The organism is Micromonospora sp. ATLC16, from assembly GCF_057196645.1.
Genome location: NZ_JBXUOW010000041.1, coordinates 1 through 48142 on the forward strand (window position 1 = coordinate 1; position 48142 = coordinate 48142).

The window sequence follows — 48142 nt, forward strand, 5'->3', positions numbered from 1 at the left end:
GCGGGGAACCGGGCCGCGACGCCGCCGGCCAGCGCGGCGTCCTCGGCCGCCACCGCCCCGTCACCGACGTGTCGGGCGGCCCGGGCCGCCGCGGCAAGCACCGGCCAGCTGTACCGGGGGTAGTCGACGATCGCCGGATCGGTCAGGCACGCCTGCCCCGCCCGCAGCGCTTCGACCCGGTCGTCGGCCGCCAGCGCCGTCTCCAGCCGCAGCAGGTGCAGCGGAAGCCGGTTGTGCGGATGCAGGTACGGCTTGGCGAGGAAGCTCAGCGCCCGGGCGACGGTCTCGTCGGCGCGGTGATGCCCCTGCGCCAGTCGCAACACGGCCCGCAGTTGCAGCCAGTGCAGGCCGGAGACGCCCGGCGGGTCGAGCCGGGCCGCCTCGGCGCAGACCTGGTCGGCCTCCGTCCAACGGCCCAGCGCCAGCAGCGCCTCCGCCCGGTTCGAGAGCAGGTACGCCCCGGTGGAGCGGCTGATGCCGACCCGACGTGCCTCGCTCACCCCGTCGGCGGCGGCCTGCGCCGACTCGTCGTACCGGCCCAGTTCGAACAGCACGTCGGAGATGTGCACCAGCGCGCTGACCAGCGCCGGAGCTTCTCCGGCGGTACGCGCCAGCCCCTCGCAGCGGCGCAGCTCGGCCAGTCCGAGATCCACCTCCCCCTCCCGGCGTCTCAGCACCGCCAGCTGCACCAGCAGCAGTGCCCCTTCGGTGTCGGCTGCCTGCGCCGCGGTCACCACCTCGGCGGCGATCCGGGCCGCGTCGGCATGGTCGATGCGAGCCAGGTGATCGGCCAGGTCGGCGAGCAGCCGCAGTCGGTCCGGGCCGTCCGACACCCCGGACACCAGCCGGTACGCCTCCCGCAGCTCGGTCGCGCCGTCGCTCTTGCCGAGCATGGCCAGCATCCGGCCGCGCCGGTCCAGCAGCCGCGCCGCGCGCAGCGGCTGCTCACCGGTGTCCACCTCGGCCAGCGCGGCCCGGGTCAGGGTCAACGCACGCTGGTAGTCACCGGCGGTGGTTGCCGCGCTCAGCGTCTCCTCCAACAGCGCGAGGTGGTCCATGCCGAGCCGGTCGGCGGCGTCGGGCACCAGTTCCCACAGCTCCAGCACCCGTTCCAGCAGCCGGGTCTGTTCCGCGTAGGCGTACCGGTCGGCGGCGGCGCAGGCGGCCACCCGGGCGGTCACCAGGGCTCGGGGATGGTCGTGGGCGGCGTACCAGTGGTGGGCGATCTCGGCCGGCGCCCGGCCGGCGGCGACCAGGTGCGGCTGCGCCTCGATGGCGGCGGCGAACCGGGCGTGCAGCCGGGCGTGTTCGCCGGGCAGCAACTCGTCGTGGACCGCCTCACGGACCAACGCGTGACGGAACTCGTAGTCGCCGTCCGGGTCGGCGACCAGCAGCTGCGCGGCGACGGCGGCTCGCAGGGCGTCGTCCAGCTCCGCCTCGGGCAGGGCAGCGACCTCGGCGAGCAGTTGGTGTGTCAGGCGGTTGCCGCCGGCGGCGGCGATCCGCAGCACCCGCTGGGCCGGCTCGGGCAACCGGTCCACCCGGGCCAGCAGCAGATCGCGCAGCGTCTCCGGCAGCGCGGCGCAGCCGATCGGGCTGCCGGCGGCGGCGAGCTCCTCGATGAACAGGGGATTGCCCTGCGTACGGTCGTGGATGTCATCGACCGCGCGGGAAGCCGGCTCGGCACCGAGCAGCCCGGCAAGGACCGCCCCGGTTCCGTCGCGCTCCAACCGGGACAGCTCGATCCGCTCGACACCCCGGGCCCGGTCCAGCTCCGCCAGGAAGGGCCGCAACGGATGCCCCCGGTGCAGTTCGTCGGTGCGGTAGGTGCAGACCAGCAGCAGCCGCCCGGTGCGGGCCGCCCGCACCAGGAAGCCGATGAGGTCGCGGGTGGACCGGTCCGCCCAGTGCAGATCCTCGATCACCAGGATCAGTGGCTGTGCGGCGGCGAGCCGGCCGAAGAGCTGGGCGACCAGTTCGAACAGGTAGCCCCGGGGGGCGTCCGAGGGCGGTCCGGCGGCGGGCGCGGTGGCACCGGCCGGCCGGGCCAGCTCCGGCAGCAGGCGGGCGAACTCGGCGTCGTACCCGTCGAGGACGCCGGTGCCGTCGCGGCGCAGCACCGCCCGCAGCACCGCGGCGAACGGGGCGAACGGTAGGCCGGCCTCGCCGAGTTCCAGGCACTGCCCGACCAGCACGCGGGCGTCGTCGCCGACGGAGCGGCCGAACTCCTCCAGCAGGCGGGTCTTGCCGACCCCGGCCTCGCCACCGACCAGGACGGTGACCGGCTCCCCGGCGCGGGCGCGGCCAGCCGCCGCACGTAGTCGCGCCAACTCACGCTGGCGGCCGACGAGGACGGTGCTGGTGGGGCGGACGGACACGGCACCGAGCATGCCATGCCCGCCACGGCCCACCGGTCCGGCGCTCAGTGGCGTGCCTCGTCGATACGCGCCCGATGGTGCCGGCGGTGCAGCCAGCCGCGTGCCGAGCGGTGCGGCAGCGATCGGGCCAGCCGGTCCTGGGCGGCCTCGGCCCGCAGCTCCGCGGCGTGCGTACGGTAGAGGGTGAGCATGAGGTTGGCGTCGTGACCGAACATGGCGCGCTCCCTGCGATCGTCGTCAACTGGGTGACTTCGACTCTGCTCGCGAAGGTGCCGCCGGGGCATGGGCACCGCGCCTGATCTGTGCCCACTCGCCCTCCTTACGCCGGGTCGCCGGCGGCGTAGTGGGCTCGTAAGGTACTCAGCCGGCCGCGGATCAACGGTGCGGCAGGCGACCACTAGACTCGACGGCATGGCAAAGCCCCAGGAGAAGGTCTCGTTCGGCCAGCGGCTGAAGCAGATCGGGTTGGTGTTCCGGTTCACCGCCAAGCAGGACAAGTGGTTCGCCCCCTTGGCCACCGGCGCGGTGCTGATCCCGCTTGCGCTGACTGTGGTCGCGGTCGCTCTCTGGGGCTGGCTCTGGTTGCCGCTGGGCATCCTGTTCGCCCTGCTCTGCCTGCTGATCGTGCTCAACCTCCGATCGAACCGGGCGATGATGAACGCGGCCGAGGGGCAACCGGGCGCCGCCGCGCAGATCATGGAGAACGTGCGCGGTGACTGGCGGGTCTCCCCGGCGGTCAGCTCGACCACCCAGATGGACATGGTGCACCTGGTCATCGGGCGGCCCGGCGTGATCCTGCTGGCGGAGGGCAACCCGCAGCGGGTGCGCGGCCTGCTTGGCCAGGAGAAGCGTCGGCTGGCCAAGGTGATCGGCAACGCCCCGCTCTACGACTACGTCATCGGGCAGGACGAGGGCGAGCTGCCGATCCGCAAGCTGCGGATGACGCTGATGCGGCTGCCCCGCAACCTCAGCGGCAAGGACGTCAACTCGCTGGACAAGCGCCTGAAGGCGCTCACCTCCCGTCCCCAGATGCCCAAGGGCGCCATCCCCAAGAACCTCCGCCCGCCGCGCGGCGCGTCCCGCCAGATGCGCGGCCGCTGAGCCCGGCAAGCCCGCGAGCGGCCGGTCAGTGCACAGCGCGGGCCGGCCCTTCGGATGGCTCGGTGCCGCCGAGTCAGGGTGCAGGCGCGGGCTCGCGGGGAGGGCGGATCAACGCGGTGCGGGGGTGACGACCGAGCTGGTGAGGCGGTCGTGCAGGCCCCGCCGGTGCTGGTCCATCAGCAGGGCCGGGACGACCAGGGCCAGCAGCACACCCCGCAGCAGCGCCCGGAGCAGACCGATCCGGCCGCCGTCGTTCCAGTCGACGCACCGGATCCGGGTCAGGTACATGCCGGGGGTCTGGGCGAACAGGCCCAGGAAGACGCCGTACAGCAGGATCAGCACCAGCACGGGTGCCCAGGCGTCCCTCGTGGGGCTGGCGAACAGGCCCGACGCGAGCAGGCAGAGAATCCAGTCGATGACCAGCGCCCCGAACCGGCGACCCAGGTCGGCCGGGACGAAGGCGGGATCCGCGGCGGGGGGTGGCAAGGGGCTCGGCTGGGTGGTCACCCGCACGAGCCTAGTCAGCGCGGCAGCGGCCCGGTGCGGGCCCGGGGTTTCGCGGCAAACCGGACCGGTGCCGGGCGCGCCGACGCTGAGCGCTGAAAAGGACCAATCTCATCAAGCTTCATTACACTGGCACAGCCAGACCCGTTCCTCGGGTTGAGGTGTCCGGGTCAGGCGCCCGGGGTGACCGAACGCGAGGGACGTAACACGGCAGAAACACTGGAGACATGGCCGGGCAACCGCGCGGCCATAGCGTCGCCAGGAGCCTAGCCATCCGTGGACGTGCCAGGAGGACGAGTGTTCGCCAATCCCGAGGAACTCCTGCGTTACCTCAAGAACGAGGACGTGAAGTTCGTCGACGTTCGTTTCTGTGACCTGCCCGGCGTCATGCAGCACTTCAACCTGCCGGTGGAGTCCGTCGACGACGACTTCTTCACCAACGGTCTCGCTTTCGACGGTTCGTCGATCCGCGGCTTCCAGGCGATCCACGAGTCGGACATGCTCCTGCTCCCGGACGTCGCCACCGCCTTCATCGACCCGTTCCGCGCGCAGAAGACCCTCGCGCTGAACTTCTTCATCCACGACCCGTTCACCCGCGAGGCGTACTCGCGTGACCCGCGTAACGTGGCGAAGAAGGCCGAGGCCTTCCTGGCCGCCAGCGGCATCGCCGACACCGCCTACTTCGGTCCGGAGGCGGAGTTCTACATCTTCGACTCCATCCGCCACGAGACCTCCGCGCACCAGGCCTACTACTACATCGACTCGATCGAGGGCGCCTGGAACAGCGGCCGCGAGGAGGAGGGCGGCAACCGCGGCTACAAGACCGCGTACAAGGGTGGTTACTTCCCGGTGCCGCCGGTCGACCACTACGCCGACCTGCGCGACCAGATCGTTCGCCGGCTGATCGACACCGGTTTCACCGTGGAGCGCTCGCACCACGAGGTCGGCACCGCCGGCCAGGCGGAGATCAACTACAAGTTCTCCACCCTGCTGCACGCCGGTGACCAGCTCCAGCTCTTCAAGTACATCGTGAAGAACACCGCCTGGGCCGCCGGCAAGACCGCCACCTTCATGCCCAAGCCGCTCTTCGGCGACAACGGCTCCGGCATGCACACCCACCAGAGCCTCTGGCTGGGCGGCGAGCCGCTGTTCTACGACGAGACCGGCTACGCCGGCCTGTCCGACACCGCCCGCTGGTACATCGGCGGTCTACTGCACCACGCGCCGTCGCTGCTGGCCTTCACCAACCCGACGGTCAACTCGTACCGTCGCCTGGTCCCGGGCTTCGAGGCGCCGGTCAACCTGGTCTACTCGCAGCGCAACCGCTCCGCCTGCACCCGCATCCCGGTCACCGGCAGCAACCCGAAGGCCAAGCGGGTCGAGTTCCGGGTGCCGGACCCGTCGGCCAACGTCTACCTCGCCTTCTCCGCGATGCTGATGGCCGGCCTGGACGGCATCAAGAGCAAGATCGAGCCGCCGGCACCGATCGACAAGGACCTCTACGACCTCCCGCCGGAGGAGTGGGGCGACGTCAAGCAGGTGCCGGGCTCCCTGCCGGCCGTGCTGGACTCGCTGGAGGCCGACCACGACTACCTGCTCGACGGTGGCGTCTTCACCCCCGACCTGATCTCCACCTGGATCGACTGGAAGCGGGCCAACGAGGTCGACCCGGTGCGTCTGCGCCCGACCCCCCACGAGTTCGCGATGTACTTCGACTGCTGATCTCACTCAGCGACCTTCGGGCCGGCTCCGCACCACGCGGAGTCGGCCCGCGGCGTTTCGGCCAACCCAATACCTTCGCGTCCGATACATTGAGTGCGTGGACACTCCGCTACGCGAACCCACCTTCCTGATCCTGACCGCGCTCGCCCGCGAGCCGATGCACGGCTACGCGATCATCGGCGAGGTCGCGGCCCTCTCCGACGGGCGGCTGTCGCTACGCCCCGGCACCCTCTACGGCGCGCTGGACCGGCTCACCGATGCCGGCCTGGTCGAACTCGACCGGGAGGAGACCGTCGACGGGCGGTTACGCCGCTACTACCGCCTCTCCCCCACCGGCGACGCCACGCTGGCCGCCGAGACCGCGCGGCTACGGCGCAACGTCGAGGCCGCCACCGCCCGACTGCGCACCCGGAATGCGGTGCGCCCGCTCGCCCCGCATTCCGCCGGAGGTGTGGCATGAGCACGCTGGAGCGCCGATACCGGCACCTGCTGCGGGCGTACCCGCCGAACTACCGCCAGGACCGCGGTGACGAAATCGTCGGGACGTACCTCGACCTGGCCGACCCGCGACGGCGCTGGCCCTCCCTGGCGGACGCCGCCGACCTCGTGCGGGGCGGCCTCCGTCAGCGGCTGCGGGCCGCCGGCGCCACCGACCTCATTCCCGGGGTACGCCTCGCGGCGCTGCTCGCGCTGACCACCGCCGCCTTCCTGGCCGGTTTCTGGACGCTCGTCGAGCAGAGCCCACCACCCGCCGAGGCCGGCGTGCCGGTGCTCGGCCCGTTCACGTCGACCGGCATCGTCGCCTGGCTCGCCTGGCTGTTCTCCGCGCTGCTGGTGCTCGTCACACCGGGCCGGCCGGCCCGGGTAGCCATCGCGGCGGCGGTGCTGGCCACCGTGGCGGTTCTCCTGGCGAGCCCGGTCGCGGGCCTGCCCAGACCTCCGCTGCTGGTGCTGGTGCCACAGTTCGCCCTCGGCGTGCTGGCGCTTGCCGTCGACAGTCACCTGCCGCCGGCCGCCCGGGGGCTGCCGGTCGCGGCGCTCACCGGCGGTGGCGTGGCCGCCTACGTCCTCGGGCACAGCAGCTACTGGGGCTCGTACCGGTGGACGTCCGAACAGTTGCTGCCAGCCACCGGTGCGGTGTTGCTGGTGGTCGCCCTGCTGCTCACCGTCGGGTTGGCCATGCGACGGGACTGGCGGGGTGGCTGGGCGGTGATCGCCCTGCTCACCCCGATCGGCCTGCTCAGCGTGCACATCCTGGCCGGGGCGGTGGACGGCCTCGGCGGCGCACCGCACCCGACCTACCCGACGCTTGTCGGTGCCGCTCTCGCCGTCGCGTTGCTCGGGCCGGCCGTGCTGCCGGCCGCCGTCACCCTGCGCCGCCGCATCGGCGGCGACAGTCCCAGCGAGCCCTGTCCCACCTGTGGCGCCCGCCGCTGACCGGGCCCCCGCCGCCGTCCGGCACCCTGCCGTGACCAGCCGGTCCGCCAGCCCGTCAACTGACCACCAGACAGAGCCCCGCAACCCCAACCGCAGCGGCCCACACGGAGCCCCGGCGACCGTGGCAGTGCAGGTGCATTCCGGCCGGCGTGTCGAGCAACTCTGCTGCCACGCTTCGGCCGCGCCACCGCGCGCCGCAGCAGGAGACGGACGGGCGGCTCGGCTACGACTCGGTGGAGGAGGATCTGGCAGCGCCGCCGATCGGGGGTGGGGTCGATCGCCAGGGTCGGCGGCGGGACAGGAACCAGAGGACCGCAGTGATGACCAGGGCCGTCATCGCGATCGCACCCGGGGCCTTGGTCAGCCGGGCCACATTGGTGCCGTCCGGCAGAGCGAGAAACGAGGCCAGCGCACACGGCACCACGAACCAGGCGGTCCGGGTCGCCACCACCGCGAGCACCGCCAGCGGCCACGTGGCGTACCAGGGATGAAACACCGGCGCGAGCACCACAGTGGCCACCAACCCCACCCCCGCACCCGCCAGCACCACCCGCCGCCGACTCACCTCCGTAGCATCGATCATGAGGTTGGCGGCACCGGTAAGCGCTTGCCGAGGCGCTAACTTCATGATCGACGCGGCCGGGCGGCGGTTGGTGGGCGGAGGGCGGCGCAGGGTGAGGTAGGTGCGGTGCCAGAGGAGGAACAGCAGGGCGGCCAGGAGGGCCAGGCCGGCGACGCGGGTCACCGGGACCGCGTCGGGGTGACGGCCGAAGAGTTCGCCGACGTAGTCGACGAGCATGCCGATGGCGGTCGGCGGCGAGGTCCACTGCACGGTGTCGCCGCTGCGACCCAGTCCACCGAGCCAGCCGAGCCCGAGACCGGTCAGCCGCGAGAGGAACAGCAGCCCGCCGACGGCACCGACGGCCAGCAGGCCACCGTCGCGCAGCAGCGTCCGCACGACGGGCTGGCCCCGCACGGCGGCCAGCGCCGCGAACGGCAGCACCACCACGGCGGTCGCCTTCACCGACACCGCCAGTCCGAGCAACACCCCGGCCACCAGCAGCACGCCGCGCAGCCGTAGCGACCCGTGCCGGTCGGCCGCTACCAGCTGCTGACCCGACCACAGGACACCGGGCCGACGCCATCCATGGCGGGCCAGCATCAGCAGGGCGGGCAGGAGGAGGCCGAGCATCACCGCGTCGTTGTGCGCCCCGGCCACCAGGTGCACGCCGACCAGTGGGCAGGCCAGCAGCAGCCACGTCGCCCGCCGGGGCGGCACGCCGGCTGCCCGGGCCAGGCCGGGCAGGCAGGCCGCCGCCGCCAGCACGCCCGCGAGCGCCAGCAGCCGCAGCAGCGCCACCGTCCCGAACAACCCACCCCCGAGCACCACGGCCAGCGCGGCGAGCAACACGAAGAGCGGCCCGTACGGGGCCGGGGTGTCCCGCCAGACCGGCGCGACCGCCTCGACCCAGGGGCAACCGGCCGCAGCCACCCCGGTGGCGTACGGGTCACCCCCGTCGGCGTAGATCCAGCCCTGGCAGGCGTACGAGTAGACGTCCCGGCTGCCCAGCGGGGCGGTGACCAGCAGCGGCAGCGCCCACCACCCGGCGGTGACGTACGCCCACCTGGTCGACGGCGCACCGTCGCGCAGTGCCCACCAGGCACCCACCATGGCGACCGTGCCGAGCAGCCACAACGCGACGGTCGGCGGACCACCGTCGGGGGCGGTGGTGACATCGGGCAGGGCGCCACCGAGATACCCGGCCACCGCCAGCAGCAGTGCCCCCACCAGTCCGGTGTACCGGGCGACCCGGTCCCGCCTGCCCACGGTCCGAGCACCGGGATCACGGTCGAGACCCCGACCGTGCCCGAGATCCGGATCGTCACGGTCGTCGGACGCGGAGCGGGGATCGGGATGGGGACGGGTGCCGGGATCGGTCACCGGCGGTACCTCTCCTCAGGGTGCGGGGTCCAGGGACGCCCCGCCGGAACTGGCCCAGGGGGTGCCTCCAGGAAACACGCCCTAGTCGGCAGGCACCGGTTGACGGGCCGCCGCCCGGGCCTCCTTCGCCGACCGTACCAACCGGACCGCCACCACGATCACGAACAGCGTCATCAGCGGCGCGCCGACCGTCTTGGTGTAGCGGGGCAGGCCGGTGCCGTCCGCCAGCACCAGGAACGCGGCGTACACCGTCACCGCGCTGAACCACCAGGTGCGCCGCGCGGTGGCGGCGAGCAGCGCCAGCGGCCAGAACCAGTACCAGGGGTGGAACAGCGGGGCGAGCGCCACCGTCGCGGTCAACGCCAGCGCGGCGTGCCAGAGCGGTTCCCGGTGACGGGCCCGGAACCACAGCCACACCAGCAACGCCGCCAGCACCAGCACCGCGATGCCCCGGGTCACCGGCAGCGCGTCGATGTGCAGGCCGAACGGCAGCACCAGGTAGCCGACGGTCTGCCCGACGGCGGTGGGCGGCGAGGTCCAGGCGACCACCTCGTTGCCGTGCGACAGCCCGGTGATCCACCCGAGGTCCAGCCCGGCGGCGAGGGTCACGCCGAACAGCGTGGCCACGGTGCCGCCGACCATCGGCGTACCGTGGCGCAGCAGCGCGCGCAGCGAGAAGCCGCCGGTGATCGCGGCGAGCGCCGCGAACGGCACCACCACCAGCGCGGTCACCTTGATGCCGGCGGCCAGGCCGAGGACGACGCCGCCGGCCAGCAGCGGCCAGGGCCGCCCGGGGCGACTGACCACCACGGCCAGCCCGGCCACCAGCAGCCCGACCATCAGCGCGTCGTTGTGGACGCCGGAGATCAGGTGCACCCCGATCAGCGGGCTGGCCAGCGCGAGCCAGAGGGCCCGGCCGACCGGCACGCCACAGCGACGGGCCAGTACCGGCAGGCAGGCCGCCGTCAGCACGACGCCGGCCACCGCGAGCACCCGGAACAGCGCGATGCTGCCGATCAGAGAGCCCGTCGCGGCGACCACCGCGCCGGAGAGCACCACGAACAGCGGACCGTACGGTGCCGGGGTGTCCCGCCAGATGTACGACATGGTGTCCAGCCACGGGCAGGGCAGCGTCGATACGCCGTACTCGTAGGGGCTGATGCCGTTGGCGTAGCTTGCCCCCTGGCACGCGTACGCGTAGGCATCCCGGCTGCCCAGCGGCGGAGTGAACAGGAACGGCAGCGCCCACAGCCCGGCGGTGACCAGAGCCCATCGCGCCGACGGCACCCGGTCCCGCAGCGTCCACCAGGCCAGCGCCATGGCTGCGGTGCCGAACAACCACAGCCCGATGATCAGCGGTCCGTTCGGGCCCAGCCAGATCTTGACCGGGTTGGGTCGCAGATCACCGTCGGGCAGCGCACCGCCGAGGAATGCCGCCACGGCGAGCATGATCGATCCGGCCAGTCCGGTCCAGCGCACGAGGTGATGGGGCACGTCGGACATGCTGCCAGTACCGTGATCGCGGAACGGAGGTGGGCATGCGGGGCAGTCGGGTGGTGGCGCTGGCCGCCGCGGTCTCCGGGGCGCTCGGTGTGGCGTATCTCATCCTTCCGCCGATGGGTTCGGACCTGGCGGCGCAGGTGGCCCGCGCGGACTTCTTCGCCGCGCACGGCCCCACCCTGGTCGACCTGCGATGGTACGGAGGGGTCCAGCAGTTCGGCTACAGCCTGCTTGCCCAACCGGTGATGGCGCTGCTCGGCGTACGCCTCACCGGCGCGCTGGCCCTGGTCGCGGCGGCCACCGTCTTCGCAGCGCTGTTGGTCCGTACCCAGGTGCCCCGGCCGCTGCTCGGCAGCCTGGTCGGAGTGGTCACCATCGCCGGCAATCTGGTCTCCGGCCGGGTGACCTACGGCCTTGGAGTTGCCTTCGGCCTCACCGCCCTGCTCGCCCTCACCTGGCACGGGTCGGGTGCCAGCTCGTGCCGAAGCGATGCTGCCGCCTCTGCTGGCCAAGCGAACCGAGCCGGGGGAGACAGCGTCCGTCCGAGCGCAGCTGGCGGCTGGCGACCGCTCGCACTGGCCGGAGCGGCGGCGCTGCTGGCGTCGGCGACCAGCCCGGTGGCCGGGCTGTTCGTCGGTCTCGCCGGGGTCGCGCTGCTGCTGTCCCGCCGGTACTCCGACGGGCTGACGATCGCGGTCTCTGCGGCCCTGCCGCTGGGCGTGACGGCGTTGCTGTTCGGCGACGGCGGTTGGATGAACATCAGTCGTACCGACACGGTCCGGGCGATGGTGACGGCGCTGTTGGTAGCCGCTCTGATCGCCCATCGATCGGTGCGGGTCGGCGCCCTGCTGGCTGCGGTCGGCGTGGTAACGGCAGCGCTGGTGCACACGCCGGTCGGGCTGAACGCCACCCGGCTGACAACCATGTTCGCGCTACCCGTCCTGGCCGCAGCGGCCCGACCACCCGCCTGGCTGGCCCGACCCATGCGATCTGGAAGTCCGAGTGATGACGCTCTGAAGCCCTCCCTCAGCGGTGCAGGCCATTCGGAAGCCGGACCGTCCGGGGGCGGCGACGCGCCGGCCAGCAGGCTGGGCACGTCCTCCTGGCGGTCCCGGCTACTCAAGCCCATAGTGCTGGCCGCATTGCTGGCAGCGGTGTGCTGGTGGCAGCCGCCGGTGGTACCCGCCGATCTACGCAGCATCGGCGACCAGACCAGTGATCCGAGCTATTTCGCACCGCTGCGCGCCGAAATAGGCCGTCGCGGACTCAACGGTCGGTTGGAGGTGCCGCCCACCCGCAATTACTGGGAGGCCGCCAGACTTGGCGACATCCCATTGGCACGGGGTTGGTTGCGGCAGGCGGACATCGACCGGAACCCGCTGTTCTTCACCACCGTGCCCGGCGCACGCGGTACCGGCGTTCCGCTCACGGCGGAGAACTACCGAGCGTGGCTTGCCGAGAACGCGGTGCAGTACGTGGCGGTGCCGGACGCACCGTTGTCCTGGGTGGGTCGGGCTGAGGCCGAGTTGGTCACTGGCGGTTTGCCGTACCTCACCGAAATCTGGTCGGACCAGCACTGGCGGCTGTACGGCGTGGCCGATCCGACTCCGCTGGTCGCCGCTCCTGGCGAGTTGCTCCGCGAAGACGCCAACTCGGTCACGTTCCGCGCCGTCGAGGCGGGCGTTGTACTAGTCCGCATCCGCCACAACAGATGGCTGACGGTAACGGACGGCGCGACCCTCGCAGCCCACGAGCGATGGACCGCCGTGACGGTCCCAAGGGCGGGTACGTACACGCTCGCCGGATGATCGCCAGAAGCACGGTTGACCGTGCCACACCTCACGCAGCCGCATTACCACAAAATCATTCGCAGACCATAGTTGATGAATGAAGAGATCAAACACATTTCTACGCTTCGAAGTGGCGACGACCACCTGAGGCACCCCATCTACAGCAAGCAAGGCTAGGCATAACAACGGGCATCGAGGGCGACGTCGCAGCGAACTGCGGATAGGGCGAGACGAGCCAGGCAGTGCCGGGCGGCCTTGCCGAATTCCAGGTTCGGCCCGCACCGCCACATCATCTGAAGGGCGTCACATCTCCAGGACGCGTTCGGTGGCCGAGCGGGAGCGGCGGCCGGTGCGCAGGTACTCGTCGAGGAACTCGCCCGGGTCGTCGCGGCCGAGCAGCCGGACCACGCCGGCCAGTTCCACGCCGTGCCGGGGCAGTTGGTCGCCGGCGCGGCCCCGGACCAGCATCAGCGCGTTGCGGACCTGCGCGGCGAGCGTCCAGCCGGCCGTCATCGCCTCGGCGTCCGCCGGATCGACCAGGCCGGCTTCCCGGGCGGCGGCGAGCGCGTCGAGGGTACGCGTGCCCCGCAGCTGCGGGTACGCACCGGCGTGGCGCAGTTGGAGCAGCTGCACCGCCCACTCCACGTCGGCCAGGCCGCCCCGGCCGAGTTTGGTGTGGGTGGCCGGGTCGGCGCCACGGGGCAGCCGCTCGGTCTCCACCCGCACCTTGATCCGCCGGATCTCGATGATCTGCTCCCGGGTCAGCCCCTCGGCCGGGTACCGGATCGGGTCGACCATCTGCTCGAACCGGGTACCCAGGTCGGCGTCGCCGCAGACACAGCGGGCGCGCAGCAGCGCCTGCGCCTCCCACACCCGCGACCAGCGGGCGTAGTACTGCTGGTAGGCGGCGAGGCTGCGGACCAGCGGCCCCTGCCGGCCCTCGGGACGCAGGTCGGCGTCGACGCCGAGCGGCGGGTCGGGCGCGGGCATGCCGAGCAGCCGCCGTAGCTCCTCGGCGATGGCGTGCGCGGCGGCGCTGGCCGCGCTCTCGCTGCCCCCCTGCGGCGGGTCGTAGACGAAGAGCACGTCGGCGTCGGAGAGGTAGTTCGACTCGTACCCGCCGAGCCGGCCCACCCCGACCACCGCGAACGTGAGTCCCGGCATGGCCGGCTGGGTGGCCCGGGCGGTCCGCAGCGCGGCGGCGAGGGTCGCGTCGGTGACGTCGGAGAGCGCGGTGCCGACCGCCGTGACGTCGGACAGGGCGGGTGTGGCCCGGCCGCCGTCGGGACGGGCCGGGGCCAGCGAGCCGGCCCGGCTGAGCACGTCGGTGCAGGCGAGGCGGAGCAGTTCCCGGCGGCGCAGCGCGCGCACCGCCCGGGTCGCCTCGACCGGATCGCGGTGCCGGGCCGCGGCGGCGGTGAGACCGTCGAAGAGCACCTCGCGTGGGCGCGGGCTCAGCTCGCTCTCCTCGGCCAGCAGGCGCAGCGCCTCCGGCTCGCGGGTCAGCAGATCCGCGACGTACCGGGAGGAGGAGAGCACCCGGGCCAGCCGCCGGGCCACCGGCCCGGAGTCGCGCAGCAGCCGCAGGTACCAGGGGGTGCTGCCGAGGGAGTCGGAGACCTGGCGGTAGTTGAGCAGCCCCCGGTCCGGTTCGGGGGCGTCGGCGAACTCGCTGAGCAGCACCGGCAGCAGGGTGCGTTGGATGGCGGCGGTACGGCTCACCCCGCCGGTGAGGGCCTGGAGGTGACGCAACGCCCCGGCCGGGTCGGCGAAGCCGAGGATCTCCAGGCGGTTGCGGGCCGCCTGCGGGGTCAGCCGCAGCCCGTCGGCCGGTACCCGGGCCACCGACTCCAGCAGTGGCCGGTAGAGCAGCTTGGCGTGCAGTCGGCGTACCTCGGTGGCGTGGGTGACCGACTCGGCGCGGAACTCCTCGACGGCGCTGCGCCCGGGGGCGGCGGTGTAGCCGAGCGCGGTGGCGAGCCAGCGCAACGCACCGGGCTCGGTCGGCACGGTGTGGGTGCGCCGCAGGCCCTGGAGTTGCAGCCGGTGCTCGACGCTGCGCAGGAACCGGTAACCGCGCAGCAGCGCCTCGCCGTCGGCCCGGCCGACGTAACCGCCGGTGACCAGCGCGCGCAGGGCGGGGATGGTGCCGGGCGCGCGTAACGTCTCGTCGCCCCGGCCGTGCACCAGTTGCAGCAACTGCACGGCGAACTCGATGTCGCGCAGCCCGCCGGGGCCACGTTTGATCTCGCGTTCCAGTTCCTTCGGCGGGATGTGGTCGATGATCTTGCGCCGCATCGCCCGGACGTCCTCGACCGCCTCGGGGCGTTCGGCCGCCTGCCAGAGCAGCGGCGCCAGCGCGTTGATCCACTCCTGGCCGAGCGCCAGGTCGCCGGCGGCCGGACGTGCCTTGAGCAGCGCCTGGAACTCCCAGGTCCGGGCCCAGCGTCGGTAGTAGGCCAGGTGGCTCGCGAGGGTCCGTACCAGCGGCCCCCGGTTGCCCTCGGGGCGCAGGGCCGCGTCGACCGGCCAGGCGACCAGCCCGCAGATGTGGATCAGTCGGGTGGCCACGGTGGTGGCGGCGGTCAGGTCGTCGTCCTCTGCCGCCACGAAGATCACATCGACGTCGGAGACGTAGTTCAGCTCGCCGCCGCCGCACTTGCCCATCGCGACCACGCTCAGTCGCGGTTCCCGGGTGCCCTCGGGCAGCTCCGCCACGGCGATCTGGTACGCCGCCGACAGCGTGGCGTCGGCAAGTGCCGAGAGCGCGGCCATGGTCTGTTCCAGGCCGCGCCCGCCGGTCAGGTCGGCCGCCGCGACCCGCAGCAACGCCAGCCGGTACGCCCGCCGCAGCACCGCGACGGGGTTGCCCTCGCCGGCCAGGTCGAGCCGGCCGTCGGCGGTCGGGGCGAGGCCGTCCGGTTCGGTACGCAGCACCGACCACTGGTCGGGGTTGGCCACCAGGTGGTCACCGAGCGCCGAGGAGGCGCCCAGCACGGCCAGCAGCCGGCGACGCAGCCCCGGATCGTCGTGCAGCGCGGCGAGCAGGGCCGAGCCCGCTCCGATGCCGCCGCCGGCCGCAGTGGTGCCCCGACTCCCGGCGGCACCGTCACGTCCGGTGCTGCCACCGTTGCCGGCCGCACCCTCGCTCGCGGCACCCCCGCTCCCGGTGGTGCCGCCCTGGCCGGTGGGGGTCGCCGTGACGCGGCCGGGCCCCGCACCCCGCTGCCGCACCGCCGCGCCCGGGCCGACCATGCCGGTCGGACCAGCCGTCGCTCGATGCTCCGCCTCGATCAGTCGGTGCAGCTGACGCAGCGCCAGATCCGGGTCGGCGGCCCGGGACAGCGCGGTGAGCAACTCCTGGGCCTGCTCGCCGGTGGGTTCCTGCGTCTGCGCGCGCCACAGGTCGAGTCCGTCCGGTCCGAGCAGATCCGCGGCGCGGGCCCCCGCGTCGTCGTCGGTGACGCCAAAGCCGTAGCGGGCGAGCCGGCCGGTGGCGCTTGTCGACCGGCCCATCAGTGCCCGAGCAGGGGCAGGCTGCGCCGGGACCCCTCGTCCAGCTCGCCGAGGACGAGTGCGGCGAACCGTGCCGCGAACGGCTGCCAGACCTCCTCGACGTCGGCCATCACCGCATCGCACGCCGAAATCACCAACTGCGGGTCGTAGCCCAGCTCGGCCAGCAGCGCCGAGTCGGTGGCCCATTCGGTGATCATCGCGGTGTCGCACTCGATGTGGAACTGCAACCCCCAGGCCCGGTCACCGAGGCGGAACGCCTGGTGCGGATAGCGGGTGGAGGCGGCCAGCAGGGTGGCGCCGGCGGGCAGCTCGGTGATCTCGTCGGCGTGCCACTGCAACACGTCGGGGATCAACGGCACGTACCGGAAGAGCGGATCGGACTCGGCCGCGTCACGCCGGCCGACCACTGCGGGCCCGACCTCCGGCCCGGACGGGCTACGCACCACAGTGCCCGCGTGAGCGGTGGCGAGCAGCTGCGCACCGAGGCAGACGCCCAGGGTCGGCAGCCGGTGCCGCACCGCCTTGCGGAGCAGCTTCTCCACCGCCGGGAACCAGGCGGCCGCCGGCACCCCGTCGACCAGCGGGTATGCCTGCTGATCACCGCCGAGCACCACCAGGGCGGCGTATCCGTCCAGGTCGGCGGGGAGGGCCTCGCCCGCGTGCGGGCGGACCACCGCCAGCTCCAGCCCAGCCTCGGTCAGCCACTCCCCCAGCCGGCGCGGGTCGTCGGTCGGGTCGTTCTCGATCACCAACGCAGTTGCCACATCGTCGAGGCTATCCGGTCCGGCCGACCCGGCCGGCGCTAGGGATCGGCGCGGTGCCCGGCAACGTCGAAGGTTTCGCTGGCCCATCGCAGTAGGCTCTGCCGCTGTGTCCGACAGCAGCACGCCCGACGACGTCGTACGCCCACCCGCTCTGCGCCCCGGCGACACGGTGATGCTGGTGTCACCGTCCGGACCGACCCGCCCGGAACGGGTGGCCCGGGGCGTGGAGCTGCTCACCGGCTGGGGACTGCGGCCGGTGCTCGCGCCCAACGCCTACGCCCGGCAGGGCTACCTGGCGGGCGCGGACGCGCTACGGGCGGCCGACCTCGACACCGCGTTCGCCGATCCGCAGGTGCGCGGGGTGATCTGCACCCGGGGCGGGTACGGGGCGCAGCGGGTGGTGGACGCGATCGACATGGCGGCGGTACGCCGTGACCCGAAGGTGGTGGCCGGGTTCTCCGACATCACCGCGCTGCACCTGGCGCTCTGGCGGGGGGCCCGGTTGGCGGGGGTGCACGGTCCCGGGGCGGCCTGGCGCGACGAGCGCACCCCGTTGGCCTCGGCCGAGTCCCTGCACGCGGCGATGACCAGCACCGAGCCGGTCACCGTACGCGCCGTCGAGGGCGAGGAGACCTTCGGCGTACGCGTCGGGGGGCGGGCCACCGGCCGGCTGTTGGGCGGCAACCTCTGCCTGGTCGTGGCCTCGCTCGGCACCCCGGACATGCCCGACCTGAGCGGCGCGGTGCTGTTGTTGGAGGACGTGCAGGAACCGCCGTACAAGGTCGACCGGATGTTGACCCAGCTCCGCCGGGCCGGCGCGCTGGACGGGCTGGCCGGGGTGGCGGTGGGGCAGTTCACCGACTGCGCGGACGGCTGGGACACCACGGTGGCCGACGTGCTCGTCGAGTGCCTCGGCGACCTGGGCGTACCGGTGCTGGGTGGTCTGCCGATCGGTCACGGCCCCGGGCAGCTCACCGTCCCCGTCGGTACCCGGGCGACCCTCGACGCCGACGCCGGCACCCTCAGCGTGGTCGCCGCCGTCCGGTGACTCGTTGTTGGACACGTCCGGATTTCTGGTCTGGATTGCCAGCTCGCTGACAGCTTCGCCATGGTTCCCGCCCAGCCGAGCTCGTCACTGTCGGTGGCGTAATCGCATCACCGACGAGTTGGAGGACCGATGTCCCGCACGATTTCGAAGCAGCACCTGCTGTCCGGCCTGGCCGCGGCCGGGCGCAGCCCGGCCCACGACATGCGGCAAGTCGCGGTCTCCGGAGACCGTGAAGGCCCGACTTGCCGCATCCGGCGAGCCCGTGCGGGCCGGGCCGGGCCGCTCCCCGGCGGGCAGACTCGGTCCGGGTGCGGTCAGGCGATGCAGGCGCAGACGATCAGCGCCGCACCGAAGTGGCTGGCGGCGCTGACCCGGGCCACCGGGTGCGGCTCGTCGGCGCAGATGACCTCGCCGAGCTTGCCCGGGGTGATCAGGTCCAGCACGAAGAAGGCCAGCGCCATGATGCCCAGACCGATCAGCCCGAAGATCACCGTCGAGGCCAGCCCCTTGGCGAAGTCGCTGTAGCTGGTCAGGATCGCGGTGAAGACGATGCCGGCGACGCCGAGCTGATTCGCGGCGAGCAGCAGCCCGGCGTTGGTGTTGCGCCGTACCCAGATCAGGTCCCGCAGTTTGCCCGGGGTGAGCAGGTCGACCAGGACGAAGCCGGCGGCCATCAGGCCAACACCGACGACCCCGAACACCACGCTCTGCCAGGCTCCGCTGAGCAGATCCTCCAGCACCGACTGCCTCCCGACGAGTTTCCGGCCGGCGAGTGCCGGCACGGTGATCGAGACGATAGCGGCACCGGGCAACGCCCGGCAGCCCGGCGGCGGGCCGATGCCGGCAGACCCGCCCGGAGCAGCGACTAGAACGTCAGGCGGACCCGCCGCAGCGGCGGCTACAGGGACAGGTAGTGCTGGCGCTCGTAGGGAGTGACCTCGCGGCGGTACTGCTCCCACTCCGCCCGCTTGTTACGCAGGAAGAAGTCGAAGACGTGCTCGCCGAGCACCTCGGCGACCAGTTCCGAACCCGCCATCACGTCGATCGCCTCGGACAGGTTCTCCGGCAGCTGTTCGTACCCCATCGCGCGCCGCTCGGCGCCGGTCAGCGCCCACACGTCGTCCTCGGCGCCCGGCGGCAGCTCGTACCCCTCCTCGATGCCCTTCATCCCGGCGCCGAGCAGCACCGCGAAGGCGAGGTACGGGTTGGCGGCCGAGTCGGGCGAGCGGATCTCCACCCGGGCCGAGTTCGGCTTGCCGTACGCCGGAACCCGGACCAGCGCGGAGCGGTTCAGGTGCCCCCAGCAGACGTGCGCCGGGCTCTCGGTGACCCGGTCCGGCAGCGCCTGCGGGAACAGCCGCTTGTACGAGTTGACCCACTGGTTGGTGACCGCGGTGTACTCCCGAGCGTGAGCCAGCAGGCCGGCGATGAACGCCCGGGCCACCTTGGACAGCTTCATCGGGTCGCTGGCGTCGTGGAACGCGTTGCGTTCCCCCTCGAACAGCGACAGGTGGGTGTGCATCCCGCTGCCCGGCTGGTCGGTGAACGGCTTGGGCATGAAGGTGGCCTGCACGCCGGTGGAGAGCGCCACCTCCTTGACCACGTGCCGGAAGGTCATGATGTTGTCGGCGGTGGTCAGCGCGTCGGCGTAGCGCAGGTCGATCTCCTGCTGGCCGGGGGCGACCTCGTGGTGGCTGAACTCCACCGAGATGCCGATCCGCTCCAGCGACAACACCGCCTGACGGCGGAAGTCCCGCGCCACGGCGTGGGTGGTGTGCTCGAAGTACCCGCCGGTGTCCACCGGCACCGGCACGGCGCCGTCCATCGGCCCGTTCTCCAGCAGGAAGAACTCGATTTCCGGGTGGGTGTAGAAGGTGAAGCCCTTCTCCGCCGCGCGGGACAACGCTCGACGCAGCACGTGGCGAGGATCGGCCCAGGACGGGCCGCCGTCGGGCAGCAGGATGTCGCAGAACATCCGGGCGCTCTCGCCGCTGACCCCGCCCTCGAACGGGAAGACCTGGAAGGTGGTCGGGTCCGGCATGGCGACCATGTCCGACTCGAAGACCCGGGCGAAGCCCTCGATGGCGGAGCCGTCGAAACCGATGCCCTCCTCGAAGGCGGCCTCCAGCTCGGCGGGGGCGACCGACACGCTCTTGAGCGTGCCGAGCACGTCGGTGAACCACAGCCGGACGAAACGGATGTCCCGCTCTTCCAGCGTACGGAGGACGAACTCCTGCTGACGGTCCACTTCCCCAACCTTCCGCGACACGCTATGTCCGCCTTGGGCCGGACTCTGCCCGACCTGACCGACCAGTCTCCACCGACCCGATTACGCAGACGTTAACCGAACTGTGGCCGTTGCGTCCTGTCCCGTCCCGACCGGCGGTCGGACCCGGGTCGGACTGCTCCACGGCGACGTGTCGAGCCCCCAACCACTGGGGCAAGATGAGCACATGCCCACCCTGCGTCTCGCCCTGTGCCAGGTCAACCCCAGTGTCGGAGACCTCACCGGCAACGCCGGTCTCGTCCGCGCCTGGACCCGCCGGGCCGCCGCCGCCGGTGCCCAACTGGTCCTATTCCCGGAGATGATGCTGACCGGCTACCCGGTGGAGGATCTGGTCTTCCGGCGGTCCTTCGTGGCCGCCTCCCAGGCGGCACTCACCCGGCTCGCCGCCGATCTGGACGCCGACGGCCTCGGTGACCTGCCGGTCGTGGTGGGCTACCTGGACGCCGACGGACCACCACAGGTCAGCGCGGACGCCGAGCCGGGCCGGGGCGCGCGCAACGCCGCCGCGCTGCTGCACCGGGGGGAGGTGGTCGCCACCTACTTCAAACACCATCTGCCCAACTACGGCGTCTTCGACGAGGACCGCTACTTCGTGCCCGGCAACATGCTCACCGTGGTCCGGCTCGGCGGGGTGGACGTGGCGCTGACCATCTGCGAGGACCTGTGGCAGGCCGGCGGCCCGTTCGCCGCCGCCCGGCGGGCCGGGGTCGGGCTGGTGGTCAACATCAACGGCTCGCCGTACGAGCTGAACAAGGACGACCAGCGAATGCCGCTGGTTCGCCGGCGGGCGGCCGAGGCCGGCGCCACCATCGCGTACGTCAACATGATCGGCGGTCAGGACGAGCTGGTCTTCGAGGGCGACTCGATGATCGTCGCGGGGGACGGGACGCTGCTGACCCGGGCGCCACAGTTCGTCACCCACTTGCTGGTGCACGACGTCGACCTGCCCGCCACCACCGACGGCACCGATGCGGACGACGGCGAGCAGTTGGCCGACGGGCTGCGGGTGGTGCGGCGTACCGTCGAGACGATCCCACCCTCGCCCACCGGGCCGGCGGCGACCGGCGGCCTGATCGAGCCGGTGGCCGACGAGGCCGAGGTGTGGCAGGCGCTGGTGCTCGGCCTGCGGGACTACGTCGAGAAGAACCGTTTCCCCTCGGTGGTGCTCGGGCTCTCCGGCGGCATCGACTCGGCGGTGGCGGCGGCCATCGCGGTGGACGCCCTCGGCGGCGACCGGGTGGTCGGCGTGTCCATGCCCAGCCAGCACTCCTCGGAGCACAGTCGCTCCGACGCGGCCGACCTGGCCAAGCGGACCGGCCTGGACTACCGGGTGGAGCCGATCCAGCCGATGGTGGACACCTTCCTGGCAAACATGTCGCTGTCCGGGGTGGCGGTGGAGAACCTCCAGGCCCGGGTACGCGGCGTCATCCTGATGGCGTTGTCGAACCAGGAAGGCCATCTGGTGCTGACCACCGGCAACAAGAGCGAACTGGCGGTCGGCTACTCGACCCTGTACGGCGACTCGGTCGGTGGCTTCAACCCGGTCAAGGACGTGTGGAAGACCCTGGTCTGGCGGCTGGCCAAGTGGCGCAACACGGAGGCGACCCGGCTGGGCCTGACGCCACCGATCCCGGAGAACTCGATCGGCAAGCCGCCGAGCGCCGAGCTGAGCCCCGGGCAACTCGACAGCGACTCGTTGCCCGACTACGACGTGCTCGACCCGATCCTGATCGGCTACATCGATGGTGACCTCGGCCGGGAGGGGCTGATCGCCGACGGTCACGACCCGGCCGTGGTGGACAAGGTGCTGCGGTTGGTGGATACCGCCGAGTACAAGCGCCGCCAGTCCGCGCCGGGTACGAAGATCTCCATGAAGGCGTTCGGACGGGACCGGCGGCTACCGATCACCAACCGGTGGCGCGAGAACGGCTGACCGGCTTCCGGGCGGTCCGTTGGTGCGCACGGCCGGTCCGTTGGTGCGCACGGCCGCAGTGACATCCTCCACTGCGCCCTGCCGCCGACCGCCCGCACAGTGGGACGATCGCGGCAGAACCCGGGGACCGCGTACGCGGCCTCGAGGAAGGAGAACATCGTGGTGGAATCCACTCCGGCCGAGGTGACCGCTCTCTACGGCGGCCCGGCCACCCGTCGCGTCCGTACCCGTGACCTGCTCGCCGCCAAGGAGCGCGGCGAGAGGTGGTCGATGCTCACCTCGTACGACCAGTACACGGCCTCGATCTTCGACGCCGCCGGAATCCCGGTGCTGCTGGTGGGCGACTCGGCGGCGAACAACGTGTTCGGCTACGAGACGACCCTGCCGGTGACCGCCGAGGAACTGCTGCCGCTGGTACGGGCGGTCGTCCGGGCCACCCGGCAGACCCTGGTCGTCGGTGATCTGCCCTTCGGCTCGTACGAGGAGGGTCCGACCCAGGCGCTGCGCACCGCCGTCCGGTTCATGAAGGAGAGCGGCTGTCACGCGGTGAAGCTGGAGGGCGGCCAGCGCTGCGCCGCGCAGATCGAGGCTATCGTCGGTGCCGGCATCCCGGTGATGGCGCACATCGGCTTCACCCCTCAGCGCGAGCACACAATCGGCGGATACCGGGTGCAGGGCCGCGGCGACACCGCCGACGAGGTGCTGGCCGACGCGCGGGCGGTCGCTGCGGCGGGCGCCTTCGCGGTGGTGCTCGAAATGGTGCCCGGTGACGTGGCCAAGCGGGTCACCGCCGAGCTGCCGATCCCCACCGTGGGCATCGGCGCCGGACCGGACACCGACGCCCAGGTGCTCGTCTGGCAGGACATGGCGGGCCTGCGCACCGGCAAGGCGCCACGTTTCGTGAAGCGCTACGCCGCCCTGGCCGACACCCTCGACGAGGCCACCCGCCGCTTCGCCGACGAGGTCCGCTCCGGCCAGTTCCCCGCCGCCGAACACACCTTCTGACCGTCTGTTGGTCTGTGGCAGACCGGCCACGACGATCAACTCACCCGCGCGACGGTCGGGGTCGCCGGGTGAGTTGATGGTCGGAGTCGCCGCGGCGACGACGCGGGGCCGGCCGGGACGACGGCCGTGGCAGCCCTGGCTTCCACCCGCCGGTAGCGGCCGGAGCTGCCATCGCCCTGCCACGCCCGGCCCGACCGCTGCCGCCGGCCTGGCGGGCGTCGCCGACTAACGGCGGATCACTGCGACTGCACGACGTTCACCATCCACGGAACACCGAACCTGTCGACACACATGCCGTACAGATCCCCCCACATCTGCTTCTCGAACGGCACCGTGACGGTGCCGTCGTCGGACAACTTCACGCGGTGACCTGTTCACCGTCGGACGCTAGCCTCGGCCACCGACACGGCGGCGGCTTTCCACCGACCCACACCCCATCGGTGCTCCAGGATCGTCCGTCGGCGGCCGGTCATCGACAAGCGTCGGCGTATCGCAACGGATGGCTGTCGGCAATGGCTCGACGGTCAGGGCGGGTGCGTCCGGCGGACGGGACGACCGAACGGGCGCCTCGTGGCCTGCCGTTCCGCCCCGCCCGGCAGTCGCGCCTCCCGGCTGGCCGTTGGACGGGTTACGACCGCGCGGGCTCGTGGCCCGGCCGACACCTGCGTCAGCAATCGCGACCCGGCGAACACGGAGGCCATCTGTGCCGGGGCGCTGGGCACGAGCGTGGGCGAGCCCGCGGGCATCGAGGTCGACGGCTTCGACCGGCCGGACGCTGGGTCTGCTGGCCACGGCGTCCCGGGCGCAGGCGAGTGGTGTAGGTGGTTGCGACGGGGACGCTGACCGGGGTCGAGCCAGGCGGGCGGGATGAACTCTGGATGACCGTCGGCGGCGAGGTGGACCTGCCAGCCGTGCTGGTGCACGTGACGATGATGGTGGCGGCAGAGCAGCACCGCGTTGGCGAGGCTGGTGACGCCGCCGTCGGCCCAGTGTCGCAGATGATGGCCCTCACACCAGCGGGGCGGCCGGTCGCAGCCCGGAAAGGCACAGCCCCGATCTCGCAGCACCAGCGCCCGCCGCAGCGGCCCGGTGATGAGCCGACGTTGCCGGCCCACGTCGAGAACCTGACCTGCGCCGCCGAGCACTGCGGGCAGCACCGCCGCGTCGCAGGCCAACCGGCGCACTGTTGCGGGCGTTAGGGTGATACCGCTGTCCAGCGTGCCGGGCCCAAGGCTTCCGGTGAGGGTGTCATACCCGGTGGTGACGACGATCTGGGCGGGGTCAGCGCCGTGCCCGGGCAACTCGCCGGTGCCCAGGACGAGCCGACAGATGTCGCCCAGGGCGTCGTGGCGCCGTTGCCCGGGCGAACGGGGATCGTCCGGGCCGGCGGGTGCGGTGAGCGGCTCGATGGCGGCCCGCAACAGCGCGGCGGTCTCCGCGTCGAGGCTGTCAGCCAGCCGGGTGCGCCCATCCCGCAGGTCGGAGAGGATTACCTGCCGGTCACGCGCGGCGCGGGCCGCCTCTGCTTCCAACGCTCTACCGGTGGCCGCCTCGGCGACCTCGGGTGCCACATGTTCGAGAATCCGGCTCCCAAGTCGGCGCAGGGCGGACGGATCGAACTGCCCGGCCCAGTCGAGGAGGAGTTCGACAGCCGACCCGGCCGCCTCGGTGCCGGCCGCACCTCGAACCGTGGCCGCGACATCGGCGATGACCCGGACCTGCTCCAGATCGATCCGGCCGGCGGCGAGTGCGGCGCTCATCTCGTCGGACTCGCGGTCGAGCGCCTCAGCGAGGTCGAGCAAACGGCGGGCCGCCGGCACGCCGAGCCGGAGCCGGTCGCGGAGCCAGACGGCGGTGGACGACGCGCCCTGCGCCACCGTCACGCCACGGCCGTCCAACTCACGCACCAGCGCCAGCTTCATCGCGGCGAGCCGCTGCTCGAGCCGATGGACAGCTTCGAGGGCATCAATCAGCTCGCTCTCGGGCATCGCCCAGACAGCGACATCGACGCAGGACCGCGTCGCCACCTCTGCCCGCTCCAACTCCCCCAACACGCCACCGACGATAGAACGTACGTACGACAGTCCGGTCCGCTGTGGAACCTGCCGGCCTCCAAGGCGGTCGCCGACTCGGCTCGCGACTGGACACCCGCTGCGACGATGTGATCATGATCGATGACACCAAGACCGGTCGGCGCTGGCGCTGGTGGACGGTGTTGCGGCTCGGCGTCGTCGCGTTGTGGCTGGTCGCGGCCGGAACGGCTTGGTGGACGGCGCCTCGGCAGCAGAGCTACGACCATGCGGCAGCGGATCTGGCTGCCGGCCGCGTGGTGGCCTACCAGTGGGGTGACCGGTGGGACGCCGACCGGCGAACCCCGTGGTTCGGCACCGCTGACCTGGAATCGTCCGGCACGCTCGGTCCACTGTTCGGGTGGCGCACGCCCGACGGTCGGGTCTGGTGGACCGACACCACCTACTTCGAGCAGGTCACGATCACCGGCATCGCCCACGAGGCGTCCTACACCGGGCCAGGCGCGATCGGCATCGCCGAGCAGTTGCAGGCTGCGGGCCTGGAGAGCCGCAACGCCGCGCTCCAGCCACCCGGGAACCTTGTCGCCGGAACGGGCCTCGCCACCGCCGTGGTCATCATCGGCGTCCTACTGACCGGGCCCGCTCCGGTGCTGGGTACGCGGTGGTTCTGGTTCTGGCTGGTCTGCCTCGTACCGTTCGGGCTCGGGCTCCTGTGGTGGTTGGCCCGAGAGCACCCCTGGGCGCACGCCGGCTCCCCGCCCGCCGGCCCACGCCAGCGGAGCCGTGGTCCACTCGGTTTCGCCCTCGGCCTCCTCGCCGCGCTCCTGAGCAGCATGCTGTTGCTGGTGCTCGGCCAACTTCTCGGCGACTGGTGGGTGCCGCGCCTGGACGCTGGATAGGGCGAGCGAGATTTCGCGAAAGCCGCTACCGTTCTCGCTCGTGAATCGAGTTCGCGCTACTTTCTCTGTCCTGGCCTGCGCCGCACTGCTGGCGTTGGCCGCCTGCGGTGGCGAGGAGGCGGCCCCGACGGGCGGAGCTTCGCCGTCGGCCACCGTGCCATCCGCCACCGCCACCTCCGCCGCATCCACCCCGGCACCGCCGACCGCCGACACGGCGGACGTGGTGAGCGACAAGCAGCTCTGCGAGTCGGCGAAGCAGGCCAGCGACAAGATGAAGGAGGATCTCGTCGCCGCGGTGAGTTCCGGTAGCGAGCTGTCGCCGGCGCTGTTCCAGAAGATCCTGTCCGGATTGCAGAACGAGGTGACCCGGGTGGCCGCCACCGGTGCCACCGACAGCAAGGTGGCTGCCGCGTTGAAGCAGTTCGGCGCGGAGGCCGGCAAGGCCGCCAACGCTCCGGACCCGGCGACGGCCGCGGACAACCCGGCCTTCGAGAAGGCTGGCGCTGCCGTCGACGCGGCCTGCAAGTCGGCCGGCTTCGACGTCAACTTCTGAGTACCGGACGCCCTGAAAGGGATCGGATCCGTGGCAGCTGCGGTAGTAGACACGCCGGCCGGCTGACGCTTCTGCTGCCACGGATCCGGCTGCTCCTGGTGACCTGCGCGGTGGGCGGCCAGGACCCGGTCAACCGGAACACGCTCAGAGGTCGGTGACGCGGACGCCCGCGTGCGCCTTGTAACGCTTGTTGATGGCGATCAGGTTGGCGGTGAACGCCTCGATCTGGTGCGCGTTGCGCAGTCGTCCGGCGTAGATGCCGCGCATGCCCGGGATGTGGGCGGCGAGCGCGCCGACGATGCCGACCAACTCTCGTTCCTCGGTGCAGATCAGCACGTCCAGGTCGATGCGGTCGATCTCCGGGTCGGCCAGCAGCGGAGCGCTGACGTGGTTGAACGCGGCGCACACCCGGGAGTCGGGCAGCAGCGCGGCGGCCTGCTGGACGGCGCTGCCCTCCGGCACCGGTAGCGCGTACGGGCCCTGCTTGTCGAAGCCGAGCGGGTTGACGCAATCCACGACGATCTTGCCGGCGAGCGGTTCGGCGAGCGCGCCGACCGTGGCGGCGTGCCCGTCCCACGGCACCGCGATGATCACCACGTCACTGCGCCGGGCCACCTCGTCGTTGTCGGCACCGGTGACGCTGCCACCGGCCGGCACGCCGGGCAGCGCGGCGATCTCGGCGGCCGACTCGGCCGCCCGCTGCGCGGAGCGGGAACCGATCAGCACCGTCAGGCCCGCCCGGGCGAACCGGTAGGCGAGCCCCCGGCCCTGGTCGCCGGTGCCACCGATGATGCCGATGGTGAGCCCGGAAACGTCGGGCAGGGTGCTCGGGTCGTATGCCATGGTCGTCATCCTCGCAAACCAGCTGGCCGGGCAGCAGCGCCCGACGCTGTGACAATGCCCGCTGCGGCGGTCGCGGCGCGGGCCGAACCGCCGGCACAGTTCATGGCGCGACCCCAGCCGCAGGTCAGGGCGCGATGCCGGAGTGTCAGGCGAGTTCGAAGGCGACCGAACGGGTGGCCGGATCGGCGGCAACCAGCCGGACCCGGACCCGGGTGCCCAGTGGCAGCTCGCCGAGGCAGCGGGCGCGTACCGGCGGGTCGTCCAGGGCTACCGTGCCGCCGGGTGGACGCCCCGCCCGACCCTTGCCGTTCGACGGCGCGTCGACGTCGAGCACGGCGGCGTCGAAGGTCTCGCCGACCCGGTTGGCCAGCAGCACCGCCTCGGCCAGGTCGATCGCGCCTCGGCTCGCCGCGGACGCGGTGCGGTCCGTGGCCGCCATCACCGCCGGCAGCCGGGGCAGCGCCGCGCGAGCCCAGTCGGGCACCTCACGGCCGTCGTGCAGGGCCAGGCAGATCTCCGTGGCGTACCGGTCGGCGAGTCGTCGCAGCGGCGCGGTGACATGGGCGTACGCGGCCGCGACCCCACCGTGCGCCGGATGCTCGGGCGGCTCGCCGTCGAACGGGGTGTAAGCGGCAGCACGCATCAACTCCGCCGCCTGGTCGATGAACGCGGCGGCCCGAGGCCGAGCCGGATCCAACCGGAGCAGTAGTTCACCCACGCCGACGTCGTCCGGCCAGTGCACGCCCAGTGGAGCGGCGGCGGCCCGCAGCCGCTGCACCGCCTCGGGCTTCGGCGCGGGCATCGTCCGCAGCAGGCCGATCCCACCGGCCAGCATCAGGTCGGCGGCGGCCATCCCGGTGAGCAGGGAGATCTGCGCGTTGTGCTCCTCCATCGGCACCGGTGCCCGCAGCACCAGTCGCCACCCGTCGCCGTCGGCCTCCACGTCCTGTTCGGGAATCGGCAGGTTGACCGCGCCCCGGCGCAGCCCCCGCGCGGTGAGCAGCGCACCGATCTCGGGCAGCAGTGCGATCGGCTCGGGCAGCCGGCCCGCGTCTGCGTCGGCCTGCACCTGCGGGTACGCCAGTTGGGCCCGGCTGCGGACCAGGGCGCGCTGCACCGCCACCGCGCTGGTGCCACCGTCGGTGTCCAGGTCGATGGTCCACAGCACTGCTGCCCGGTCGACATCCGGCAACAGGCTCGCCGCGCCCTCGCCGAGCGAGTACGGGTGCAACGGCACGTTGCCGTCGGGCAGGTAGACCGTCTGCCCTCGACGCCAGGTCTCGTCCTCCAGCACCCCGCCTGGACGCACGTGGGCGGCGACGTCGGCTATCGCGTACCGCACCCGGTAGCCGCCGCCGGCGCGGCGGCTGAGGTGCATCGCCTGGTCCAGGTCCCGCGAGCCGGGCGGGTCGATCGTGACCAGCGGGACGTCCGTGCGGTCGACGGCCGGCCGGGGCGGTGCGGAGGCTGCCTCGTCGGCCTCCCGCTGCGCCGCCGCCGGATAGGTCTCGGGCAGACCCAGTTCTCGGCGCAGTGCCCCGAAGTCGATGCGCGGTGCCAGCACACGTCGGATGACCATGCGCCCATCCTGACAGCGCCGGGCGCACCGCGCCCACCGCCGAGCGACGGTTCGTCGGCGTACGCCGGGTCAGCCGGCCGTCCTGGGCGTGGTGCCGGTCCGCCCGCCGGACGCGGTACGCCCGGCGCCCCGGGCGGCGGCCGTCTTCGCAGGCGTCTTCTTCGCGGCCGTCCTCGACGTGGATGCCTTCTTCGCGGGCGCCTTCTTCGCGGCGGCCCTCGATGCGGCGGCCTTCTTCGCGGAGGCCCTGGACGCGGCGGCCTTCTTCGCGGGCGCCTTCTTCGCGGCGGCCTTCTTCGCGGGCGCCTGCGCCGCCGTCGACGTGCTCTTGCGCGCCGCCGTCTTCCTCACCGTCGACGTCGCGGTCTTCGCCGGCGCCTTGCGCGCGGCCGACGTGCTCCGCGTACCCGTCGCCTTCTTCGCGGGCGCGCTCTTGCGGGCCGGGGCCGCCTTCCTCGCGGACGCCGCCTTCTTCGCGGGGGCCTTCGCCGCCGTGCCCCGCGCGGAGGTGGCCTTCTTCGCGGGCGCCGTCTTGCGGGCCGGGGCCGCCCGCTTCGCGGGGGTCTTCGCCGCCGTGCCCCGCGCGGACGTCGCCCTTTTCGCGGGTGCCTGCTTCGCCGCGGACGTGGTCGTGCGCGAGCCGGTGGCGGTCCGCGCCGACGCCGGGCTGGTCCGCGCGGCGGGCGCCTTGGTCGGCGCGGTCTTCGCCGAGACCGTCTTCTTCGCGGGGGCCGCCTTCTTTACCGCAGCGGTCTTCCGCGCCACCGTGGCCGACCGGCTGGCCGACGCCGCGCCGCCGGTCGCCTTACGGGCAGCCGGCGCGGTGCCGGCCGCGCGGCGGGTCGACGGGGTACGGGCGAGGCCCGCAGTGCGTTCCGTCGCGGCGGTCTTCCTCGCGGGCGTACGCTTCGCGGCCGGGCGGGTGGCCTGTCGTGCTTCGGCCATCTCGGTTCCCTTCGTGGGGACGTGCTGCCGCCCTCGCGACGCACGCAGTGCCTCGGCGCGGGAGGCGTCCCGCGCCGTCTACCTGTCCTCCCCGGTCCAGCGAGCGTCCTCGGCCTCCCACGCCTCGTTGCGTTCCCGCACCTGTTGCAGGGCGTTCTCCGCGTCGGCGGCCGAGTCGTACGGGCCGAGAACGTGCCGCGCGGGGCACACGTCGGCACCGGACTCGACCCGGTGGTGTCGCGTACACCAGTAGTAACGTCCACGTCCGCTGTCGCTCATGGCATCACTGTGCACCGGGAAACGACCGCCCGCCACCGGAACACGGCAAGTCACCGGGCCCTTCCACAGTAGACGTGGTCCCTGGCCTGCGGGCCTGAACTGCGAAAATCGTCGCCAGCAGCCCGGGTGCGGGGGTGGCTCAGCGGATTGGCTAAGGTCACCGGATGGGCGTACCGGACTACATCCTGCGGATGCGCGAGCACGTCGGCCACGGCCTACTCTGGCTACCCAGCGTAAGCGCGATCGTCCGCAACGATGCGGGTGAGCTACTGCTCGCCCAACGGGCCGACGACGGTCGCTGGTCGGTGGTGAGCGGCTTCGTCGAGCCGGGTGAGCAGCCCGCCACTGCAGTGGTGCGCGAGGTGTTGGAGGAGACCGGGCTGGCGGTCGAACCGCTGCGGCTCAGCAGCGCCGTGTCGCATCCGCACACGTACCCGAACGGCGACCGTTGCGAGTACCTGAACCTCGGTTTCCACTGCCGGTTGCTGGGCGGCGAGGCACGCGTCAACGACGACGAGTCGCTGGACGTGCGGTGGTTCCCGCCGGGACGGCTGCCCGACCTCGACGAACACGCCCGGCTGGTCATCCGGCACGCCCTCGGCGGGGAGACCTCGGCGTTCTTCCTGCCCGCCGGCACGCAGTGGGGCGAGCCCGGTGAGCTGGAGTACGCCTGAACCACTACGGCGGCTGATGCTGGACGCGCTGCGCTGGTGGTTGGCGCGGCCGGCGCCCGCCGACGAGGTGCCCGCCCCCGGAGCCGAGGACGCCGTGCTCGGTGCCTGCTGTTCCTGGGTACGCCTGCGCACCGGTGTGTAGCTGCCCCAGCGTCCCACCCGGCAGTTCAGTCGGATCGGGTTGGCATCCGCCCAGGTAGCAGACCGACTCGTTGCCCCGGCATCCGCCGCTGCGGCCATTCTCGGCCGCCCCGGTGGTCACCCAAGGTGGCCCGCTCAGCCCGTCCGCGCTGCACAAGATGCGGATGGGAGGTTGCATGTGCCAGTCTCATCCGGGATTTCCTCACCCGGTACGACCCCGTACCGTGCGCACCTACCGCTCGTCAGCAGACCCTGGAGAGGCACGTGACAGACCTCGACACCGCCCTGAAGGACGCCATGACGATCGACGGCGCCATCGGCGCCGCGCTCGTCGACTACACCAGCGGGATGACCCTCGGCGTCGCCGGTGGCACTCCGGAGATCGACCTCGCCGTCGCCGCCGCCGGCAACACCGACGTGGTGCGCGCCAAGATGCGCACCATCGAGATGCTCAAGCTGAACGACGACATCGAGGACATGCTCATCACCCTCGGCAGTCAGTACCACATCATCCGGCCGCTGAACGGCACCAACGGCAAGGGGCTGTTCCTCTACCTGATGCTCAGCAAGACCCGGTCCAACCTGGCGCTCGCCCGGCACCAGTTGCGCACCATCGAGGAGCAGCTGGAACTGTGAGCACCGGCGACAGTCTCCTTCCCCGTCGTACCGCGCAGCAGCCGGACCTTCCGCCACCGGTGCGGCTCCCACCGTCGCTGGCCGGCGACCCGTCGCTGCCGTACCCGGCGATCGGCACCGAACTGCACGAGCTACGCCTCCAGATCCCCGGGGTGCAGGGAAGTGTCCTCGGCGGAGTCGACGGCCTGCTCATCGCGCACGACGTGCCCGACACTCTGGACCCGGACGACCTGGCCGCGATGGCGGCGGCGACCTTCGGCCTCGGCCGGCAGGTCAGTCTCCGCCTCGGCCAGGGTGAGTTCCGCCAGTCCACCGTCCGCAACCAGGCCGGCTACTTCTCGGTGTACGCCGTCGACCCGCACGCGCTGCTCTCGGTGGTCGGCGCCGACGCGATCAACGTGGCCCGCCTGCACCTGCACGCCCCACCGGTAGCCGAACGCCTCGCCAAACTCCTCACCCCCGCCTGATCCGCGAGCAGCGGTGGACCTCGGTCAGGTGGCGCCCGTCGAGCCGTCGGTAAGTTCGCGGAGAATGTCGGCATGGCCGGCGTGCCGGGCCGTCTCCTCGATCAGGTGCACCAGAATCCAGCGCAACGAAACCTCCCCGAGCTGCGGGTGGGGCACCACATGGTCGAGGTCGAAGCGGGCCGCCACCTCCCGCGACCGGGCACACTCCGCCTCGTACGCCGCCGACAACCGCTCGACGGTGTCACCCTCAGCCAACGCGAAGCTGGCCGTCGCGTCCTCCTCCGAGGTGAGATAGACGTCCCCCGGGCCGGGCGCGAGCAGACAGCGGAACCAGTTCCGCTCCACCAGGGTCAGGTGCTTCACCAGGCCGGCGAGGGTGGTCGCCGACGGCACCAGTCGCCGGGCAGCCTCGGCGTCGGAAATCCCGCGCACCTTCCCCAGCAACACCGCGCGATGAAAATCGAGAAACGCGTCGAGCACGACGCGTTCGTCGCCGGTGCTCGCCATCATCGCGGTGACCACGTGGTCGGCAGGGCTCTCCGTCATTCCCGGACCCTAGCGGCAGCCCATCCCTCCCCGCTGCCCCGCAAACCGTCACAGGCGCCCCGGGCGGAAATCCCGCTTCAGCTACCCGCCGCAGCACACCCATCGACGGACGAAGGTGAAGTCAGCCTTGATCACGGCTCTGAGCTGGTGGGCGACGGACGAGTCGACCTGTACGCCGGATTCTGTGCGCGGCGCGCACCTGGGTGCGTGCCGGCGGCGGCCATCCATCTCGGCCTGCCGTTGCCGACAGGCTCCTGCGGCCTACCCGCAGACATCGGGCGGGCCGCCCTCAAGCGTCTGCGCGGGCGTCATCCTGCGATGGCAGCCCTTTCTTGGCCTTGCTCCGGGTGGGGTTTACCGAGCCATCCCGGTCACCCGGGATGCTGGTGGGCTCTTACCCCACCGTTTCACCCTTACCGTCCCCGATGGGGGCGGCGGTCTGTTTTCTGTGGCACTGTCCCGCGGGTCGCCCCGGGTTGCCGTTAGCAACCACCCTGCCCTGTGGAGTCCGGACGTTCCTCGGCGGCGGGCCGCAGCCCGCCGACGCGACCGCCCGGTCGACTCGTCCGTCGCGCACCCATCCTAACGACACCGGTTCCGCGTCTATTGCCGCGCCTGGGTCAGAATCGGCGGCCACGAGGCTCGCGCAAGGTCACGCGGGTAGCCGGCGATCCGTGGCAGTAGGGGGGGTTCCTGGCCGGCGTGTCGGCCAGCTTCGCTGCCACGATCGCACTCCAGACCGGGCTCCGGCGGATGTCGCGGGCGTGGTCGCATGGCTGGGCGCGTGCGACGGCTCAGGGATGGGCGTACGGATAATGGCGTGGTGACGATGCCGCCGTTTCCTGAACCGACCGCGCCGGCCGACGGGCGGGCCGAGGTGTTCCTGCGCTACCTCGATTATTTTCGGGAAGGCGTGCTGGCGAGGGCCGCCGGGCTGACCGAGGAAGAGCGGCGGGGCAGCCGGCTGCCGTCCGGTTGGACCCCGCTGGAGTTGCTCAAGCACCTGCGCCACGTGGAGCTTCGCTGGATCGAGTGGGGGTTCCAGGGGCGCGACGTCACCGACCCGTGGGGCGACTGGCGTGACGGACGGTGGTACGTCACGCCGGAGGAGAGCTTCGCGGAGTTGACGGCCGCGCTGCGGGCTCAGGGCGCGCACACCCGGTCGGTGGTCGAGGGCACCGACCTGGCCGCGCGCGGGGCGCCGGGGCCACGGTGGGAGGGCGCGGATCCGGCATCGTTGGAGCGGGTGATGTTTCACCTGGTGCAGGAGTACGCGCGCCACCTCGGTCACCTCGACATCGTGGCCGAGATGGCCGGTGGCCCGGTCGGCGAGTAGCCGGGGAGGGCAACCGGCGCAGGTTCCGGACCGCTAGCCTGCGGATCATGGAATTCGCCGAGGCCGCGTTACTGCTCGCCGCCGGACTCGCCGCGGGTACGGTCAACGCGGTGGCCGGCGGTGGTTCGCTGATCACGTTTCCGGCGTTGCTCGCGATCGGGTTGCCGCCGGTGCCGGCGAACGTCACCAACTCGCTGTCGGTCGCTCCCGGGTATCTCGCCGCCGTGGCGGGCAGCCGGGTGGATCTGCCCCGGTCGCGGCTGCTGGTCGCGTTGGTGCCCACCACGGTGGTCGGGGCGCTGGCCGGTGCGGGGCTGCTCCTGGTCACCCCGGCACGGGCGTTCGAGTTGGTCGTACCGTTCCTGGTGCTGGGGGCGACCGCGCTGCTGGCGTTCCAGGACCCGCTGCGCCGGCTGGTCGGCCACCCGCGTGACCTGACGTCGCGCCGCCGGGCCGTGACGGTTCAGGTGGTGGTGGCGCTGGCCGCGGTGTACGGCGGCTACTTCGGCGCCGCCGTCGGGGTGATGCTGGTCGCCGGGCTGGCCCTGGTGCTGGACGCGACACTGGCCCGGGTGAGCGCGATCAAGAATCTGCTGTCCGCCGTGATCGGCCTGACCACCGTGGTCGTCTTCGCCATCGCCGGCCCGGTCAACTGGGCCGGGGTCGCGGTGGTAGCCCCGGCCACGCTGGTCGGCGGGTACCTCGGCGCCCGCCTGGTCCGCCGGCTCCCCTCGGTGGTGCTGAAGACGGTCATCGTCAGCTTCGGCACCGTCATCGGTGGCTACCTGCTCTGGCGCGCCCTCTTCTGAACCGCCGATCTTACTTCCGGTGGCTCCGTGGATCGGGGTCAGTGACCGTGCAGGATGAGCCAGAGGGGCGGGGTGGCCGGTCAGAGGTCGACGAGGTGAGCGGTTTCGTTGACCGAGCGGACGGCGACGCCGCCGTCGGGCCAGCGGTCCAGCACCGAGACGCCGGCCGCGTCGAGGTAGAGGCGGTGCAGGAAGGAGTCGGTGGCGGCGAGCGCGTCGCGCAGCATCAGCTTGATCGGCGAGACGTGCGAGACCACCACGACGGTCTGCCCGGGGTACGCGTCGAGCAGCCGTCGTACCACCCGGTCGCACCGTTCGGCGACCGCGGCGAACGACTCGCCGTCCGGCGGGGCGACCCGGGTGGAGGCGAGCCAGGCATCGAGTTCGCCGGCCCAGCCCTCGCGTACCTCGGCGAAGGTGCGCCCCTCCCAGGCACCGAAGTCGCATTCGATGAGTTCGTCGTCGCGACGTACCGGCAGGTCGCCGACGGCGGCGGCGATCGCCTCGGCGGTCGCCGTACACCGGGACAGCGGTGAGCTGACCACGGCCACCGCATCCGGCGCGAGGGCGGCCACCCGCGCGGCCGTGGCCCGCACCTGGGCCTGACCCTTGCTGCTGAGCGGGATGTCACCGCGACCGGAGTATCGACCCTGCTCGGTGTACTCGGTCTCGCCGTGCCGGACCAGGATGAGCCGGGTGGCGGTGAAGCTGGGCCGGGGCTCCCAGGACACCGGCGCGCTGGTCAGGTCGGCACCCGGTGACTCGGCCCGGGCGGCAATCTCGGCGGCACCGCCACCGGCGGGTTCCGGGCCACCGAGGCGACGCGGCGGCTCGACCACGCGGGGCGGCTCGACGGCCGGCGTGGCGACGCCGGCTGCGGCTGCGGCGTCCATCGCGGCGTTGGCGAGGGCGTCGGCGTGGGTGTTGCGGTTCCGGGGAATCCAGCTGAACCGTACGGCGGTGAACCGGCCGACCAGTTGGGCGGCCTCGGCGGCCAACGGGCGCAGACCAGGGTGCTTGATCTGCCAGCGGCCGCACATCTGCTCGACGACCAGCTTGGAGTCCATCCGCACCTCGACCTCGTCGGCACCGAGGTCGGCGGCGGCGGCCAGGCCGGCGATCAGTCCGCGGTACTCGGCGACGTTGTTGGTGGCGGTGCCGATCGCCTCGTTCCGCTCGGCCAGCACCTCGCCGGTGGCCGGGTCGCGGAGCACCGCCCCGTACCCGGCCGGCCCGGGGTTGCCCCGGGATCCGCCGTCGGCCTCGACGAGGACCGTGCGTGCGGCCACCGGTTACAGCCCGGACTCGTTGGTGCGGACCATGATCCGGCGACACTCCTCGCAGCGGACCACGTCGTCGGGGTCGGCCTTGCGGATCCGGGCCAGGTCGGCGCCGGAAAGCTCCAGTCGGCATCCGCCGCAGCGGCCGGCGGTCAGCAGCGCGGCGCCGAGTCCGGTGTCGGTGCGGATCCGGTCGTAGAGCTGCACCAGGTCGGCGGGCAGGTCGTTGGCGAAGGGCTGGCGGGCGGAGCGCTTGAACTCCTCCTCGCGTCCGATCTCGGCGAGGCTGTCGTCGCGCCGCTGTTCGGTGGCGGCCCGCCGTTCCCGCACCTCGGTCAGTCGCTGTGCCACCCCGTCCAGCACCGACTGGGCGGTCTCCCGCTGTTCCATCAACTCCAGCTCGGCGTCCTCCAGGTCGCTCTGCCGGCGGTTGAGCGAGGCCAGCTCGTGCTGGAGCGCCTCCAACTCGCGGGCCGGGCCGGTGCCGGCGGCCAGCCGATCCTCGTCCTTGGTCTTGCGCGCCCGGACCTGGTCCACGTCCTTCTCCAGCCGGGCGATGTCGCGGTCCAGGTCGTCGACCGCCACCTGGGCGCGGACCCGCTCGTCCTCCAGGGCGGACAGCTCCCGGGCGAGGGCCTCCAGTTCGGCCCGCTCGGGCAACGACCGACGCCGGTGGGCGAGCTGGGCGAGGGCGGTGTCGATCGCCTGGAGATCGAGCAGGCGGCGCTGGACCTGGGGGTCAGCCTTCACGGTCGGGCTCCTTGTCGTCCGCTGCGGGTTCGTCCGGGCGCGCGTTCGTCCGGTGCGGTGAGGCGGCGTGCACGGTCCACGGGTCGGTGTCCAGGTCGGACACCAGGGTCTCGACGCCGGGCGCGGCCCGTAGCAGCGCCGCGAGGTCGTCCAGCCACGGCCGTTCGGTGGCCCAGTGGGTGGCGTCGAGCAACGCCGGCCCTCCGGTGGCGAGGTGCTCGCCCGCCGGGTGGTGGCGCAGGTCCGAGGTGAGGTAGGCGTCCACCCCGGCGGCGGTGGCGTCGGCCAGGAAACTGTCCCCGGCGCCACCGCAGACCGCCAGGGTACGCACCAGGCGGTCCGGATCGCCTGCGGCGCGCACCCCGGCGGCGGTGGCCGGTAGTGCGGCGGCGGCCCGGCGGGCCAGGTCCGCCAGGGTCAGCGGTTGGGGCAGCCGGCCGATCCGGCCGGCACCGCGCCCCTCCCCCTCGGCGGGGGTGCCGGGGCGGGCCGGTTGCAGCGGGCGCGGGTCGAGCAGGCCGAACCGGGCGGCGAGGGCGTCGGACACTCCCGGCACGGCCACGTCGGCGTTGGTGTGCGCGACATACAGCGCGACATCGGCCTTGATCAGCTGGTGGACGATGCGGCCCTTGTAGGTGGTCGGTGCCACCGACGACACTCCGCGCAGCAGCAGCGGATGATGGGCGATGATCATGTCGACGCCCGCGTCGAGCGCCTCCGCGACCGTCTCGGGAACCACGTCCACGACGCAGAGGAGCCGGCGGACGGGGGCGGACGGCTCACCGAGCACCAGGCCGACCCGATCCCACTCCTCGGCCCAGGCCGGCGGGTAGTGCCGCGCCACCTCGGCCACCACGTCGGCGACGGTCGGCACGGCTGCGGTTGTGCTCACGGCCGGTGAGCTTACCGGCGTCAGCGCGTCCACCGGACGTCACCCGGCCGCGGATCTCGCCGCGGCCGGGCCGTGAACTCTGTGCCGGTCGGTACCGAGCTGTCGCCCGGCCCGACCGGCGGCGTCAACTGTGGGATGCCGGTCAACCGGTCCGGCAAAGGCGGTCACGCACGGCGGTCAGCGGCACCGCCCATGGGAAGGTGTGCTGGTGCCGCTCACCCGTCCCGGGCGGATGCAGGGGGTAGACGTCGTCACCGAAGAGCACGCCCACCCCCCATTCGGAGAGCCGCGCGAGGCCCGCCCGGAAGGCGGGGTGGGCGGCCATCGCCGCGTTGGTGTACGGCACGGCCACCAGCGGTATCCCCCGGCCCTGGGCCTCCACCAGCAGTCCCAGGGCGAGGGTGTCCGCGATGCCGGCCACCCACTTGTTGACGGTGTTGACGGTGGCCGGACAGACGATCATGGCGTCGGCGGTGGGCAGCACGTCGGGGTCGCCCGGGTTCTTGTAGTGCGTGCGTACCGGATGACCGGTCTGACGGGCCAGGGCGGTGCGGTCGACGAACTTGGCACCGTCGGGCGTGGTGATCACGCAGACGTCCCAGCCGTCCCGCTGGGCCAGGTCGACGAGCCGGCCCACGTCTCGGGCCAGTGGCGAGCCACAGGCGATGATGTAGAGCACCTGGCGGTGCCCGTCGTGGCGGTGCGAACCGGTCATGCCGGCTCCGAGGTCATACTCCTACTCCCATGTGCTCAGCCAACTCCGCGATCGGAGCAGGCGGCGCACCACGTGTGCGACGAAGCACGTCCGACATCACCTCATGGGCGATCGGGCGGCAGCGAATCTCGGACGGTGCCAGGCGGTCACCGCGCAACAGCATCTCCCCGGCGTTGGCCACGTCGCCGATCAGAGCGAACCCCCGGGCCAGGTCGAGCAGGTGATGCGCCCGGCGTTCGGGCAGCATGGCGTCGAACGACGCGGGCTCGATCTTCTGGCGGTGCACCTCGACGGCCCGCCCTCCGTCGCCCAGCTCGACGGCGGCCGCCGCCCGGTGCAGCTCCACATTTGTCGGCCCGAACGAGGTCCAGTAGTGGTTGTGGTCGCCGCCGAGCTCGACCGCCGCCGTGTGGGCTCCGTCGAGCAGATCTTCGACGGTGGCGCTGTCGCCGGTGCGTGAGGCGGCCATCGCACCCTGGAGCAGCAGCATCCCGTAGACGGAGAGGCGCTCGGGACGACTGTCGTTGCCGCCGCCCGGGGCCAGTTGGTTGGCGATCCGCACGTTCAGCTCGAGCGCCGACCGGGGCCGACCCATCGCCACCAGCGCGTTGCAGACCCGGGTGGCGGCGACCCCGGCGAGCAGCTGGTCGTCGGCGCGCTGAGCGACGGCGATGGAACGGTCGGCGGCGAGCCAGGCGAGATCGCACTCGCCGAGTTTGCGCAACACCGAGGAGGCGAGCTGGTAGACCTGCCCGAGCAGGTGGGCGGCACGCTGGGCCTGGTCTCCCGCGTACGCGGCGTCGGCCGCCTGGGCATCGCGGAGCAGCTTCGGCAGGGCCCGGGTGAGCATCCCGTAGCGGCCGTACTGGTAGGTCAGCCAGGCGTGGGTGACCGCCTTGCTCATGTCGGCCAGCGGCGGTGGGCTCGGTGCCGCGTCGAAGTACGCGCTGATCGAGTCGTACCGCTCCAGCGCGGCCCGGATCTCCTCGACCTCGAACTGGTCGATGCAGTTGAGCGCGTCGGTGCGCCGCTCCGGGTCCTTGCCGAGCAGCAACTGCACGTCCATCTGAAGGATGTCGGCGATCTCGTAGAGCACGGAGAACTTGTCCAGCCGCCGTACGCCCCGCTCGATCTTGTCGACCCAGCTCTTCGACTTGCCCAATCGGTCGGCGAAGACCTGCTGCGACATCTTCCGCCGACCGCGCCAGTACGCCACCCGCCGCCCGATGGGTAGCTCGTCCATCTCCCGGTCCTCCCCTTGCTGGAGCCCTGGCCGAGGGCCGGGGGCCGTTTCGTGGGCGCGGCGATCCGTCCGGATCTCAAGTTTCCGCTGGTCGCACAGGAAGTACGTCAGCCGTCCGGCCGAGCCTCGTACTTTCGTGCAAGTTGCATCGGCCACTTTGTCAAACAGAACGATGGCGGGCTGCGGCAGTGACGGGTCTCGACGTACGAGCTGACGCCGGTCAGGCGCGGCGAGGGGAGATGGCACCAATGTGGGGGAATGTCGCACCGCGCGTGGCACGTCTGTCGCCGTTGGAACGGGTACGGCTGCGCCGGATCGCCGTGCGGTACGCCCTGCACGGCTGGGCGATCACCCCGGGCGCCTGCCTGGCGCGGAACCGCTTCGTCTGCGGCCGGGCCGGCTGCCCGACCGTCGGCTGCCATCCCGCCCTGGAGGACTGGGAGCACGCGGCCAGCACCGACCCGGCGCGAGTGGCCACCTGGTGGCGGTCCCGGCCACACGGCGTACTGCTGCCCACCGGCCGCTGCTTCGACGTGCTGGAGGTTCCCACCCACCTGGGCCGGCTGGTCCTGGATGCGGTGCGCGTCCACCCGGTCGGCCCGGGGGTACGCGGACCGGTGCTGGTCACCCCGACCGGGCGGTGGATGTTCCTGGTCCGGCCGGGCGACCCGCTGCGACCGGAACTGGAGCACTGTTTCGACGTGGTGCTGCACGGTCGTGGCTCGTGGGTTCCGGCGCCACCGACCCGGCTGCCCGAGGGCCAGCTCCGCTGGGCGGTCGCACCGGAGCAGGCCCGGTGGCAGCTGCCCGACGCCTACCTGGTGCAGAACACGCTGGTCGAGGCGCTGCGGGCGACCGGCGTGACGCTGACCTCGGCGCTGGTCCCCGGGCATCTTCCGCTGCCCCGCCGAGGCCGCTGACCGGGTACCGGGTTCGGCCGTCGCCGGCCCCTGCCGGAACGCCGCCGCGCTCCGCCGCACCGGCAGCGAGACCAGAACCGACCGGCGCTCGTTGAATCTTCGACGGCGCGCCTGCGCCGGGAGCGGGGATGCGATGTCCACCGGCGACACCAGACACCACCCGGGCGGAGCAGAGCCGCCCCGGCGACACCGGCCCGGCCACCGATGGGCGGCCACCCGTCCCCCGGGCGCCCGGCCCGGCCGTCCCCGGCCGACCGGATCCCGCCCAGCCATCACCTACCGTCCAACCCGCTGGCCCTGACCCGGCAACCACCTCCCACCAGCTGGCCCGCCGCCACCAGCCTGCTCGGCGCGCAGCCTGCTCGACGGTCAGTCGGCGGGGTTGTCGTCCAGTGGCAGGTTGGTGGAGTGCAGGCACCGCGCGTCGTCGGTGACCACCATGTGCCGGTGCCCGGGCAGCCGATCCAGCCAGCCGACCCCGGCCAGGCCCATGGCCGTCGCCGCGGTGGCGTACGCGTCGGCCAGTCCGAGGTCGTGCCCGACCACCGTCACCGAGCGCAGGCCCCGGGCGGGTGCGCCACGACGAGGATCCCGCACGTGGGGGCCACGTTCGTAGACACCCGACGTGGCGACCGCCAGGTCTGTCCCGGTGAGCACCATACAGACCGCCGACGGGTTCCACGGGTGCCGCACACCGATCCGCCACGGCAGCCCGGTCGAGGAGCAGCCCCGCACCCGGACGTCACCACCGGCGTTCAGGCAGTGGTTGTCGACGCCCGTCGCGCGCAACCGGTCCGAGGCCACCTGGACCGCCCAGCCCTTGACGTAGCCGGACGGGTCCAGCCGACCGGTGGCGTACGCGTCGAAGAAACCGTCGGTGACGCCCCACAGGTCGGCGCACCGTTCCAGCACCCGGCGCAGGTCGGCCGACGCCTCGGAGAGCAGCAGCTCGCCCCGGTCGAGGCGACACACCTCGCTGTCCGGCCGGTACGTGCTGAACCTCGCGTCCACCTCGCGCAGCCAGGCGAACACCTCGTCGGCCAGCTCGCCCAGCTCGGTCGTGGACCGGTCGTCGGCGATGTCGAGGCTGACCGGGGTACCCATCACGTGTTCGACCCGACGCAAGCCGGGTCGGGTCGAGGTGTCCGCGCTCATCGGGCCTTGTCGATCGCGGCCTGCAACGACTCCCGGTAGGACTCACTCGTCGCCGTCGCGCCGGATACGGTGTCCAGGTCGGCGCTCTGGCGCTGCACCACCAGTCCCGCCGTGCCGCTGTACCGATCGTCGACTCGGCTGCTGCGTTGGTCGGACTGGGCTGTCCGCTCCGGTAGCTCCAACGCCTCCGCGGCCACGATCCGGCTGCCCGTGAGCGAGATCGCCACCTGCACGTTTCCGAATTCGTTGCTGACCACCGGTCCGAAGACCCGGCGGACCGTGGGTCGCGGGGCGGCGGTGCTCGGCTGTGCTGCCGACGGCTTCTTCGTGACGCCGCCCGACGACCCGGAACGGCCGGCAGGTGGGCTCGCCGTGCTCCGCCTCGGTGCGGGTGACTTGCTGGCCGATGGTCGTGGACCTGCCGTTGCGGTCGCTTCGGTTGTCGGCTGGGCTGCCGTGGCCGACGCCTTGGCACTGGGTGTCACCGGCGCGGTTAGCTCCTGGGCCACCCGGCTGGTGTCCGGTGCCGCCTTGAGCACCACCAGCGCGGTGGTACTGGCCGCCAGGCCGGTGATTGCGAACAGGACGCGACGCATGCGGCGATGCCTCTCAGAGTTCAAAGGTGGCGAGGTGGATCTGCCGGCGTGGAACGCCGGCCCGGCGGAGCAGTTGCCGGCTCTGCTCGATCATTCCCGGCGGGCCGCAGAGGTAGACGTCACGCTCGGCCACGTCAGGCACCAACCGGCGTAGGCCGTCGGTGGTCATCACCTGCCGGGGCCCAGGATCGTCACGCGAGCCGACCACATACCAGACCTGGACGCCACGTGCCTGCGCCAGCCAGTCCAGCTCCCGGTGCAGCACCACGTCGGAGGGGGCACGCACCCGGTAGATCAGCGCCGTACCCGGCGGCAACTCCTCCAGCATCGCCCGCAGCGGGGTGATGCCGCTGCCACCGGCGATCAGCAGGGCCCGTTCGCGGAGGCGGTGCGCCGCGGTGAAGGTGCCCGACGGGCCGACCGCCCAGACCCGGACCCCCGGCTCCAGCTCACGCAGGTCACGGGTGTGCGTACCGACCACTTTGACGGTCAGGCGCAGCCAGCGACCGTTGGCCGCGGCGGACACCGAGAAGGGATGGGACTGCCACCAGCATCCCCTGGTCAGGAACCGCCAGCGGAAGAACTGCCCGCCGAGCATCGTCAGCCGGTCGAGCCGCTCACCGGTCAGATAGATCGACACGGTGTCCGGGTTCTCCGCGACGACGTCGGCCACCCGCAGCCGGTGCCGCAGGTTGAACGCCAGCGGGGAGATCACCCGGCCGTACAGCAGCGCGGCGACCACCAGCACGTAGAAGCCGATCCACCCGGTACGCACCGGACCGGGGCGGAACAGCTGGGCGCCGTTGCTGAACTGGTGGGCGTAGCCGAGCAGCAGCACCGCGTACGCGGCCAGGTGGGTCGCGTGCCACAGCTCGTAGGGCAGCGCCCGGCGTACCGCCCGGACACCGGTCAGCCCGATCAGCACCAGCAGGCCGGCGGCAGCGAACGCGGCGACCATGTCCGGGTAGTCGCGCAGCATCACGCCGGCCTGGCTCAGTGGCGACCGCCCTTCCAGATGGGCGTAGCCGACGAGGATCAGGGACATGTGCGCGAGCACCGCGACCAGCAGGGTGGCCCCGACGTCCCGATGCCAGCGGGCGATCCGCTCGCCACCGGCCACCCGCTCCAGCACCGGCAGCCGGCTCATCATCAACACCTGCACGAGCAGCAGGTAACCGGCGAGCAGGCCGCTGATCTGACCCGCGGCGGTGAGCATCGCGGTGCCGCCGACCAGCGAGCCGGACGCCGTGTCGGTCCACCAGGGCAGCACGGCGGCGACCAGCCCGAGCAGGAACAGCCCGACCAGCAGCCGCCGGCCGCCGGCACCACGCCGTGGCACGACCGGCAACGGACTTCCGGTGGTGGGCCGACCGCCGGACCGGGAGTGCGCTGCGGTCCGGCGGTCGGAGTAGAGGCCGGGGTGGGTCACGCGTACAGCTTCATCGGGGCGTACTTCATCCGGGGGAAGATCTTGTCCACCTCCGCGTTGGTCAGCCCGAACCGACCCTGCGCCACCGACCCGTAGACGTTGAACATGTTGTTGTACTCGGGCACGTCACCGGAGTCGAGGGCGTCCAGTCCGTTCCAGGCCCCGAGTAGCGAGCCGGCGAGCTTGCGCCCGGACAGGATGGTCACCACGCCGCCGTGACCGTGGTCGGTGCCGCCACGGTTGGACGCGACCCGGCGACCGAACTCGCTGGAGACCATCACCGTCACGTCCGCGGCCTGGTCACCGAGATCGGTGAAGAACGCCGCCAGCGCCGCCGCCAACTCGTTCAACCGCCGGTACAACTGGCCGCCGTTGGTGGTGCCCTGATTCTCGTGGGTGTCGTAACCGCCCATCCCGACGGTCGCCACCCGTACGTTGGCATCGCCCTTGATGAGTTGGGCGAGGGCCTGGAAGGCGGAGCCGATGCCCCGGTACTCGACGCCCTCGGCCGGCCGGTACGGCTCGGCGGCGAGCTTGCGCGCGGTGGCCAGTGCGCCGAGCCCGGCCTGCACCGCGTCCTCCACGGGGTGGTTGATGCCGGTGAACAGGCCCTTGATCGCCTTCTCGGTGGCCTCCCGCTGCCGCTCATTGCCGGCCAGGCGCAACGAGCCGACGTTGTTGAGCGAGAGGGCGCCGTTGTTGCCGACCAGCGACCGGGGCAGGGTGCTACCGATGCCGACGCTGCGGAAGGCGGTGCCCTTGCCGAGCGCGTCGACCAGGCTGTCGAGCCAGCCCCGACCGCCGGTCTCGCCGGGCAGGCCGCCGAGGTTGCAGGCGTCCGCGGCCTGGAAGTGGCTGCGGGACAGCCGCTCGTCGGAGACACCAGGGACGAAGCCCAGCTGTCCGGACCGCAGCCACGGCTGCAGCGGCGCGAAGGCGCTGGTGAGCTTGAAACCCCGGCCGAGAGCCAGTGAGTCGTTGGGCAGCAGCAGCTCGGGCCGGGCCCGGTCGAGCACCGGATCGTTGTCCGGCGCGATAAGGCTCAGGCCGTCCAGGCCGCCGTACAGGAAGACATGGATCAGCGTGCCCGTCTTGGTCGCCGCGAACGACGCCGAGGTGGTCACGAACTGGGCGGTCGCCAGCGCGGTGGCGGTGGCGGCAGCCCCGGCCACGAAGGTACGCCGGGTCACCCCACGGCCGTCCTGTTGAGCCTCTTCCAGTTCCTCCAGCCGCCGGTAGCGGTCGGCCTCGGCGGCGTTCTCGGCGGCCACCACGTCGGCCTCCGCCCGCAGTAGTGCCTCGGCCGGATTGTCGGCCAGCCGTCGCACGTCGGGGCAGTCGGGGTGCAGGTGATACGGGTACACAGTCTTCTCCATCGGATGCCTCACCGGAGGTGGTGCTGGGGGGATGCGAGGATCGCCCGCGCGACGGCGGTGATGGCCCCGTTGAACGTCGCGTCGACCTTCGTGCCGGCGGAGACCCCGGCCACGCCGAGGATCAGCGCCCGTTCCCGGTCGGTGAGCGGCTGCCGGATCAGCCGTCGGGCCAGTGCGTCGACGTAAGCTCCGGCGGTGGCCGGTGGCTTGGCGACCAGCTTCTCCGCACGGGTGAAGGTGAACATGGTGCGGTTGGCGGCGAGCAGGTCATGGGCCTCGTTCCAGCCGTTGACCATGGTGCCGACGGAGGTCCACGCGAGGTAGACGTCCGGGTAGCCGTCGGGCGTCGGTTGACCCATCGGGGAGTGACCCAGCTGGCGCAGCTTGTCGTGGATCTGCCGTAGGCCCCGGGCGTACGGGGTCCGCTGGTTGCCGCCGTTGTCGTGGCCGGGCGCGGCCTCGGGTGACACACCAAGCGTGCGGTAGGTGGCCACCAGGTACTCCAGCGGACGGCGTACCTTCTGGCCCACAGCCGCCCAGAACTCCGACGAGCTGAACAGGGTGAGCAGCACCGGCTTGATCCGGCCCCTGCTGTTGGTGTACGCCTTGGCCAGCCTGTCCACAAGGGACTTCGGCGGGGTGTCCGAGACGAACCGGACGGCCAGGTTCTGCGCCACGTACCGCGCCGTCGACGGGTGCAGCGCCAGATACGTGAGGTACGCGTCGATCGCCGCCTCGGCCTTCTGCGGGTCGGCAGAGTTGTTGGCGTGGGTGAACCCGAGAATCTTCACCTTGCCGACGTAGTGCCGCTCCGGGCGGAACACGTAGCTGCCGTCCTTGACGCCCCGGCCGGTCTGCAACAGGGCCGCCTGTCGGACGTCGGCCTCGGTGTAGCCGCCGTCGACACCCACCGAGTACAGCTCAAGGTTCTCCCGGGCCAGGTTCTCGTTGACCGCGTCGGCGCGGGAATCGACCTGGTTGAGGTAGAGCAGCAGTGCCGGATGCCGGTTGGCGGCCAGGAACATCTCCGGATAGCTGCCGAGCGCGTGCTTACGGATGACGTCCCGGTCGAACGAGTTGCGATAGATGTCCGCGCCGTCGACCTCGGCGGCCACGTGCAGGAAGTCGTTCCAGAAGTCGACCATCACCTCGAACAGCTGACGATCGGACCAGATCTGCCGGGCGATGGTGGCATCCACCATCTCCCGCTCGGGCTGGGCGCCACGATCGTTGAGCTGATCGCGCTGGTCGCGCAACTGCGTCGGCGAGAGCTTGAGAGTGGGCAGTTCGGCGAGCTTCAACTCCGCCTTCGTCGGGGCGATCTTCTCCGGCTCCAGCTGCCAGCGCAGCCAGCCGTCGATTCCGCGCTCCTTGATCTCCGCGAGTACCGCAGCGGTGGGGCCGAAGGTCAGCCGGCGGGCCAGGTGCAGCTCCGGATCCTTGGCGAGCACCGTCTTGACGGTGACCTTGGTATCCGCCGCCGCGGCGGCCGGACCGGACAAGGTGCGGCCACCCTTCGGCGCGTTCCTCTTCAGCGCCTCGCCGCCCCGGGAGCCCATGTAGCTGTCGTTCTGCTCGGTGTACGTGCGCACCGTGCTCGCCTGCTGCCCGCTCGGGCGGGCGGGCGAACCGTCGGTCGATTTGGCGAAGGTGGCGTCACCGGCCACCGCCGCCTCATCACCGAAGAAGGCGCGTACCCGGGGATTCATCGCGAGCATCGCGCCACCGGCCACGACGGCGGCGCTACCGCCGAGGGTGGCCAACGCTCGGCGACGGCCGGACGCACGGCGGGGTTCGCCGTCACCGTCCAGGTCGGGCAGTTCACCGCCGGGCCGGGCCTGGTCCAGCGGCACGCCGTGCCCGTCCGGGCCGATCCACTGCGGTCCAGGGTTCGGGGCCGGCCGCTGGCCCTGGTAAACGTAGGGCTCCGGCCGGTACGGATCGGTGCGATGGGTCGGATCGACATGCTGGGGGTGTGGTTGCGGGTACCGACGCCCGTCCCATCCGCGATCGTCCTGCCGTCGGTGTGGTGGCACCTGATGGTCGGCCATATACCGTTCCTGTTTCTAACGCCACCGCACGACCGTGACCCGGCCCGAGGTGCGGCGACTGATGTTCGAGGGGGTTGCCAGGGGAACGTAGTCACCGGCGTCCGGCCTAACAAGGCAGCCGTTCACGTCTCCCCCGCGCACTTAAGACGAGTTTCAGCGCGGGTGACGGACCGCCGGCTACCGGCCAGTTGGGTAGACACGCCGCGAGCAGGCATATTTCCCCGACCACCGCGCACACCAGCGCCATTCCCGGGCACGCGGGCGGCGCGGGTCCGGTTCGGCGGCTTAGTAAAAATTAAGGTACGGATAAGGTGCCGCTGTGGTGGCTCGTCACCTGGTGAAAGTGGCACCAGGAAGAGCGCGTGAGCCCTCTCCGCAGCGGGTACTCCGTCGCACCGTTGCTGAACGCGTGAGGGGAAGGCACATGCTCAGCAAAGAGGATCAACGCAGATTCGAGCAGATCACCCGCCACCTGCGGGAGAGTGATCCGGCGTTCTTCGCCCGGCTCGACCACCGGGCCCGGGGCCGACACGGCCGTTGGCTGCTGTTGTTGACCGTCGTGCTCTGGGCGGCGCTGCCGGCGACCACCGTACTCGCCGGCCGGCTGGCCGGGGCGATCTTCGCGGTGGTGTTGTTGACCAACGCGGCACTGATGTGGCGGTTCCGGCAACGTTGGCTGTGACCCGGACGGTCGTGGTGACTCACTGCTCGCCGAGCTGGCGGTAGGCGTGGCGCAGGCGTTCGACGAGTCCGGGCCCGCCGATGGCCGGCGCGGGCGCGCCCAGTTGCCGCAGCAACAGGTCCGGTCGGGCGGTCAGGCTCGGTGGACGGTCCGGCAGCGGCACGGGCGGCAACCAGAACCGGTCGACCGCCTCGGCCAGCGGCGTGACGGGCAGGTCTGCCAGCGCCCGGACGGACCCGGCAGCGGGCACGTCCAACTCGGGGTCGCCGGGCCAGCCGGTGTCGGCCGTGCCGGCGCCCGACGAGGCACTGTGGCCGGTCGGGTTCGTCGGCGCCGTCACGTCCCGCTGCGCCGGTTCGTCGGCTCGACCCGCCGGCTCGCCGCCACCG

General features: G+C 72.1%; 43 protein-coding genes, 1 other RNA gene and 1 pseudogene. 19 read left to right on the forward strand and 26 right to left on the reverse strand.

The genetic code is table 11. From position 1 onward, the window contains the following. Positions 1-2378 (reverse strand): ATP-binding protein (locus AC2CHE_RS17755; RefSeq protein WP_484506010.1); only part of this gene is annotated, 2378 nt, incomplete at its 3' end. A gap of 44 nt (positions 2379-2422) precedes the next feature. Next, a complete protein-coding gene (locus AC2CHE_RS17760; protein ID WP_484506011.1) occupies positions 2423-2593 on the reverse strand; it encodes a hypothetical protein in 171 nt (56 codons plus the stop codon). Between the two features lie 196 nt (positions 2594-2789). Between AC2CHE_RS17760 and AC2CHE_RS17765 the strand changes: the two genes are divergently transcribed. After that, complete coding sequence (locus AC2CHE_RS17765; protein WP_484506012.1) at positions 2790-3479, forward strand: DUF4191 domain-containing protein; 690 nt, start codon at positions 2790-2792, stop codon at positions 3477-3479. A 108-nt stretch (positions 3480-3587) separates the two neighbouring features. Here the strand turns inward: AC2CHE_RS17765 and AC2CHE_RS17770 are convergent, their stop codons facing one another. Next, entirely contained in the window at positions 3588-3965 is a 378-nt protein-coding gene (locus AC2CHE_RS17770) for an RDD family protein (protein WP_484506045.1), read from the reverse strand. A gap of 315 nt (positions 3966-4280) precedes the next feature. On the opposite strand from AC2CHE_RS17770, the gene glnA (AC2CHE_RS17775) reads away from it, so the two are divergent. From glnA (AC2CHE_RS17775) to AC2CHE_RS17785, 3 genes are all read left to right on the forward strand, one after another. Beyond that, positions 4281-5705 carry a type I glutamate--ammonia ligase gene (glnA, locus tag AC2CHE_RS17775; RefSeq protein ID WP_484506013.1) on the forward strand — a complete coding sequence of 475 codons (1425 nt, stop codon included), beginning with the start codon at positions 4281-4283 and terminating at the stop codon, positions 5703-5705. Between the two features lie 97 nt (positions 5706-5802). Beyond that, the gene (locus tag AC2CHE_RS17780; RefSeq protein ID WP_484506014.1) at positions 5803-6165 is read left to right on the forward strand and encodes a PadR family transcriptional regulator; all 363 of its coding nucleotides are present in this window, start codon (positions 5803-5805) and stop codon (positions 6163-6165) included. Further along, positions 6162-7142 (forward strand): hypothetical protein, encoded by a 981-nt coding sequence (locus AC2CHE_RS17785; protein WP_484506015.1) that lies wholly within the window; start codon positions 6162-6164, stop codon positions 7140-7142. Before AC2CHE_RS17780 ends, AC2CHE_RS17785 begins: the two co-directional genes overlap by 4 nt. Positions 7143-7365: 223 nt before the next feature. On the opposite strand, the gene mptB (AC2CHE_RS17790) is transcribed toward AC2CHE_RS17785, so the two are convergent. Then, complete coding sequence (mptB, locus tag AC2CHE_RS17790; protein ID WP_484506046.1) at positions 7366-8970, reverse strand: polyprenol phosphomannose-dependent alpha 1,6 mannosyltransferase MptB; 1605 nt, start codon at positions 8968-8970, stop codon at positions 7366-7368. A gap of 195 nt (positions 8971-9165) precedes the next feature. Continuing rightward, positions 9166-10578: a polyprenol phosphomannose-dependent alpha 1,6 mannosyltransferase MptB gene (mptB, locus tag AC2CHE_RS17795; protein ID WP_484506016.1), complete on the reverse strand. Its 1413-nt coding sequence runs from the start codon at positions 10576-10578 to the stop codon at positions 9166-9168. A 44-nt stretch (positions 10579-10622) separates the two neighbouring features. On the opposite strand from mptB (AC2CHE_RS17795), the gene AC2CHE_RS17800 reads away from it, so the two are divergent. After that, positions 10623-12392, forward strand: coding sequence for a hypothetical protein (locus AC2CHE_RS17800; protein ID WP_484506017.1), 1770 nt, complete (start codon positions 10623-10625; stop codon positions 12390-12392). A 285-nt stretch (positions 12393-12677) separates the two neighbouring features. Here the strand turns inward: AC2CHE_RS17800 and AC2CHE_RS17805 are convergent, their stop codons facing one another. Both AC2CHE_RS17805 and AC2CHE_RS17810 read right to left on the reverse strand, forming a co-directional pair. Beyond that, positions 12678-15890: a bifunctional [glutamine synthetase] adenylyltransferase/[glutamine synthetase]-adenylyl-L-tyrosine phosphorylase gene (locus tag AC2CHE_RS17805; protein WP_484506018.1), complete on the reverse strand. Its 3213-nt coding sequence runs from the start codon at positions 15888-15890 to the stop codon at positions 12678-12680. Next, positions 15890-16654: a type 1 glutamine amidotransferase gene (locus AC2CHE_RS17810; RefSeq protein ID WP_484506019.1), complete on the reverse strand. Its 765-nt coding sequence runs from the start codon at positions 16652-16654 to the stop codon at positions 15890-15892. Before AC2CHE_RS17810 ends, AC2CHE_RS17805 begins: the two co-directional genes overlap by 1 nt. 172 nt (positions 16655-16826) lie before the next feature. On the opposite strand from AC2CHE_RS17810, the gene AC2CHE_RS17815 reads away from it, so the two are divergent. Then, positions 16827-17702 carry a S66 peptidase family protein gene (locus AC2CHE_RS17815; RefSeq protein WP_484506047.1) on the forward strand — a complete coding sequence of 292 codons (876 nt, stop codon included), beginning with the start codon at positions 16827-16829 and terminating at the stop codon, positions 17700-17702. A gap of 314 nt (positions 17703-18016) precedes the next feature. Here the strand turns inward: AC2CHE_RS17815 and AC2CHE_RS17820 are convergent, their stop codons facing one another. Together AC2CHE_RS17820 and glnA (AC2CHE_RS17825) are read right to left on the reverse strand one after the other, a co-directional pair. Then, positions 18017-18442 carry a DUF350 domain-containing protein gene (locus tag AC2CHE_RS17820; RefSeq protein ID WP_484506048.1) on the reverse strand — a complete coding sequence of 142 codons (426 nt, stop codon included), beginning with the start codon at positions 18440-18442 and terminating at the stop codon, positions 18017-18019. Between the two features lie 158 nt (positions 18443-18600). Then, complete coding sequence (gene glnA, locus AC2CHE_RS17825) at positions 18601-19950, reverse strand: type I glutamate--ammonia ligase (protein ID WP_484506020.1); 1350 nt, start codon at positions 19948-19950, stop codon at positions 18601-18603. A 205-nt stretch (positions 19951-20155) separates the two neighbouring features. On the opposite strand from glnA (AC2CHE_RS17825), the gene AC2CHE_RS17830 reads away from it, so the two are divergent. Continuing rightward, entirely contained in the window at positions 20156-21922 is a 1767-nt protein-coding gene (locus AC2CHE_RS17830) for an NAD+ synthase (RefSeq protein WP_484506021.1), read from the forward strand. A 159-nt stretch (positions 21923-22081) separates the two neighbouring features. Then, the gene (panB, locus tag AC2CHE_RS17835) at positions 22082-22927 is read left to right on the forward strand and encodes a 3-methyl-2-oxobutanoate hydroxymethyltransferase (RefSeq protein ID WP_484506022.1); all 846 of its coding nucleotides are present in this window, start codon (positions 22082-22084) and stop codon (positions 22925-22927) included. A 236-nt stretch (positions 22928-23163) separates the two neighbouring features. Here panB and AC2CHE_RS17840 read toward each other — a convergent pair whose 3' ends face one another. Together AC2CHE_RS17840 and AC2CHE_RS17845 are read right to left on the reverse strand one after the other, a co-directional pair. Continuing rightward, positions 23164-23289: a hypothetical protein gene (locus tag AC2CHE_RS17840; protein ID WP_484506023.1), complete on the reverse strand. Its 126-nt coding sequence runs from the start codon at positions 23287-23289 to the stop codon at positions 23164-23166. Between the two features lie 162 nt (positions 23290-23451). Beyond that, positions 23452-24981: an HNH endonuclease signature motif containing protein gene (locus AC2CHE_RS17845; protein ID WP_484506024.1), complete on the reverse strand. Its 1530-nt coding sequence runs from the start codon at positions 24979-24981 to the stop codon at positions 23452-23454. Between the two features lie 113 nt (positions 24982-25094). Between AC2CHE_RS17845 and AC2CHE_RS17850 the strand changes: the two genes are divergently transcribed. Further along, on the forward strand, positions 25095-25856 hold the full coding sequence (locus tag AC2CHE_RS17850; protein ID WP_484506025.1) for a hypothetical protein: 762 nt from the start codon (positions 25095-25097) through the stop codon (positions 25854-25856). Positions 25857-25896: 40 nt separating this feature from the next. Continuing rightward, on the forward strand, positions 25897-26409 hold the full coding sequence (locus AC2CHE_RS17855) for a hypothetical protein (RefSeq protein WP_484506026.1): 513 nt from the start codon (positions 25897-25899) through the stop codon (positions 26407-26409). A gap of 144 nt (positions 26410-26553) precedes the next feature. Here AC2CHE_RS17855 and npdG read toward each other — a convergent pair whose 3' ends face one another. Beyond that, complete coding sequence (gene npdG, locus AC2CHE_RS17860) at positions 26554-27252, reverse strand: NADPH-dependent F420 reductase (RefSeq protein WP_484506027.1); 699 nt, start codon at positions 27250-27252, stop codon at positions 26554-26556. 145 nt (positions 27253-27397) lie between these two features. Continuing rightward, positions 27398-28831, reverse strand: a complete 1434-nt coding sequence (locus AC2CHE_RS17865) for an RNB domain-containing ribonuclease (RefSeq protein ID WP_484506028.1) — start codon at positions 28829-28831, stop codon at positions 27398-27400. Between the two features lie 88 nt (positions 28832-28919). Here AC2CHE_RS17865 and AC2CHE_RS17870 point away from each other — a divergent pair, with 88 nt between their 5' ends. The 5 genes from AC2CHE_RS17870 to AC2CHE_RS17890 all read left to right on the forward strand — a co-directional run bounded on the left by AC2CHE_RS17870 (position 28920) and on the right by AC2CHE_RS17890 (position 31973). After that, positions 28920-30029: a hypothetical protein gene (locus AC2CHE_RS17870; RefSeq protein WP_484506029.1), complete on the forward strand. Its 1110-nt coding sequence runs from the start codon at positions 28920-28922 to the stop codon at positions 30027-30029. Positions 30030-30219: 190 nt separating this feature from the next. After that, entirely contained in the window at positions 30220-30729 is a 510-nt protein-coding gene (locus tag AC2CHE_RS17875; RefSeq protein ID WP_484506030.1) for an NUDIX hydrolase, read from the forward strand. Beyond that, positions 30710-30871: a hypothetical protein gene (locus AC2CHE_RS17880; protein WP_484506031.1), complete on the forward strand. Its 162-nt coding sequence runs from the start codon at positions 30710-30712 to the stop codon at positions 30869-30871. Before AC2CHE_RS17875 ends, AC2CHE_RS17880 begins: the two co-directional genes overlap by 20 nt. Before the next feature lie 263 nt (positions 30872-31134). Continuing rightward, positions 31135-31506 (forward strand): hypothetical protein, encoded by a 372-nt coding sequence (locus AC2CHE_RS17885; RefSeq protein WP_484506032.1) that lies wholly within the window; start codon positions 31135-31137, stop codon positions 31504-31506. Next, positions 31503-31973, forward strand: a complete 471-nt coding sequence (locus AC2CHE_RS17890) for a roadblock/LC7 domain-containing protein (protein ID WP_484506033.1) — start codon at positions 31503-31505, stop codon at positions 31971-31973. Before AC2CHE_RS17885 ends, AC2CHE_RS17890 begins: the two co-directional genes overlap by 4 nt. 24 nt (positions 31974-31997) lie before the next feature. On the opposite strand, the gene AC2CHE_RS17895 is transcribed toward AC2CHE_RS17890, so the two are convergent. Together AC2CHE_RS17895 and rnpB are read right to left on the reverse strand one after the other, a co-directional pair. After that, positions 31998-32483: a DinB family protein gene (locus AC2CHE_RS17895; RefSeq protein WP_484506049.1), complete on the reverse strand. Its 486-nt coding sequence runs from the start codon at positions 32481-32483 to the stop codon at positions 31998-32000. A gap of 191 nt (positions 32484-32674) precedes the next feature. Next, positions 32675-33084: RNase P RNA component class A (gene rnpB / locus AC2CHE_RS17900), an RNA gene on the reverse strand. Positions 33085-33348: 264 nt separating this feature from the next. On the opposite strand from rnpB, the gene AC2CHE_RS17905 reads away from it, so the two are divergent. Both AC2CHE_RS17905 and AC2CHE_RS17910 read left to right on the forward strand, forming a co-directional pair. Further along, positions 33349-33855 carry a DinB family protein gene (locus tag AC2CHE_RS17905; RefSeq protein WP_484506050.1) on the forward strand — a complete coding sequence of 169 codons (507 nt, stop codon included), beginning with the start codon at positions 33349-33351 and terminating at the stop codon, positions 33853-33855. A gap of 47 nt (positions 33856-33902) precedes the next feature. After that, complete coding sequence (locus AC2CHE_RS17910; RefSeq protein WP_484506034.1) at positions 33903-34664, forward strand: sulfite exporter TauE/SafE family protein; 762 nt, start codon at positions 33903-33905, stop codon at positions 34662-34664. Between the two features lie 80 nt (positions 34665-34744). On the opposite strand, the gene AC2CHE_RS17915 is transcribed toward AC2CHE_RS17910, so the two are convergent. The 5 genes from AC2CHE_RS17915 to AC2CHE_RS17935 form a co-directional block, all read right to left on the reverse strand. Then, positions 34745-35953, reverse strand: coding sequence for a bifunctional RNase H/acid phosphatase (locus AC2CHE_RS17915; protein WP_484506035.1), 1209 nt, complete (start codon positions 35951-35953; stop codon positions 34745-34747). Positions 35954-35956: 3 nt separating this feature from the next. Then, a complete protein-coding gene (locus tag AC2CHE_RS17920; RefSeq protein ID WP_484506036.1) occupies positions 35957-36694 on the reverse strand; it encodes a zinc ribbon domain-containing protein in 738 nt (245 codons plus the stop codon). Beyond that, the gene (locus AC2CHE_RS17925) at positions 36684-37586 is read right to left on the reverse strand and encodes a Nif3-like dinuclear metal center hexameric protein (RefSeq protein ID WP_484506037.1); all 903 of its coding nucleotides are present in this window, start codon (positions 37584-37586) and stop codon (positions 36684-36686) included. Before AC2CHE_RS17925 ends, AC2CHE_RS17920 begins: the two co-directional genes overlap by 11 nt. Positions 37587-37728: 142 nt before the next feature. Then, a complete protein-coding gene (locus tag AC2CHE_RS17930; RefSeq protein ID WP_484506038.1) occupies positions 37729-38301 on the reverse strand; it encodes a flavoprotein in 573 nt (190 codons plus the stop codon). Positions 38302-38314: 13 nt separating this feature from the next. Continuing rightward, positions 38315-39544 (reverse strand): helix-turn-helix domain-containing protein, encoded by a 1230-nt coding sequence (locus AC2CHE_RS17935; protein ID WP_484506039.1) that lies wholly within the window; start codon positions 39542-39544, stop codon positions 38315-38317. Positions 39545-39783: 239 nt separating this feature from the next. Between AC2CHE_RS17935 and AC2CHE_RS17940 the strand changes: the two genes are divergently transcribed. Next, a complete protein-coding gene (locus tag AC2CHE_RS17940) occupies positions 39784-40464 on the forward strand; it encodes a bifunctional DNA primase/polymerase (protein ID WP_484506040.1) in 681 nt (226 codons plus the stop codon). A 369-nt stretch (positions 40465-40833) separates the two neighbouring features. Here the strand turns inward: AC2CHE_RS17940 and AC2CHE_RS17945 are convergent, their stop codons facing one another. Genes AC2CHE_RS17945 through AC2CHE_RS17965 form a run of 5 tightly spaced genes read right to left on the reverse strand, consistent with a single transcriptional unit; the run spans position 40834 to position 47071 of the window. Next, complete coding sequence (locus tag AC2CHE_RS17945) at positions 40834-41568, reverse strand: FAD:protein FMN transferase (protein ID WP_484506051.1); 735 nt, start codon at positions 41566-41568, stop codon at positions 40834-40836. A 47-nt stretch (positions 41569-41615) separates the two neighbouring features. After that, positions 41616-42215, reverse strand: a complete 600-nt coding sequence (locus AC2CHE_RS17950) for an FMN-binding protein (protein ID WP_484506041.1) — start codon at positions 42213-42215, stop codon at positions 41616-41618. A gap of 13 nt (positions 42216-42228) precedes the next feature. Beyond that, a complete protein-coding gene (locus AC2CHE_RS17955; protein ID WP_484506042.1) occupies positions 42229-43644 on the reverse strand; it encodes a ferredoxin reductase family protein in 1416 nt (471 codons plus the stop codon). Further along, positions 43641-45020: a DUF1501 domain-containing protein gene (locus AC2CHE_RS17960; protein WP_484506043.1), complete on the reverse strand. Its 1380-nt coding sequence runs from the start codon at positions 45018-45020 to the stop codon at positions 43641-43643. The genes AC2CHE_RS17955 and AC2CHE_RS17960 overlap by 4 nt, the downstream gene beginning before the upstream one ends. Before the next feature lie 8 nt (positions 45021-45028). Then, positions 45029-47071, reverse strand: coding sequence for a DUF1800 domain-containing protein (locus AC2CHE_RS17965; RefSeq protein WP_484506044.1), 2043 nt, complete (start codon positions 47069-47071; stop codon positions 45029-45031). A gap of 424 nt (positions 47072-47495) precedes the next feature. On the opposite strand from AC2CHE_RS17965, the gene AC2CHE_RS17970 reads away from it, so the two are divergent. Continuing rightward, positions 47496-47753 (forward strand): DUF3040 domain-containing protein, encoded by a 258-nt coding sequence (locus AC2CHE_RS17970; protein ID WP_093401288.1) that lies wholly within the window; start codon positions 47496-47498, stop codon positions 47751-47753. Between the two features lie 19 nt (positions 47754-47772). Here the strand turns inward: AC2CHE_RS17970 and AC2CHE_RS17975 are convergent. Further along, positions 47773-48142: pseudogene (locus tag AC2CHE_RS17975) on the reverse strand (hypothetical protein); the annotation flags it as partial.

Coding starts and splice junctions, on each gene's coding strand:
- AC2CHE_RS17760 (WP_484506011.1), bottom strand. CDS start 2,593: ATGTTCGGTCACGACGCCAACCTCATGCTCACCCTCTACCGTACGCAC.
- AC2CHE_RS17765 (WP_484506012.1), top strand. CDS start 2,790: ATGGCAAAGCCCCAGGAGAAGGTCTCGTTCGGCCAGCGGCTGAAGCAG.
- AC2CHE_RS17785 (WP_484506015.1), top strand. CDS start 6,162: ATGAGCACGCTGGAGCGCCGATACCGGCACCTGCTGCGGGCGTACCCG.
- AC2CHE_RS17800 (WP_484506017.1), top strand. CDS start 10,623: ATGCGGGGCAGTCGGGTGGTGGCGCTGGCCGCCGCGGTCTCCGGGGCG.
- AC2CHE_RS17805 (WP_484506018.1), bottom strand. CDS start 15,890: ATGGGCCGGTCGACAAGCGCCACCGGCCGGCTCGCCCGCTACGGCTTT.
- AC2CHE_RS17815 (WP_484506047.1), top strand. CDS start 16,827: ATGCTGGTGTCACCGTCCGGACCGACCCGCCCGGAACGGGTGGCCCGG.
- AC2CHE_RS17830 (WP_484506021.1), top strand. CDS start 20,156: ATGCCCACCCTGCGTCTCGCCCTGTGCCAGGTCAACCCCAGTGTCGGA.
- AC2CHE_RS17850 (WP_484506025.1), top strand. CDS start 25,095: ATGATCGATGACACCAAGACCGGTCGGCGCTGGCGCTGGTGGACGGTG.
- npdG (WP_484506027.1), bottom strand. CDS start 27,252: ATGGCATACGACCCGAGCACCCTGCCCGACGTTTCCGGGCTCACCATC.
- AC2CHE_RS17865 (WP_484506028.1), bottom strand. CDS start 28,831: ATGGTCATCCGACGTGTGCTGGCACCGCGCATCGACTTCGGGGCACTG.
- AC2CHE_RS17875 (WP_484506030.1), top strand. CDS start 30,220: ATGGGCGTACCGGACTACATCCTGCGGATGCGCGAGCACGTCGGCCAC.
- AC2CHE_RS17895 (WP_484506049.1), bottom strand. CDS start 32,483: ATGATGGCGAGCACCGGCGACGAACGCGTCGTGCTCGACGCGTTTCTC.
- AC2CHE_RS17905 (WP_484506050.1), top strand. CDS start 33,349: ATGCCGCCGTTTCCTGAACCGACCGCGCCGGCCGACGGGCGGGCCGAG.
- AC2CHE_RS17910 (WP_484506034.1), top strand. CDS start 33,903: ATGGAATTCGCCGAGGCCGCGTTACTGCTCGCCGCCGGACTCGCCGCG.
- AC2CHE_RS17930 (WP_484506038.1), bottom strand. CDS start 38,301: ATGACCGGTTCGCACCGCCACGACGGGCACCGCCAGGTGCTCTACATC.
- AC2CHE_RS17935 (WP_484506039.1), bottom strand. CDS start 39,544: ATGGACGAGCTACCCATCGGGCGGCGGGTGGCGTACTGGCGCGGTCGG.
- AC2CHE_RS17940 (WP_484506040.1), top strand. CDS start 39,784: ATGGCACCAATGTGGGGGAATGTCGCACCGCGCGTGGCACGTCTGTCG.
- AC2CHE_RS17945 (WP_484506051.1), bottom strand. CDS start 41,568: ATGGGTACCCCGGTCAGCCTCGACATCGCCGACGACCGGTCCACGACC.
- AC2CHE_RS17950 (WP_484506041.1), bottom strand. CDS start 42,215: ATGCGTCGCGTCCTGTTCGCAATCACCGGCCTGGCGGCCAGTACCACC.
- AC2CHE_RS17960 (WP_484506043.1), bottom strand. CDS start 45,020: ATGGAGAAGACTGTGTACCCGTATCACCTGCACCCCGACTGCCCCGAC.
- AC2CHE_RS17965 (WP_484506044.1), bottom strand. CDS start 47,071: ATGGCCGACCATCAGGTGCCACCACACCGACGGCAGGACGATCGCGGA.
- AC2CHE_RS17970 (WP_093401288.1), top strand. CDS start 47,496: ATGCTCAGCAAAGAGGATCAACGCAGATTCGAGCAGATCACCCGCCAC.